This window comes from Enterococcus sp. B2E4, assembly GCF_030499455.1.
GTDB lineage: Bacteria > Bacillota > Bacilli > Lactobacillales > Enterococcaceae > Enterococcus_D > Enterococcus_D casseliflavus.
The window spans coordinates 57,672-115,342 of record NZ_JAUKPK010000014.1 but is presented as its reverse complement, the minus strand read 5'-3'; the positions used below and the strand labels follow the sequence as shown (position 1 = coordinate 115,342).

At 44.6% G+C, this 57,671-nt stretch carries 57 protein-coding genes and 1 tRNA gene (2 of these 58 cut by a window edge); 22 read left to right on the top strand and 36 right to left on the bottom strand.

Annotated elements, in window-relative coordinates; all coding sequences use genetic code 11:
• The 6 genes in view from Q1X33_RS11065 to Q1X33_RS11040 are tightly spaced (at most 15 nt apart) and all read left to right on the top strand, a layout consistent with a single transcriptional unit that may run on beyond the window.
• Window positions 1–159, top strand: the end of a protein-coding gene (locus tag Q1X33_RS11065) for a PTS sugar transporter subunit IIA (protein WP_005233600.1). The gene continues 297 nt to the left of window position 1, outside the view; the window shows 159 of its 456 coding nt (coding positions 298–456); its start codon lies beyond the left edge, outside the window; its stop codon occupies window positions 157–159.
• A 15-nt stretch (window positions 160–174) separates the two neighbouring features.
• Entirely contained in the window at window positions 175–1,512 is a 1,338-nt protein-coding gene (locus Q1X33_RS11060) for a PTS galactitol transporter subunit IIC (protein WP_074536139.1), read from the top strand.
• A gap of 15 nt (window positions 1,513–1,527) precedes the next feature.
• Entirely contained in the window at window positions 1,528–1,812 is a 285-nt protein-coding gene (locus Q1X33_RS11055; RefSeq protein WP_015510443.1) for a PTS sugar transporter subunit IIB, read from the top strand.
• A gap of 12 nt (window positions 1,813–1,824) precedes the next feature.
• Window positions 1,825–2,673, top strand: a complete 849-nt coding sequence (locus Q1X33_RS11050; protein WP_005227902.1) for a class II fructose-bisphosphate aldolase — start codon at window positions 1,825–1,827, stop codon at window positions 2,671–2,673.
• Window positions 2,673–3,365, top strand: coding sequence for a triose-phosphate isomerase (locus Q1X33_RS11045; RefSeq protein WP_005227900.1), 693 nt, complete (start codon window positions 2,673–2,675; stop codon window positions 3,363–3,365). The genes Q1X33_RS11050 and Q1X33_RS11045 overlap by 1 nt, the downstream gene beginning before the upstream one ends.
• Before the next feature lie 4 nt (window positions 3,366–3,369).
• Complete coding sequence (locus tag Q1X33_RS11040; RefSeq protein ID WP_005227898.1) at window positions 3,370–3,885, top strand: YjbQ family protein; 516 nt, start codon at window positions 3,370–3,372, stop codon at window positions 3,883–3,885.
• Window positions 3,886–3,987: 102 nt separating this feature from the next.
• On the opposite strand, the gene Q1X33_RS11035 is transcribed toward Q1X33_RS11040, so the two are convergent.
• Window positions 3,988–4,060 (bottom strand) — tRNA-Thr (locus Q1X33_RS11035).
• A 126-nt stretch (window positions 4,061–4,186) separates the two neighbouring features.
• On the opposite strand from Q1X33_RS11035, the gene Q1X33_RS11030 reads away from it, so the two are divergent.
• On the top strand, window positions 4,187–4,423 hold the full coding sequence (locus tag Q1X33_RS11030; RefSeq protein ID WP_005227896.1) for a hypothetical protein: 237 nt from the start codon (window positions 4,187–4,189) through the stop codon (window positions 4,421–4,423).
• Between the two features lie 173 nt (window positions 4,424–4,596).
• Here the strand turns inward: Q1X33_RS11030 and upp are convergent, their stop codons facing one another.
• From upp to Q1X33_RS10995, 7 genes are all read right to left on the bottom strand, one after another.
• Window positions 4,597–5,226 (bottom strand): uracil phosphoribosyltransferase, encoded by a 630-nt coding sequence (upp, locus tag Q1X33_RS11025; protein WP_005227894.1) that lies wholly within the window; start codon window positions 5,224–5,226, stop codon window positions 4,597–4,599.
• Between the two features lie 248 nt (window positions 5,227–5,474).
• Complete coding sequence (gene glyA / locus Q1X33_RS11020) at window positions 5,475–6,719, bottom strand: serine hydroxymethyltransferase (protein ID WP_005227890.1); 1,245 nt, start codon at window positions 6,717–6,719, stop codon at window positions 5,475–5,477.
• Between the two features lie 81 nt (window positions 6,720–6,800).
• Complete coding sequence (locus tag Q1X33_RS11015; RefSeq protein ID WP_005227888.1) at window positions 6,801–7,829, bottom strand: L-threonylcarbamoyladenylate synthase; 1,029 nt, start codon at window positions 7,827–7,829, stop codon at window positions 6,801–6,803.
• 175 nt (window positions 7,830–8,004) lie between these two features.
• Complete coding sequence (gene prmC / locus Q1X33_RS11010) at window positions 8,005–8,862, bottom strand: peptide chain release factor N(5)-glutamine methyltransferase (RefSeq protein WP_005227886.1); 858 nt, start codon at window positions 8,860–8,862, stop codon at window positions 8,005–8,007.
• Window positions 8,855–9,928 carry a peptide chain release factor 1 gene (gene prfA / locus Q1X33_RS11005; RefSeq protein WP_005227884.1) on the bottom strand — a complete coding sequence of 358 codons (1,074 nt, stop codon included), beginning with the start codon at window positions 9,926–9,928 and terminating at the stop codon, window positions 8,855–8,857. The genes prmC and prfA overlap by 8 nt, the downstream gene beginning before the upstream one ends.
• Before the next feature lie 3 nt (window positions 9,929–9,931).
• Complete coding sequence (locus Q1X33_RS11000) at window positions 9,932–10,516, bottom strand: thymidine kinase (RefSeq protein ID WP_005227882.1); 585 nt, start codon at window positions 10,514–10,516, stop codon at window positions 9,932–9,934.
• Window positions 10,517–10,652: 136 nt separating this feature from the next.
• The gene (locus Q1X33_RS10995; RefSeq protein ID WP_005227879.1) at window positions 10,653–11,234 is read right to left on the bottom strand and encodes a GNAT family N-acetyltransferase; all 582 of its coding nucleotides are present in this window, start codon (window positions 11,232–11,234) and stop codon (window positions 10,653–10,655) included.
• Between the two features lie 128 nt (window positions 11,235–11,362).
• Between Q1X33_RS10995 and msrA the strand changes: the two genes are divergently transcribed.
• On the top strand, window positions 11,363–11,881 hold the full coding sequence (gene msrA / locus Q1X33_RS10990; RefSeq protein ID WP_005227878.1) for a peptide-methionine (S)-S-oxide reductase MsrA: 519 nt from the start codon (window positions 11,363–11,365) through the stop codon (window positions 11,879–11,881).
• 162 nt (window positions 11,882–12,043) lie between these two features.
• Window positions 12,044–13,108, top strand: coding sequence for an iron-containing alcohol dehydrogenase family protein (locus Q1X33_RS10985; RefSeq protein WP_034869045.1), 1,065 nt, complete (start codon window positions 12,044–12,046; stop codon window positions 13,106–13,108).
• A gap of 150 nt (window positions 13,109–13,258) precedes the next feature.
• On the opposite strand, the gene Q1X33_RS10980 is transcribed toward Q1X33_RS10985, so the two are convergent.
• Window positions 13,259–14,053 carry a Cof-type HAD-IIB family hydrolase gene (locus Q1X33_RS10980; RefSeq protein WP_005227867.1) on the bottom strand — a complete coding sequence of 265 codons (795 nt, stop codon included), beginning with the start codon at window positions 14,051–14,053 and terminating at the stop codon, window positions 13,259–13,261.
• Window positions 14,054–14,364: 311 nt separating this feature from the next.
• On the opposite strand from Q1X33_RS10980, the gene Q1X33_RS10975 reads away from it, so the two are divergent.
• From Q1X33_RS10975 to Q1X33_RS10945, 7 genes are all read left to right on the top strand, one after another.
• Window positions 14,365–15,822 carry a TrkH family potassium uptake protein gene (locus tag Q1X33_RS10975; protein ID WP_301969671.1) on the top strand — a complete coding sequence of 486 codons (1,458 nt, stop codon included), beginning with the start codon at window positions 14,365–14,367 and terminating at the stop codon, window positions 15,820–15,822.
• 198 nt (window positions 15,823–16,020) lie between these two features.
• Complete coding sequence (locus tag Q1X33_RS10970; protein WP_005227862.1) at window positions 16,021–17,370, top strand: Mur ligase family protein; 1,350 nt, start codon at window positions 16,021–16,023, stop codon at window positions 17,368–17,370.
• Entirely contained in the window at window positions 17,363–18,034 is a 672-nt protein-coding gene (locus tag Q1X33_RS10965; protein ID WP_005227859.1) for a type 1 glutamine amidotransferase, read from the top strand. Before Q1X33_RS10970 ends, Q1X33_RS10965 begins: the two co-directional genes overlap by 8 nt.
• Window positions 18,035–18,221: 187 nt before the next feature.
• Window positions 18,222–19,814, top strand: coding sequence for an alpha-glucoside-specific PTS transporter subunit IIBC (locus Q1X33_RS10960; protein WP_034869042.1), 1,593 nt, complete (start codon window positions 18,222–18,224; stop codon window positions 19,812–19,814).
• Between the two features lie 13 nt (window positions 19,815–19,827).
• Window positions 19,828–21,159: a 6-phospho-alpha-glucosidase gene (locus Q1X33_RS10955; RefSeq protein WP_008379332.1), complete on the top strand. Its 1,332-nt coding sequence runs from the start codon at window positions 19,828–19,830 to the stop codon at window positions 21,157–21,159.
• A 63-nt stretch (window positions 21,160–21,222) separates the two neighbouring features.
• Entirely contained in the window at window positions 21,223–21,996 is a 774-nt protein-coding gene (locus Q1X33_RS10950; RefSeq protein ID WP_005227853.1) for a MurR/RpiR family transcriptional regulator, read from the top strand.
• Window positions 21,989–22,429, top strand: a complete 441-nt coding sequence (locus Q1X33_RS10945; protein ID WP_005227852.1) for a hypothetical protein — start codon at window positions 21,989–21,991, stop codon at window positions 22,427–22,429. The genes Q1X33_RS10950 and Q1X33_RS10945 overlap by 8 nt, the downstream gene beginning before the upstream one ends.
• 55 nt (window positions 22,430–22,484) lie before the next feature.
• Here Q1X33_RS10945 and Q1X33_RS10940 read toward each other — a convergent pair whose 3' ends face one another.
• Window positions 22,485–23,315 carry an endonuclease/exonuclease/phosphatase family protein gene (locus Q1X33_RS10940; RefSeq protein ID WP_005227850.1) on the bottom strand — a complete coding sequence of 277 codons (831 nt, stop codon included), beginning with the start codon at window positions 23,313–23,315 and terminating at the stop codon, window positions 22,485–22,487.
• Window positions 23,316–23,409: 94 nt separating this feature from the next.
• Window positions 23,410–25,584: a PTS transporter subunit IIBC gene (locus tag Q1X33_RS10935; protein WP_005227848.1), complete on the bottom strand. Its 2,175-nt coding sequence runs from the start codon at window positions 25,582–25,584 to the stop codon at window positions 23,410–23,412.
• Between the two features lie 251 nt (window positions 25,585–25,835).
• Between Q1X33_RS10935 and Q1X33_RS10930 the strand changes: the two genes are divergently transcribed.
• The gene (locus tag Q1X33_RS10930) at window positions 25,836–28,100 is read left to right on the top strand and encodes a glycoside hydrolase family 65 protein (RefSeq protein WP_005227846.1); all 2,265 of its coding nucleotides are present in this window, start codon (window positions 25,836–25,838) and stop codon (window positions 28,098–28,100) included.
• Window positions 28,101–28,207: 107 nt separating this feature from the next.
• Window positions 28,208–29,227, top strand: a complete 1,020-nt coding sequence (locus Q1X33_RS10925) for a LacI family DNA-binding transcriptional regulator (protein ID WP_005227844.1) — start codon at window positions 28,208–28,210, stop codon at window positions 29,225–29,227.
• A gap of 78 nt (window positions 29,228–29,305) precedes the next feature.
• Here Q1X33_RS10925 and Q1X33_RS10920 read toward each other — a convergent pair whose 3' ends face one another.
• Entirely contained in the window at window positions 29,306–30,271 is a 966-nt protein-coding gene (locus Q1X33_RS10920) for a ribose-phosphate diphosphokinase (RefSeq protein ID WP_010749060.1), read from the bottom strand.
• Window positions 30,272–30,342: 71 nt separating this feature from the next.
• Window positions 30,343–30,882, bottom strand: a complete 540-nt coding sequence (locus tag Q1X33_RS10915) for a C39 family peptidase (RefSeq protein WP_005233534.1) — start codon at window positions 30,880–30,882, stop codon at window positions 30,343–30,345.
• 140 nt (window positions 30,883–31,022) lie between these two features.
• Here Q1X33_RS10915 and Q1X33_RS10910 point away from each other — a divergent pair, with 140 nt between their 5' ends.
• Entirely contained in the window at window positions 31,023–32,915 is a 1,893-nt protein-coding gene (locus tag Q1X33_RS10910; protein WP_086295764.1) for a M13 family metallopeptidase, read from the top strand.
• 50 nt (window positions 32,916–32,965) lie between these two features.
• On the opposite strand, the gene Q1X33_RS10905 is transcribed toward Q1X33_RS10910, so the two are convergent.
• The 3 genes from Q1X33_RS10905 to Q1X33_RS10895 are packed head-to-tail and all read right to left on the bottom strand — an operon-like array spanning window position 32,966 to window position 34,568.
• Complete coding sequence (locus tag Q1X33_RS10905) at window positions 32,966–33,265, bottom strand: hypothetical protein (protein ID WP_005227832.1); 300 nt, start codon at window positions 33,263–33,265, stop codon at window positions 32,966–32,968.
• Window positions 33,266–33,829 carry a cysteine hydrolase family protein gene (locus tag Q1X33_RS10900; RefSeq protein WP_301969670.1) on the bottom strand — a complete coding sequence of 188 codons (564 nt, stop codon included), beginning with the start codon at window positions 33,827–33,829 and terminating at the stop codon, window positions 33,266–33,268. It abuts the gene before it with no gap.
• 43 nt (window positions 33,830–33,872) lie between these two features.
• On the bottom strand, window positions 33,873–34,568 hold the full coding sequence (locus tag Q1X33_RS10895) for a 5'-methylthioadenosine/adenosylhomocysteine nucleosidase (protein ID WP_005227823.1): 696 nt from the start codon (window positions 34,566–34,568) through the stop codon (window positions 33,873–33,875).
• Between the two features lie 151 nt (window positions 34,569–34,719).
• On the opposite strand from Q1X33_RS10895, the gene Q1X33_RS10890 reads away from it, so the two are divergent.
• Window positions 34,720–35,322 carry a class I SAM-dependent methyltransferase gene (locus tag Q1X33_RS10890; RefSeq protein ID WP_005227821.1) on the top strand — a complete coding sequence of 201 codons (603 nt, stop codon included), beginning with the start codon at window positions 34,720–34,722 and terminating at the stop codon, window positions 35,320–35,322.
• A gap of 57 nt (window positions 35,323–35,379) precedes the next feature.
• On the opposite strand, the gene macP is transcribed toward Q1X33_RS10890, so the two are convergent.
• Together macP and Q1X33_RS10880 are read right to left on the bottom strand one after the other, a co-directional pair.
• A complete protein-coding gene (gene macP / locus Q1X33_RS10885; RefSeq protein ID WP_005227820.1) occupies window positions 35,380–35,676 on the bottom strand; it encodes a cell wall synthase accessory phosphoprotein MacP in 297 nt (98 codons plus the stop codon).
• On the bottom strand, window positions 35,669–36,247 hold the full coding sequence (locus Q1X33_RS10880) for an NUDIX hydrolase (protein ID WP_005227818.1): 579 nt from the start codon (window positions 36,245–36,247) through the stop codon (window positions 35,669–35,671). The genes macP and Q1X33_RS10880 overlap by 8 nt, the downstream gene beginning before the upstream one ends.
• 218 nt (window positions 36,248–36,465) lie before the next feature.
• Between Q1X33_RS10880 and Q1X33_RS10875 the strand changes: the two genes are divergently transcribed.
• A complete protein-coding gene (locus Q1X33_RS10875; RefSeq protein ID WP_010749055.1) occupies window positions 36,466–37,107 on the top strand; it encodes a 5-bromo-4-chloroindolyl phosphate hydrolysis family protein in 642 nt (213 codons plus the stop codon).
• A 96-nt stretch (window positions 37,108–37,203) separates the two neighbouring features.
• The gene (locus Q1X33_RS10870) at window positions 37,204–38,397 is read left to right on the top strand and encodes a toxic anion resistance protein (protein WP_005227814.1); all 1,194 of its coding nucleotides are present in this window, start codon (window positions 37,204–37,206) and stop codon (window positions 38,395–38,397) included.
• Window positions 38,398–38,481: 84 nt separating this feature from the next.
• Here the strand turns inward: Q1X33_RS10870 and Q1X33_RS10865 are convergent, their stop codons facing one another.
• The 18 genes from Q1X33_RS10865 to Q1X33_RS10780 form a co-directional block, all read right to left on the bottom strand.
• Window positions 38,482–39,813 carry a cell wall metabolism sensor histidine kinase WalK gene (locus Q1X33_RS10865; RefSeq protein WP_086295765.1) on the bottom strand — a complete coding sequence of 444 codons (1,332 nt, stop codon included), beginning with the start codon at window positions 39,811–39,813 and terminating at the stop codon, window positions 38,482–38,484.
• On the bottom strand, window positions 39,807–40,493 hold the full coding sequence (locus Q1X33_RS10860) for a response regulator transcription factor (RefSeq protein ID WP_005227810.1): 687 nt from the start codon (window positions 40,491–40,493) through the stop codon (window positions 39,807–39,809). Before Q1X33_RS10860 ends, Q1X33_RS10865 begins: the two co-directional genes overlap by 7 nt.
• Window positions 40,494–40,568: 75 nt before the next feature.
• Window positions 40,569–40,727, bottom strand: a complete 159-nt coding sequence (locus Q1X33_RS10855; RefSeq protein ID WP_005233508.1) for a hypothetical protein — start codon at window positions 40,725–40,727, stop codon at window positions 40,569–40,571.
• A 41-nt stretch (window positions 40,728–40,768) separates the two neighbouring features.
• Window positions 40,769–42,082, bottom strand: coding sequence for a PASTA domain-containing protein (locus tag Q1X33_RS10850; protein ID WP_005227808.1), 1,314 nt, complete (start codon window positions 42,080–42,082; stop codon window positions 40,769–40,771).
• Complete coding sequence (locus tag Q1X33_RS10845; RefSeq protein WP_005227805.1) at window positions 42,075–42,749, bottom strand: ABC transporter ATP-binding protein; 675 nt, start codon at window positions 42,747–42,749, stop codon at window positions 42,075–42,077. The genes Q1X33_RS10850 and Q1X33_RS10845 overlap by 8 nt, the downstream gene beginning before the upstream one ends.
• 12 nt (window positions 42,750–42,761) lie before the next feature.
• Window positions 42,762–44,225, bottom strand: coding sequence for an ABC transporter permease (locus Q1X33_RS10840; RefSeq protein WP_034869202.1), 1,464 nt, complete (start codon window positions 44,223–44,225; stop codon window positions 42,762–42,764).
• A 273-nt stretch (window positions 44,226–44,498) separates the two neighbouring features.
• Window positions 44,499–45,884, bottom strand: coding sequence for an APC family permease (locus Q1X33_RS10835; RefSeq protein WP_005227800.1), 1,386 nt, complete (start codon window positions 45,882–45,884; stop codon window positions 44,499–44,501).
• Window positions 45,885–45,907: 23 nt separating this feature from the next.
• Window positions 45,908–46,774 (bottom strand): GRP family sugar transporter, encoded by an 867-nt coding sequence (locus Q1X33_RS10830; protein WP_005227798.1) that lies wholly within the window; start codon window positions 46,772–46,774, stop codon window positions 45,908–45,910.
• 115 nt (window positions 46,775–46,889) lie between these two features.
• On the bottom strand, window positions 46,890–47,927 hold the full coding sequence (locus tag Q1X33_RS10825) for a HAMP domain-containing sensor histidine kinase (RefSeq protein WP_034869039.1): 1,038 nt from the start codon (window positions 47,925–47,927) through the stop codon (window positions 46,890–46,892).
• Window positions 47,924–48,598 (bottom strand): response regulator transcription factor, encoded by a 675-nt coding sequence (locus Q1X33_RS10820; protein ID WP_005227794.1) that lies wholly within the window; start codon window positions 48,596–48,598, stop codon window positions 47,924–47,926. The genes Q1X33_RS10825 and Q1X33_RS10820 overlap by 4 nt, the downstream gene beginning before the upstream one ends.
• 158 nt (window positions 48,599–48,756) lie before the next feature.
• Complete coding sequence (locus tag Q1X33_RS10815) at window positions 48,757–48,960, bottom strand: hypothetical protein (RefSeq protein ID WP_005227790.1); 204 nt, start codon at window positions 48,958–48,960, stop codon at window positions 48,757–48,759.
• Between the two features lie 19 nt (window positions 48,961–48,979).
• The gene (locus Q1X33_RS10810) at window positions 48,980–50,485 is read right to left on the bottom strand and encodes a phosphoglucomutase (protein WP_005227788.1); all 1,506 of its coding nucleotides are present in this window, start codon (window positions 50,483–50,485) and stop codon (window positions 48,980–48,982) included.
• A gap of 103 nt (window positions 50,486–50,588) precedes the next feature.
• The gene (locus Q1X33_RS10805) at window positions 50,589–51,083 is read right to left on the bottom strand and encodes a methylated-DNA--[protein]-cysteine S-methyltransferase (protein ID WP_005227786.1); all 495 of its coding nucleotides are present in this window, start codon (window positions 51,081–51,083) and stop codon (window positions 50,589–50,591) included.
• A 202-nt stretch (window positions 51,084–51,285) separates the two neighbouring features.
• A complete protein-coding gene (locus Q1X33_RS10800) occupies window positions 51,286–53,157 on the bottom strand; it encodes an ABC transporter ATP-binding protein (RefSeq protein WP_301969669.1) in 1,872 nt (623 codons plus the stop codon).
• Complete coding sequence (locus Q1X33_RS10795; protein WP_010749042.1) at window positions 53,147–54,886, bottom strand: ABC transporter ATP-binding protein; 1,740 nt, start codon at window positions 54,884–54,886, stop codon at window positions 53,147–53,149. The genes Q1X33_RS10800 and Q1X33_RS10795 overlap by 11 nt, the downstream gene beginning before the upstream one ends.
• Before the next feature lie 189 nt (window positions 54,887–55,075).
• Entirely contained in the window at window positions 55,076–56,626 is a 1,551-nt protein-coding gene (locus Q1X33_RS10790; RefSeq protein WP_301969668.1) for a PASTA domain-containing protein, read from the bottom strand.
• Window positions 56,619–57,293, bottom strand: coding sequence for an ABC transporter ATP-binding protein (locus Q1X33_RS10785; protein WP_005227776.1), 675 nt, complete (start codon window positions 57,291–57,293; stop codon window positions 56,619–56,621). The genes Q1X33_RS10790 and Q1X33_RS10785 overlap by 8 nt, the downstream gene beginning before the upstream one ends.
• 12 nt (window positions 57,294–57,305) lie before the next feature.
• Window positions 57,306–57,671: the 3' end of an FtsX-like permease family protein gene (locus Q1X33_RS10780; protein WP_005227774.1), read on the bottom strand. It continues 1,176 nt past the right edge of the window; the window shows 366 of its 1,542 coding nt (coding positions 1,177–1,542); its start codon lies beyond the right edge, outside the window — the gene reads right to left on this strand; the stop codon is at window positions 57,306–57,308.

Below are 57,671 nucleotides of genomic sequence, written 5' to 3'. Positions count from 1 at the left end.
CTGTTGTTCATGCTTGCACTGAAGGAACCACATGAGCAATTGGGTATGCTGCAAAATCTTATCTCTATGTTTCAAACACCCGGGGTTTTGGAAGCCCTATCCTCAGTAACGACTAAAGAAGCGTATCTTTCGATTATTGAAAAAAATGGACTGCAATAAAAAGGAGGAACAATTATGTTAAATGCATTACAGTGGTTCGTTGATCTAGGTTCAATCGTTGTTTTGCCGATTTTAATTTTTATTTTTGGAATAATTTTGGGGACAAAACCTAGCAAAGCCTTTACTTCAGCCTTAACTGTTGGTGTTGGGTTTGTTGGATTGAATTTGGTGATTGACCTTCTAAGCAGCAGTTTGGGTCCCGCAGCACAGCATATGGTTGAACGTTTAGGATTAAATTTGACAACGATTGATGTCGGATGGCCTGCCGCAGCGGCAATTTCTTACGGGACGATTTTAGGAAGTCTTGCGATTCCGATTGGTGTGGTCCTAAATGTTCTACTCATCATTTTAGGGCTGACTAAAGTATTGAATGTAGATATTTGGAATATTTGGCACGCAGCCTTCATCTCTTCTCTGATTTATGCCCTCACTGGAGATTTTGCAATGGGAATCGCGGCGACCGTCATCTATTTGATGATGATTCTTTTAATGGGAGATATTTTAGGTCCGATCATTAATAAGTTCTACGGATTTCCTAATATTACTTTTCCTCATGGTACCGCCGCACCAGGATTCATCTTTGCACTACCGATGAATTGGCTCTTTGATCGTATTCCAGGACTAAAAGATTGGAAAGCAGATCCAGAAACCATTCAGAAAAAATTTGGTGTCTTTGGCGACTCTACTGTTATGGGCTTTTTGATTGGTCTTATCATGGGAATACTTGCCGGATATGACACAGCAGGGGTCGGCCAATTAGCCGTCCAAACAGGCGCTGTGATGGTTTTGATGCCCAAAATGGTGGCTTTACTGATGGAAGGTCTAACGCCTATTTCTGAATCTGCAAATGAATTCGTCAAAAAACGGTTTCCTGGAAGAGAGCTTTACATCGGTATGGATGCAGCATTATCGGTTGGTCATCCAGCTGTCCTTTCTTCCTCATTGCTTTTAGTTCCGATCACTATTTTGTTAGCCGTAGTTCTACCTGGCAATACGACCTTGCCTTTTGGTGATTTAGCAACTATTCCCTTTCTGATTTGCTTGATGGCTGCTGTTTTTGGAGGAAACATCATTCGAACAGTAATTGCTGGAACGATTTATATGGTAAGCATTCTATATATTACTTCGTGGGCAGCACCGCTTGTCACTACTGCTGCTCGATCCGCAAACTTTGATCTACAAGGAAACTCTATGATCACTGCTATGGCTGAAGGTGGTTTATGGACCACATTCCTTTATGTCGGCTTAACCAAAATATTAAGCTGGGGCGGTTTAGCCATAATTGGCATCTCTGTTTTGTTTGGATTGATTTATGTAAATAAAATTCGTCCCAAGAAACAAACATCGAAATAATAGGAGGAAATGATAATGAAAAAATTACTGATTATGTGTGGTACAGGTGTTGCAACTTCAACAATTGTAACAAATAAAGTAAAAGAATGGCTGAAAGAAAAAGGATTAACTGATCAAGTGAAACTGTATCAATCCAAAGTGGCAGATGAGATGAATAAAATTGATAACTATGACATCGTGGTGAGTACAACGGTTGTTCCAGACTCAATCAAAGATCGTGTAATTATGGGGCTACCGCTCTTAACAGGGATTGGTACAGAAGAGATGTACGCGGAAATCGAAAAGAAAATCAAAGAGTAAGGAGAATGCCCTATGTTGGTCACAACAAAAGAACTATTCGCACATGCAGAAAAACACAACTATGCATTACCCGCAGCAAATTTTTTCGACTTAACTAGTGCAAGAACATACGCGGAAACTGCTGAAAGTTTGAACAAACCTTTGATATTGGCCTTCGCTCAATCCCATATGAACATGTTGACTTTAGAAGAGGCTGCCATGATTGGAAAATTTTTAGCAAAAAAAAGCACTACACCTATCGCTCTGCACCTAGATCACGGTACCGATGAAGAGGTCATCAAAAGAGCCATTCATTTAGGTTTTACTTCCGTAATGATCGACGCTTCTGAGGAGTCATTCGAAGAAAATGTCCGTCGGTCAAAGGAGATCGCCGATTACGCTCATAAAAATGGTGTCGTTGTTGAAGCGGAAATCGGGCACGTTGGGTCGGAAAACAGTCTGGAATCAGCCCTAAATAGTCAATCTATTTACACAGAACCTTCTGAGGCTGTTGCATTTGCCAAATTAACCGGTGTTGATTCGTTGGCAGTTTCTATTGGCACCTCTCACGGACATTATCAAGGGATACCCAAAATAAATTTTGACGTTTTAAATGAAATACACCATGCCGTCAATGTTCCTCTTGTTCTGCATGGCGGATCCTCTTCTGGCGATGAAAACCTTGAAAAATGTGCCTTAGAAGGTATCCGTAAAATAAATATTTTTACGGACTTCGTCACTGCTGCTATGAATGAAATTCACAAAAATCAACCAAATGACTATTTCGATCTACTTCACTCAGCAAGCAATGGAATGTCCAAGACACTCGAGCACTATTTTAAAGTCTTTCATACCAAATCTTATCGTGAAGGAGAAAGCTAATGAAAAAAAGAACTTTAAGAACGCCGTTCTTTGTCGTCAATCCCAAAGCCTATCTTTATGGAAAACAAGCATTGGCATTGGCAAAAGCTGCTGATGAGTTGTCGTCTTTATATGACATCGACATTCTATTTACTGTGCAGCAAGCAGACGTTTCTCTAATTAAACAAGCAACAACATATTTATTCATCACTGTTCAACATTTAGACGGAATCGAAATCGGTCGAGGAATGGGTTATGTTTTACCCGAAGCAGTGGCAGAAGCCGGTGCTGAAGCTACCTTTTTAAACCATGCTGAACACCCCATGACATTGCAAGAACTGACGAAAGCGATGCAACGCTCAAATGAATTGGGAATTTTAACAATTGTTTGTGCGAATTCATTGACTGAAGCAAGATCCGCAGCTTCCCTAAAACCCGATGTGATGGTTTGCGAGCCAACAGAACTAATTGGAACAGGACAAACCAGTGATCTTCAATACATGACGGAAACAAATCGTGTTGTTCGTGAAATTGATCCAGAAATCCTAATTCTGCAGGCAGCTGGTATATCTAGTGCTGTCGATGTTGAAAAAGCTTTGTCGTCAGGGGCTGATGGCACTGGTGGGACAAGCGGTATTGTGCAAGCAGAAGATCCAGTTCAAACCCTTACAGAAATGATCAAACAAGCGGTGAAGTATAAAAAGGAGGATTAACACTGTGAAATTTTTAAAAGAGCAATTGACGTTAACTTCTAACGGGAATCGAGTATCTTACCACAACATCACAGAAGAAGTGAAAACGATGGTTGAAAAAAGTGGAATTTCAAATGGAATCTGTCTCGTACAGTCTCCTCATACGACCTGTTCGGTTATCTTTGAAGAATACATGCATGATACAGACTTTAACGGAGATGAATTTCTTCAAGTTGATTTAAACCGAATTCTCGATAAGATTATTCCTCGTGAGTTATCAGAAAATACCGATTACCGTTATCCTGGACCAAAGCATTTAGAATTTTTGATGAGTCTGGACGATCCAAACTACCCAACAGATCCAGCAACGATTTTAAACGGCGATGCACATATTCGCTCGAGTTTTTTCGGTGCAAGCGAAAGCTTTATTTTAAGTAACGGCAAGCTAGAGATCGGTTCAGTAGGCTATATCTATTTTGTTGATTTCGATCAAAATCGTGTGCGAAATAGGACATGCCATGTAATGCTAATGGGCGAATAAAAACAGTTACCGGGTAAACCAGGAAAAATTGAGATTACTTATCGCATGCAAAAGAAAAACCATGAATCCTCTAAAAGAAGATTCATGGTTTTTCATTTCTTATGCCAGCTGCAGGATTCGAACCTGTGACCTACGCGTTACGAGTGCGTTGCTCTACCAACTGAGCTAAGCTGGCGTTGTATGGCACAAAGAAAATTATATGCAAAAACGGTTGTTTTGTAAAGAGGTCTGCTGAAAAAAATCTACTTACTGAAATTTTCCGAAAATTGTGATATAATAGAAGTATCAAGGAGGTTTTTACATGGCAACATTTGGTAAATTCGAAACAACAATTGTCCCGTCACAAGAAGGTTCAACGTTTGAGGTCGCTACTCCTGTCATGTTCACGTTCCATGGGAAGAAACAAACTGGTACCATCACAAAGCAGTTGAAAAACTCTGCGGTGGTCGAGCTGAACGAAACCCCAGAAAACCAGAAATTAGTTTCGCAAAGTAATGGTGTATTGATCATCAATTACAAACAATTAACCAAACTATAACCCGTTTAATGCAAGGAGAAAATCAGTTGATTTTCTCCTTTTTTCATGGTCTGATTTTTTAAAAAGCACAAAAAAGCCATGGAAGAAGATCGAACCGTTTTGGCTGTCGATCTTCTTCCAAGGCATCATTGGCGAGGCAAAACTTCAGTTGCCTTTGTCTTATTTATATTGATTTATTTTGTACCGAATAGACGGTCACCGGCATCGCCCAAACCAGGAACGATATAGCCGTGTTCATTTAGGCGTTCATCAAGATTTGCAGTATAGATGTCAACATCTGGATGGGCATCTTGCAATGCTTTCACGCCTTCTGGTGCAGCAACTAAGCAGACGAATTTCATGTTTGAAGCGCCGCGTTTTTTCAGTGCGTCGATCGCCATGATCGCTGAACCGCCCGTAGCTAACATTGGGTCAACGATAAATAATTGACGTTCATCGATGTCTTCAGGTAATTTTACGAAGTATTCGTGTGGTTCTAGCGTTTCTTCATCACGGTACATCCCGATATGACCAACTTTTGCGGCTGGGATCAATTCAAGGATACCATCAACCATGCCCAGACCTGCGCGCAGGATCGGAATGATCGCTACCTTTTTACCAGATAGTGTTTTTTGTGTTGATTCTTCAATTGGTGTTTCAATCACTAGATCTTCAAGCGGCATGTCGCGAGACACTTCATACGCCATCAACATTGCGATTTCATTAACAACTTCACGGAAAACCTTTGTTCCACAGTTCTTGTCGCGGATCATTGTTAATTTGTGTTGGATCAGCGGGTGATCGATTACTTGAAATTTACCCATTTAAAAAAATCTCCTTTGGTTTTTCTCTTATTTTAAAGCAAATCGGCTCTTGTTACAACCATCTGCCTCAGGCAATGCTGCTTTTCCTCAAAAAAAGGATTGTGTTAGAAGGAAGGAGACAAGACGGCATGAAACACGCCTCTGCGTTCATTCTAGCCCCTTTATCACTTTCGGTGATCAAAGAGCTGTAGCGCAGGAAAAACGCGTGAGACGTCTTGTCTGACCTTAACTTCTGTCACAGTCCCCTTTTATTTATTTTTATAAAGTGGATAGTTGTCCGTCAATTCTTTGACTTGCGCCGTGACTTCTGCCAAAACGGCTTCATCATTTGGTTTTTCTAAAACTTTGACGATCAATTTCGCCACTTCGACACAATCTTCTTCTTTAAAGCCACGACTAGTGATCGCTGGTGTCCCCACGCGAATCCCACTCGTTTTGAAAGGACTTAGTGATTCGAAAGGAATCGAGTTTTTATTGACGGTGATATTGACTTGATCCAGCAAAGCTTCTGCTTCTTTGCCGTTCAAATCAAAGCCGCGCACATCGATCAATAATAGGTGATTGTCTGTTGCACCAGAGACCAAGCGGGCTTGTGGTGCTTGGTTGAAGACTTTCGCCATTGCTTGTGCATTGCGGATGACTTGCTCAGAGTACTCTTTGAACGACTCATCTTGTGCTTCTTTAAAAGCAACAGCTTTCGCTGCGATCACGTGCTCTAATGGGCCGCCTTGGATACCAGGGAAAACGGCACTATTGATTTTTTTCGCTAAGTCTTCATCATTTGTTAAAATCAAGCCGCCTCGAGGGCCGCGTAATGTTTTATGGGTCGTAGAAGTCGTGATGTCCGCATAAGGAACTGGGTTTGGATGAAGACCAGCCGCTACTAAACCAGCGATATGCGCCATATCCACCATCAATTTTGCGCCAACTTCATCAGCGATTTCACGGAACTTCGCAAAATCGATCGTACGTGAGTAAGCACTGGCACCAGCAACGATCAGTTTCGGTTGATGCTTACGCGCCAAAATACGAACGACATTGTAGTCGATGACTTCTGTTGCAGGATCAACACCATAACTAACAAAATTATAGGTCTTGCCGCTGAAATTCACTGGTGAGCCATGAGTCAAATGACCGCCTGCGGAAAGATCCATCCCTAATACTGTATCGCCTGTTTCGATCAACGCTAAATAAGCTGCTGTGTTGGCTTGAGAACCAGAATGCGGTTGAACATTGGCATATGCCGCACCGAAAATACTTTTCGCCCGTTCAATTGCTAAGTTTTCTACCACATCAACAAATTCACAACCGCCATAGTAACGACGACCTGGATAACCCTCAGCGTATTTATTTGTCAAAATACTACCTTGCGCAGCCATTACACCTTCTGAAACGATATTTTCAGACGCAATCAATTCCAAATTGTTTTGTTGACGATTCGTTTCTTTTTCGATCGCTTGCCACAATTCGGGATCAAACGTTTGATAATCCATGCTTACAACACCCCTTTACCTTAATGGTAGCATTGTATCACATTTCTTCATAAGCTACCTATAATGAATTCTGGTTTTTTGCTAATTTTCTTGAAAGAAACTTTGATTTGCAGCTTTTTTCAACCGATTCATATAAGCAGCCCCTAAGCCGCTTTCTGGAAACGTGGGTGCAAATAAGACATCTAACTCAGCAATCGATTCATCTAACGCCCGTAAACCAGCAAACAGCCCTTTTGTCGCGGCTTCCACACTGTCATCAAAAAATAAATAGATGGCTGCAGCTTCAAAGCGGACTTGCTCGGCGATCGTTGGTCCAGCTAAAACCCCTACCTTAAACTGCTGTTCTTTTGCCCAAGCCATGGCTGCCGGCCAATCTTGGTCATTGACCATCAGAACGTTGGTATTCGGTGCATAGTGCTTGTATTTCATGCCCGGCGCTTTGGGTGCTTCACTTTCTGTTACTAAGTGCTGATCGACGAGGACTTTTGTTTGTAAAACTGCTTCAAGCTGTTCTTTAGAGATCGCACCAGGACGTAAGATGATCGGCGGCGCCGTTGGGTCACTCAAATCTAAGACCGTTGATTCGACACCGATCTGCGTCACCCCATCATCCAAGATGCCAGCGATTTTGCCTGCCAGATCATGCTGAACATGCGCAGCTGATGTTGGGCTTGGTTTACCAGATGTATTCGCGCTAGGACCAACCAATGGCTGTTGGGCTTGCTTGATCAACGCTAACGTCTTGGTATTGTTTGGCATCCGAAACGCCGCTGTGGATAAGCCGCCAGTAACAATGCTAGGTAAACTGTCTTTTTTGATCGAAAAGATCAAGGTTAAGGGCCCAGGCCAGAAAGTTTCCATCAATTTATCAGCAAAAGGATGCTTGTTATCCACAAACGGTTCCAACTGCTCTGGCTCGGCAATATGAACGATCAAAGGGTTGTCACTAGGTCGCCCTTTGACTTGATATACTTGCGCAACAGCCGTGGGCAAAAGCGCGCTAGCCCCTAGTCCATAGACGGTTTCCGTCGGGAACGCCACCAATCCCCCCTCAGCTAAAATAGCTGCGGCTTCGTTTAACTGTGTTTGATCAAAAATTTTTGTTTCCACAATTTATCCACATCCTTTTTTGAGAAGTTTCCACACTTATCAACATTTTCTCGTTTCTTTTCCACATTTTGTGGATAAGTCGTTTGTCAAGTGTGGATAACCCTGTTTATAACTCGGTTTATTTAGAAGTTGTTCATTTCATAAGGTTTTTGCAATTTTTCTGTAGCAAAAAAAATTATTTATCCACATCTTGTGGATGACTGACGAACACCATCCGGTCTTGACCCGCAAGATCTTTTACTACGGTGACTTCTTTGTTGGGAAAAGCGGCTGCAAAAAGCTGTTGAACAACTAATCCTTGCTGAAAGCCGATTTCTAGCGCCATTTGCCCGTTAGGCGCCAAACAATTCGGTGCTTGCTGTGCCAATTGCTTATAGATCGCCAATCCTTGTTCTTGAGCAAAAAGCGCCATCTTAGGCTCTTTTTCTCTTACGCTGATATCCATCAGCGGCCACTCTTCAGCGCTGATATACGGCGGGTTGGAAACGATCAGATCCCATTGCTGATCTGCCACGGGCTCTAAGGTATCTCCTTGGAAAAAGCGGATCTCCGCGCCTAAGGCTGCCGCATTTTCTTTAGCAACGGCTAATGCCTCTGCTGAAAGATCCACGGCACTTACGGCCCACTGGGGACGTGCTAATTTCAAGGCAATGGCGATCGCTCCAGTACCTGTGCCGATGTCTACGACTCGCAGCGGCTGATCTGCTGGTAATTTTGTCAGACAGTTTTCCACCAGCTCTTCGGTTTCTGGACGCGGGATCAAGGTTGCAGGGGTCACTTTTAAGCGATGCCCATAAAATTCTTCATACCCTAATAAATATTGCGGTGGTTCATGCTGCAGCAGCTGTTCAAGATCTGCTGCGATCTGTGCCTCATCTTCCCTTAAGATGGGTTGGTCCATCTGCAGCAGCCAATCGAGTTGCTGCCAGTTTTTTCGCTGTAAAAACAGGTATTGGATCGCATACCCGTCCAGCCCTTTCGTTTCTAAAAAAGAAGAAGCCCGTGAAAGGACTTCTCGATAGGTTTTAGCCATTTTGCATCTCATCTAATTTTGATGTTTGATCGTAAACGATCAGTGCATCAACAATTTCATCGAGTTTTCCAGCTAAAATTTGATCCAATTTTTGAATAGTCAACCCGATACGGTGATCTGTTACGCGGTTTTGCGGGAAGTTATAGGTGCGAATCCGTTCAGAACGATCGCCGGTACCCACTGCTGATTTACGGTTTGCATCGTATTCGCTTTGTGCTTCTTGCTGCATTTGGTCATAGACCCGTGCCCGCAAGACTTTCATCGCTTTCTCACGGTTTTTCAGCTGTGAACGTTCATCTTGCATCGCTACAGCGATCCCTGTTGGCAAGTGAGTCAGACGAACAGCAGAAGCTGTTTTGTTGACGTGCTGACCACCAGCACCAGAGGCATGGTAAATATCGGTCCGAATATCTTTGTCTGCGATATCGATTTCGACTTCTTCAGCTTCAGGCATAACCACGACCGTTGCCGTAGACGTATGGATTCGGCCTTGTGATTCGGTAGATGGTACCCGCTGCACTCGGTGGGCGCCGCTCTCATATTTCAATTTTGAAAAGACGTTGTCGCCAGTGATCATCATGATGACTTCTTTGTAGCCGCCGATCCCAGTGACGTTGGCATCCATGACTTCGACTTTCCAGCCTTGGTTTTCCGCATATTTTTGATACATATTGAAAAGATCGCCAGCAAATAAGGCTGCTTCATCGCCGCCTGCTGCACCACGGATCTCCATGATGATGTTTTTGTCATCATTCGGATCTTTGGGCAATAACAAGATTTTGATGCGTTCTTCTAAAACATCTTTTTCTTTTTTCAAGTCAGAGAGTTCTTCTTTGGCCATCTCTGCCATTTCCGCATCAAGGTTTTCCCCAAGCATTTCTTCGGTATCCTTGATTCCCTCAACGACTTCTTTGTAACGACGGTAGACTTCCACCGTTTCCCGTGTATTGGCTTCTTCTTTTGAAAGCTGCATGAAGCGTTTGGTGTCAGAGATCACGGCTGGATCACTTAGTAATTCGCCTAATTCTTCGTAACGGTCTTCGATTGCTTGTAACTGATCGTACATTGATTATTCTCCTTCTTTTTTCATTCCCGGGTGAAAGTAATGTTTGCGGCAAACAGGATAATACGCTTCGTTACCGCCGATTTGTACTTGGTCGCCCTCGTAAACGGGTTTTCCGTCGATATAGTGCAAGTTCATGGTTGCTTTTTTATGACAGAACCAGCAGATGGTTTTCATCTCTTCGATTTTATCTGCGTAAAGCAGCAAGTATTTTGAGCCTTCAAATAATTCATTGCGGAAATCATTTTTCAAACCAAAGGCCATCACAGGGATACCTAGCTCGTCTACGATTTTGGTGAAAGCCAACACGTGATGCTTCTTTAGGAACTGTGCTTCGTCGATCAAAATACAATAAGGTTTGTAACCGAGGTCTTTGATCAAATGGAACAGATCCGTTTCATCAAAAATCGGGATCGCGTCTCGTTCTAAGCCGATGCGGCTCGAAACATTTCCCACACCGCTTCTCGTGTCCAATCCACTTGTCATGATCACGACTGGTTTGTCTTGTTCTTCATAGTTGTGAGCAACTTTCAGTATCTCGATCGTTTTCCCACTATTCATTGCGCCATATTTAAAAAAAAGCTGTGCCATCTCGCCCATCCTTCCTCATACTCCTTTGGTATTATACTTGAAAAAGGAGAATTTTTACAGACTTAAATTCGACACCTGCCGCCTTTTACGCAAGAGTTTTACGAAAAATTAACGGATTTTTTGCCGCCGCCATCTCTTACTCGTTTCTGGCTTTTTGAGCAACTTCTGCCAATACTTGACAAGCCAGCGAATATTCTGGATTTTCATTCCCATTGATATCCGTTGCAATGATCACAAATCCGAGCTGCTGATAGAGCGTGATTGCTGCATGGCTCCAGGTTTGCGTATGAAGGTACATTGGTTCGTTGGCTGCCTCCAAGACAGAAACGACTTGCGTGACCAAGCCGCGAGCGATTCCTTGACGTTGAGCTTGCGGCATTACTGCTACCCAATGGACTAATGGAACCGGTGTGCCGTCTTGCTTGGCTTTTTTCCAAGCGGTAGCCGTACCGACCGGTGTACCTGATTGATCAAGGGCAAAAAACATTCGCTGTCCTAGCTGTGCTTGCTCGGGCATAAATTCCTTTTCAAAATACGCCAATGCCTCGGCCTCATTGTCAAACTCTCCGACGGATGTTTCGATCCGTGCCCAGTGCCTTTCGTCTCCTGCTTGGTAGCTGCGTAATGAATAGTTATCGGATTGAATGGGCTGGATCGGTGTGCTTTTGTGCGCTCGCTTCATCCAGATTTCTGCATATGGAATTGATTTGTCTAACATTGGTTGTGCCTCTCTTTCTCATTTTGTTTTCTCGTAAAGAACTCATTTTCTGTTTTTTTCCTTCTTACAAGCATATCTCTTGTTTTTCTCTACTAGAAGCATACCATAGAAGCAAAGGAGGAATACCTATGAAAGATACGGCAATTTTTGCTGGCGGTTGTTTTTGGTGCATGGTGAAACCTTTTGACTCGCAGCCAGGCATCCTCAAAGTGGTTTCTGGCTTTACTGGCGGCCATGTGCCTAACCCAACCTACCAACAAGTAACGACAGGAACCACCGGTCACACCGAAGCAGTTGAGATCACCTTTGATCCTGAGGTCATCTCTTATGAAGAATTGGTTGCCATCTATTGGCAGCAGACAGACCCCACGGATGCGTTTGGTCAGTTTGCCGACCGTGGTGATTCCTATCGTCCAGTGATTTTTTACAATAGTGAAGAACAAAAAGCGGTTGCGGAAAAATCAAAGGCGCAGTTGCAAGCTAGCGGCCGCTTTGACCGTCCGATCGTAACGAAGATCGAACCAGCAGAACCTTTTTATCCTGCAGAAGACTATCATCAAGATTTTTACAAAAAAAATGCAGCCCATTACAATGCTTATAGCGAAGGCTCAGGACGAGCTGGCTTTATTCGCCAAAACTGGGCCTAACATTTTTGGAGCATGCCTCCCGATTCATCATTAACAGCCGATTTGCTCTCAAGGCAGATCGGCTGTTTTCTGTTTCTTTTGCCAAAAGGAAATTGACAGTCAGGGCATTTTCGCGATACACTGATTAGAAAATTCTGACGATTATAAAGGAGTGTTTGTTTGATGTTAGCCAATGAAGTCCGTCCAGGTCCTAATCGGTATATTACTGGCGATGGGGTCTTAGCTGATTTGCCAGAGTACTTAAGTGAGTTCCAAGAAGTTGCTGTGATCACTGGGGAGCAGTCATTCGATGTGTTTTCAGCCTATTACCCCCATTCATTTGACTACCCGATCTACCGCTACGATGGATCATCGAGTTTTGAAAATGCGCAAGCCTTAGCTGAAACGATCCAGCAAGCGGATGCCGTAGTGGCAATCGGCGGCGGCAAAGTCGCTGATACAGCAAAAATCACCGCCCAAACCCTTGGCGCAGAATTGATCGTGATCCCTACATTGGTTTCTAACTGTGCACCCTTCACCCCGGTGATCGTCGCCTATTACCCTGATCATACGATTTGTAAAATCGACTATGCCAAAAAAGGTGCCTACATGACGATCGTCGACACCCGTTTTTTACTAGCTACACCCGTTGATTACTTTATCGCTGGGATCGCTGATACGTTAGCCAAATATTATGAAATGGAAGCCATCGTCCGCAACATGGCAGAAGACGACAAGACTGCCTTAGTACGGCTAGGTTTCCAAAGCGCTCTTTTGATCAAAAACTTGTTGATTGCCGATGCGATCCAAGCCGTCAAAGACCTAGAAGTCGGGCAGCTGACCCCCGCCTTCGCCCGTATCACCGATGCGATCATTGCTTTGGCAGGCGAAGTTGGTGGTTTTGCAGTCGAATTTGGCCGCACGTCTGGTGCGCATGCGCTGCATGACGGCTTGTCTTATTTGAGTGAGACCCATACCGTCTTGCACGGCAACAAAGTCGCCTACTGCATTTGGGTCCAGCTTGCCTATACCAATGATTTTGATGTGATTGAAGAATTACGGCCATTTTACGAAGCTTTGCACTTGCCAATGAAGCTGAAGAATCTCCACGTGACACGCCTTGATCGGGATTACTTCGCCTCGGTTCTGACCTATGCTGTCAAAGAAGAAGAAACCTTTATTTTGATTGATCCTGCGATCACACCCGAAAAAGTCTATCAGGCGATCGAAGCGGTGGAGGCGCTGTAAACCGTACTCATTGCTAAACAACTTTATATCAAAAAAACTGTTTCCCTAATACATTTCGGAAACAGTTTTTTTATTTGATCAAACAGACACGCAGTAGCGATCCTGGCTGCGCATATTCTTAGCGGGCGACAGCAACTGGCGCATTGCCCATCACTGCACGACTTCACCCAGCAGCCCGTTTTCTAAGCAGTAATGATAAATGCCTTCCTCGGCTACGTGACCGATCACTTCATCGGCGATTGCTTTTAACTCATCCGAAGCATTATTCATTGCGAGACCCCATCCGACTGCCTCCAGCATCTCAATGTCATTGTTGCCATCGCCAAAGGCAATGGCTTCAGATTTATCCAAGCCATAGTAAGCCAGCATTTTGGCAATGCCGCTTCCTTTCCCACTGCTGGCCGGAATAATATCGACTGCGCGATCCCACCAGGCGGTGATTTTCGCCTCCGTGGTATTTGCCATCACTTTGGCGTAGTCTTCTTTCCCTGAGCCAAGCATCACTTGGAAAATGTCTTGCTGCTGGATCACCTCATCAAAATCTTCTGCCACGATCACTTCTTGGTGGGCAAAGGAAAAATACTCAACTAAGTCAGCATCTTTGCCATTGGCAACCGTTCGATCCTTCGTTGCGATCGCTACTGGACGCTTTAGTGCCGTCGCATTTTCAATGATTTGCTGAACATCTTTTTTAGGAATGGGGTTTTGGTGGATCCCCTCGGCTTGATTAAAACAATACGATCCGTTAAAGGTCAAAAACGCATCGAAGGTCACGCCTTCAAATTGCGGCAACGCGATGGGACTTCTGCCAGTCGCAATGCACAACAGGATTCCTTGCTTCTTCAAGGCTTTTAATGTGGCTAACATTCTTTCAGAGATTTGCTTTTTGCTCATATCGATCAGTGTGCCATCAACATCGAAAAAAATAATTTTTACGTCTTTCATGATACTCCCCATTTCCGTCTCGATTTTCAAAAAATTTGATGCGCTTTTTTGTCCGCTTTCTCGCTATTGTTCCGTGCGGATCGTCGCTGCTATCTTTTACTTCTTTTATCTTCTCATAAATTGCCAGCGTTTTCTTCTGAAATCGTGAAATCCTTACTGATTTGCTTCGAGTTTTTAAGTTTCTTAAGCGATCAAGCTGCCGCAAGAACCACAGCCTGATCGTTTCCTCTAACCCAACGGCCCTTTCCAAAAGCTTTTCCTTACACAATTTCTGCTCCCATGAATTCTATCCTGCTTTCTTTCAAATCTACTTGGTTCTTTGGTATACTGGGGATAGTTTATTTAGTGAGGGGTTTTTTGTAATGAACTTTACCCGCTTTGCCCGCTTGACGCAGCGCAGGAGCAAGACGTTTATTTCCCAGAATGTGTCTTCAATCCAAGTGATTGTTTTTTATTATATCGTGATGACGGTGGTCTCTTTGGGGCTTTTTTCACTCCCCTTCTTTCGAGAACCCGGCTCTCATGTCGCGTTTATCGATCTGTTCTTTATGGCGGTCAGCACGGTCAGTGTCACTGGGCTGACTACTTTTCCGATCAATGACGTGTTTAACGACCACGGGGTCATCTTATTGGAAGTCCTCTTTCAAGTCGGCGGTTTAGGGATCATGATGATCTCGACCTTTTTTGCGATCGTCTCACGGCGCAAAATCAGTTTAAAGCAGCGCCAGTTGATCATGACGGATATGAATCAGCCAAAGCTTAGTGGGATCGTTCGGATGATTCGAACGACGTTTACCATTATCTTGCTTTGTCAGGTGGTAGCAGGCACGATCTTCGCTGTTTATTTTCATCTTTACGGCTATTATGACAATTGGCGAGATGCGATCTTTTATGGATTTTATCAAGCGATCTCTGCTGTGACCAACTCAGGGTTTGATGTGACGGGCAATTCCATCTTGCCGTTTTCCCATGATTATTTCTTCCTGACGTGTATCATGATTTTGATTTTTATCGGGGGGATCGGATTTCCAGTGATCATGGACTTTCGGGAATGGGTCCTTTTTAAAATGAAAAAACAACGCCGCCACTTGCCGTTTCGCTTTTCTTTATTCACAAAAATTGCTGTTTTGGCTTTCGTGATCCTCTTTGTCGGCGGTACATTAGCGATCTTTTTCCTTGAGAAAGATTATTTGTTCAAAGATTACAGCTTTAGCGGTATGTGGATGAACAGCATGTTTTATTCCATGACAACGCGGAATGCTGGCCTGCAGATCCATGACTTAGGCAACTTTCAAACCACGACGTTGATCGTTTTCTCCTTGCTGATGTTTATTGGTTGTAGTCCCAGCTCTGTTGGTGGGGGGATTCGGACGACGACCATTGCCATCATTGGGCTGTACCTCTATGCCTTCTTGAAAAGTGAGGACAATATCAATATCTTCGGTCGCCGGATCGATCAAGATGACGTCCGCAAATCAGTGGTGGTCTTTATGCTTTCGATGGGCATGTGCTTCTTTTGTGTCTTATTCTTGACCGCCATCGAGGATATCCCTTTGATCGCCATCATTGTTGAAGTTTCCTCGGCATTTGGAACCACAGGGCTTTCTTTAGGAATCACGGGTGATTTATCAACTATCGGCAAACTCGTGATTGCTCTTTTGATGTTTATCGGCCGTGTCGGTATGCTGTACACCTTGATGTTATTCGTACCAAAAGAAACACGTGACTTAGGCTACGAGTACCCAACGGAAAAAATCATTATCGGTTAAAGCAGCAGCAAACCTTCTGCCAGGTTTGCTGTTTTGCTTTTCAAGCCTTTGATCATCGCAAGTAAAAGAGCCATTTATCAGAATGGTCTTTGCAGAAATTTAAAGAATCGCAAAAGCAATTTAACCTTTTTCTTGGTATATGGTATGATAAATTGAATTTGCACAATGAAAGCATTCGCTCTAATGGAGGGTTACATTATGGGAATACGAAGTCATCTGGCTGTTTCAGTCGGTAAGACCTCTCAATGGGTATTAAAGAACTTTTTCAAAGGCGGCTCAAGCCTGCCTGGTAAATTAGCATTAAAAGTTGATCCACATATATTAGATCATTTGGCGAAAGATTACCAAGTCGTCGTGATCACAGGCACCAACGGCAAAACATTGACGACTGCCTTGACTGTCAATATTTTGCGCCAAGAATTTGATGAAGTATTGACGAACCCCACCGGCGCCAATATGGTTCAAGGGATCGTTTCAACCTTTCTATCGGCACGCCCTAAAAAAGGCAAAAAATTTGCGGTTTTAGAAATCGATGAAGCCAGTCTCAGCAAAGTAACGAAGTACATCAAACCTGAATTGTTCGTTTTCACTAATATTTTCCGCGATCAAATGGACCGTTATGGCGAGATCTATACGACCTATAAAATGATCGTTGAAGGTGCCGCAAACTCACCGGAAGCTACGATCCTCTGCAATGGGGATTCGCCACTGTTCAATTCGGTAGCAACTGTCAATCCGCGGAAATACTATGGATTTGATCATTTGCCAGATGAAGAGCAGATGGCCCATTACAATACGGATGGCGTGTTGTGTCCTGAGTGTCATCACATTTTACATTATAAAATGATCACCTATGCCAATCTTGGAAAATACTACTGCCCAAATTGCGGCTTCCATCGACCAGAATTGGATTATAAACTGACGGAAATGACCGCAATGGACAACACCTCTGCTGACTTTGTGATCGATGGCAACGACTATCGCATCGAAGTTGGTGGGATGTACAATGTCTACAATGCGCTGGCGGCAACTGCGGTTGCGGAATATTATGGCGTAGCACCTGCAAAAATCAAATCTGGTTTGGCCTATGACGAAAAAGTCTTTGGTCGTCAAGAAGTGATCCGCATTGGGGACAAAGAATGTACGTTAGTCTTAGTTAAAAACCCTGTTGGTTTGAACCAAGTCATCGATATGATCGGCCTGTCGCCCTATCCTTTCTCGCTAGTCAGCTTGTTGAATGCCAACTACGCAGATGGGATCGACGTCAGCTGGATTTGGGATGGCGACCATGAAGCGTTTGCCGATATGGGGATTCCTCAAGTGATCGCTGGTGGTGATCGTCACAAAGATATGGCGTTGCGGCTAAAAGTTGCGGGGATCCCTGAAGAAAAAATCATTGAAACCCCTGAACTTGATGACGTCATCAAGCAAATCGCAGACTTACCAACAGAAAAAGTCTATATTTTAGCGACTTACACTGCAGTCTTGCAGCTACGCAAAAAGCTTGCGGAAAAAGGCTATATCAAAGGAGGAATGAGTCGTGACTAAGTATCAACTGAATGTTGCCCACTTGTATGGAAATCTTTTGAATACTTATGGCGACAACGGCAATCTCTTGATGCTGCGCTACGTGGCCGAAAAACTAGGCGTGACCTTCAACGCAGAAGTCGTCAGCATTCACGAGCCCTTCGATCCTGAAAAATATGATCTCGTCTTCTTCGGTGGCGGACAAGATTTTGAACAAGTGATCGTTTCACAAGATATCCAATCAAAAAAAGAAGCCCTGACCAGCTATATCGAAAATGATGGCGTCATGCTGGCGATCTGCGGCGGCTATCAATTGCTGGGTCATTACTACATCGGTGCCAACGGCGAGAAAATCAATGGGATAGGTGCCTTGGATCATTACACCTTAAGCCAAGAAAACAATCGGTTCATCGGTGACATCGTGATCCACAATGAAGAATTCGATGAGACCTATTATGGCTTTGAAAACCATAATGGCCGTACTTTCTTAGGTAAAGGGGAAAAACCATTGGGGAAAGTCATCCAAGGACAAGGAAACAATGGCGAAGACCAAACCGAAGGCGTGGTTTACCGCAATGTGTTCGGCTCTTACTTCCACGGACCGCTCCTTGCAAGAAATGAGCATTTGGCAGAGCGCTTGATCCGCACCGCCCTTGCCAATCGTTATGGCAACGTCGAAATTTAAATACACGTACGTAGCAAACAAACCTGTTTTTCGCAGGTTTGTTTTTTTATGGGAAATTTCCCCGCAGTTGCCACTTTTTCTCTTTGTTTGCTTCTACGTTCCTATGCTGCCTCACTTTATTGTAACCGCTATCTTTCTTTTCTATACTGAGATTGTAGTAAAAATTGAAAGGAGATGTTAAGAAATTATGATGGAAAAAGTTCAGCGGTTTGGCGGTGCGATGTTTACCCCGGTCCTCTTGTTTTCCTTTTCAGGGATCATGGTCGCGCTGTGTATTATTTTTAAAAATCCGATGCTTGTGGGGAGCATCGCCACTGAAGGCTCTACTTGGTACAACATTTGGACGATCATTGAAAACGGAGCGTGGACGGTCTTCAACCAAATGGAATTATTATTTGTCATTGGATTACCGATCGGTCTCGCAAAAAAAGCCAATGCGCGAGCGGCAATGGAAGCCTTTGTCGTCTATATTACTTGTAATTATTTTATTTCTGGCATGATCGAGTACTTTGGTAACTTCTTCGGTGTCAACTTTGCAGCTGATCCCGGCGGTGAGAGTGGTTTGAAAATGATCGCTGGCATCAAAACATTAGATACTGGTATTATCGGAGCAATTTTTATTTCGGCGATCGTCGTCTATCTTCACAACAAGTTTTTCGATACGAAGCTGCCTGATTTTCTCGGAATTTTCCAAGGCTCTTCCTTTGTCGTGATCCTCGGTTTCTTTTTAATGCTGCCAGTTGCTTTTTTGATCGCATTGATTTGGCCGAAAGTCCAAGCTGGCATTGGGTCCATGCAAGGGTTTCTAGCAAGTGCTGGGGTCTTTGGGGTCTGGCTCTATACTTTCTTAGAGCGAATATTGATTCCCACAGGTCTCCATCATTTCGTGTATACCCCCTTTGTTTTTGGTCCCGCTGTCGTCGAAGAAGGAATCTCCAAATACTGGATGGCACATTTACAAGAATTTGCCCAATCCACCAGACCATTGAAAGAGCTTTTCCCTGAAGGGGGCTTTGCTTTACATGGCAATTCTAAGATCTTTGCTGCACCAGGGATCGCTGCTGCTTTTTATTTCACAGCCAAGCCTGAGAACAAAAAGAAGGTCTTAGCGATTTTGATCCCTGCCACTTTAACTGCCGTTTTAGCTGGTATCACTGAGCCATTGGAATTCACCTTCCTCTTTATCTCACCACCCCTCTTTGCGGTGCACGCTGTTTTAGCAGCGACCATGGCGGCAACGATGTTTGCCTTCGGGGTCATTGGAGATATGGGGGGCGGCTTGATTGATCTGTTGGCGAAGGTCTGGATTCCGCTATTTCAAAATCATCGCAGTATGATCTTCACGCAGCTGGTGATCGGGTTAGTCTTTACTGCCCTTTATTTCCTTGTTTTCCGCTTCTTGATCCTCAAATTTAAGTTAGCCACACCAGGACGGGAAGAAAACAATAGCGAAGTCAAACTATACACCAAAAAAGATTACAAAGAAAAACAATCCAACACTGGAACGCCAGTGATTGCTGGTGCCAATCGCTACACCGAACAAGCCGCAGTCTACTTAGAAGGGTTTGGCGGTCGCGATAATATCGATAAAGTCACTAATTGTGCCACTCGCCTAAGAATCACCGTTAAAGATCAAGACCAAGTGCTGCCAGATGACATCTTTAAAGGCGCTGGTGCTCATGGTGTTGTTCGCAACGGCAACGCCTTCCAAGTGATCGTTGGTCTGGATGTGCCACAAGTGAGAGAACAATTCGAAAAATTATTAGCTGTATCAGACTAAGGAGGAAACAAGAATGAAAAAATTTTCAATCGTGATCGCCGGAGGCGGCAGTACCTTTACCCCAGGAATCGTCTTGATGCTTTTGGAACACTTGGATCGTTTCCCGATTCGCCAAATCAAGTTTTACGACAATTTGGAAGAACGACAAGAAAAAGTTGCACAAGCTTGCGAGATTTTATTGAAAGAACGCGCACCAGAAATCAGCTTTTTAGCAACCACTGATCCCGAAACCGCATTTCAGGATGTCGATTTTGTGATGGCGCATATCCGAGTTGGCTTGTATGCGATGCGCGAAAAGGATGAAAAAATCCCTTTGAAATATGGTGTGGTCGGCCAAGAAACTTGTGGTCCTGGCGGGATCGCTTATGGGATGCGTTCTATCGGCGGTGTATTGGAGTTAGTCGATTACATGGAAAAATATTCCCCTGATGCATGGATGTTGAATTATTCCAATCCTGCAGCGATCGTCGCAGAAGCGACTCGTAAATTGCGCCCTGATGCCAAGATCATTAATATTTGTGATATGCCAGTGGGAATCGAAGAACGGATGGCGCAAGCGATCGGTTTAGCTTCTCGCAAAGAGTTGGTGGTTCGCTATTATGGCTTGAATCACTTTGGCTGGTGGACTGATATACGAGACAAAGCTGGCAATGATTTGCTGCCGCAGATCCAGGCGCATGTGGCAAAATACGGCTATTCATTGCCAGAAGAAATCGAAGCGAGCCAACATGCTGATGCCAGCTGGATGCACACCTTTGCCAAAGCAAAAGAAGTGTACGAAGTTGATCCATCCACTTTGCCAAATACCTACTTGAAATATTACTTTTTCCCTCAAGATGAAGTGGCGCACACCAACCCATCTTTTACACGGGCAAATGAAGTCATGGCTGGCCGCGAAAAACACGTCTTTGGTGAATGCCAACGCATCGTAGAAAACCAGACAGCGACTGACACCACGCTTGAAGTGGATGAACACGCCAGCTACATCGTGGACCTTGCACGAGCGATCGCTTATAACACGCAAGAACGGATGCTGTTGATCGTGCCTAACGAAGGAGCGATCGTCAACTTTGATGAGCAGGCAATGGTGGAAGTGCCTTGTATCGTCGGCAGTAACGGGGCAGAACCAATCACACAAGGCAAGATCCCTCGCTTCCAAAAAGGATTGATGGAGCAACAAGTCGCCGTAGAAAAATTAGTCGTGGAGGCTTGGGCAGAGGGTTCTTACCAGAAATTATGGCAAGCACTGATTCTTTCAAAAGTGGTTCCAAATGCCCGTGTAGCCAAAGAATTACTCGATGAATTGATTGAAGCAAATCAAGCCTTTTGGCCAGAATTACACTAGCCAGCGTTCTTCGCCTCCCCTCCTGGCTTTTCAGCTATACTTAATCTATAAGGAGAGGTTTTTGTGAAATTACAGTATTTGATTCAACAGCACCAATCAGAGTTAAGTGAACTTGATCGTGGCATTCTGAACTATATTCTTTCCAACGGCGATACCGTTCTATCTATGGGGATCGTCGAGCTATCCGAGCAGGTTCACGTCTCAAAGTCTTCTATTTTACGGTTGACGAAAAAACTTGGTTTTTCTGGCTATTCCGAGTTCAAATATTTTCTACGGCATCAGCAAGAACAGGCAACAACGATTTCGCAACAAAAAACGATTTTTGAAAAGCAACAAGAGGATATTTTCGCCACCCTCAACTATTTAAAAACGGTAGACTTAGCTGCCCTCAACCGCTTGTTTGACCGCAGCAAAACCATCTACTGCTACCCGACTGGGTTTTCCCAAAAGAAAGCACTGGAGGAGTTTTCCAAAATGATGCTTTCTATGGAAAAACGAGTGATCGTATTGCCGAACAAAACGGAATTTGATATGGTCATGCCGATGATCACTGCCGAAGATTGTGTGATCATCGCCTCACTGAGCGGCGAAACAGAAAACGTCAAAGAGAATCTGACGACGTTTGCGATTCGTCAGATTCCCGTTTTGACATTGAGTGCGCCAGGAGATAATTATTTTGCTCGCCATTCAACGTTTCACCTGACCTATTATTGCGATTTTTTTCAAATCGGTCGCAAGAAAATCCCTAGCCAGTCTTTGATCGGACTGAGCTGCTTGATTGATTATTTGATCCGTTCCTACGGACTATTCACTTTACAGGAGGGCAACCATGACTAAACGAAAATGGGCGTTTCCATTGATTTTACTGAGTTATTGGCTTTTGATCGCTGGTGCTTACTATCTTTATCTTTCCTTGACTGCCTTCAACCATGGGATGACCTTTGCCCAGTACCTCAGCTCGCAACCGTTAGCCGCTTTAGGGGTCTTGTTAAGTAGTCTCCTTTTGCTGCAAGGGGCTTGCCTGTACTTTATTCAACGGTTTTCCATGAGTAAAAAAGGCCTTTTGGGTCAGTATTTATTCCTGATCTTCTTTCAACAGTTGCTGACAGCGAATGTCATCGGCGCAGGACTCGTCTTTTTTACAAGAAGAAGTCTTTCGAGTCAGGAGGAAAACGCAACTTGGGGCGAAAAGAGTTTTACCTATGGGGCATTAGCATTCATTCTTTTATTGAGTTTATTCTTTTTCCTCCTTGTTCGATCAGCGATTTAACTTCCCCAAAAAGAAAAGCAGTGCCGGTTGGCACTGCTTTTTGCTGTCGTTTCTGCTAGTTTGGCTCTGTTTTTGAAGCAAAAACCACTTTGATTCCAAAGTGATCGCTGACGATCGGAGTACGCGTTCCGTCAAAAACGACTTCATATTCCGTTGCTTGCAGGTCTTTGGATGTAAAAACATAATCGATTCGCAACGCTTCTCGATTGTCTTGCCAACCATCAATGGCTTTAACGACAGAGGCTTCCCCGATCGTTTCAGCAGCCGTTAAAAAGCTGTCTTGCAGCTGTAAGGAGCTGTCAAGGACCAGTTGATGCCCAGAACTGGCGGCATCGTTGTTGAAATCACCTAGGATCAATAAGGTATCAGCCCGTTCTGCTAAAAATGCTTCTGTCTGTTGCCACTCGTAGGCAAATTTACCGTCTTGCCACCAAGAAAAATGACAGCTAATGACTTGTACGATCTGTCCATCGGCTTCAGTCACGCCGCTCAGGTTTTTGCGTGTGGTATGATCCCAGACATCCGTGGCTTGTGAAGCAAGGTATTCTTTGGCAATGATGGGCTGTTTGGACAATAAGGCATTGCCTTCGTGGTAAATGTCATAGCCTACATGACTGTAAGTCCATGACCAATAGTAATCACAGTCTAACAGTTGCAGTTCTTCCACTAGGCGTAAAGCAAAATTGTCCTCCTTGATTTCCACCAGCGTATCTGTGGGACAATAAAGCCCATCAGGAACGATGGTTTGAGCAGCGATCGTTTGGTTGACTTCTTGCAAGGCGATGATGTCATAGTCGCCAGTTGCAATCTCTTGTGCGATCATCTTGCATTTTTCTAGCTGATTTTCTTCTAACCAGCTATGGGTGTTCAATGTTAATACCTTCATGAATAAGGCTCCTTCTCTCGGTTTGCTTGTACGATTCCTTTTTAAAAATAAAAGAGAGCGGGTCAACAAAAGAGTCGACCCGCTTGTCATTTTATTATAGTTTTACGATTCCAACAACTGCGGCCGCTTGTTGCTTGCCGATTTGGGTCAATTCAAAGGAATCGATTTGATCGCTGTTGGTCAACACTACAACGATGGTGGTGTCTTTGCCAGCAGCACTTACTGCAGCGAGATCCATCTCCGCTAACTTGTCACCCACCGCCACTTGTTGTCCTTCAGTGACAGCTACCGTAAAGGGTGCACCGTTTAAGTCAACGGTATCTAAGCCCATGTGAACCAATACTTCGATGCCTTCATCAGAAAGCAAGCCGATCGCATGTTTCGTTGGGAAGATGTTGGTGACTTTCCCACTGATTGGTGCGACAACTGTCGTCTGCTCTGGACGCACACCATAACCGTCACCCATCATTTTTTCCGCAAACACTTGGTCTTTGACAGAGGTGATCGGCATCACTTCTCCAGTGGCAACAGCAGCTAGTTCAGCTGTCACGCCTTGGCTTTGATGGGTAGTCGTTTCTACTGGTGCTTGACTAGCCGTCGGTTCGGGAATCGTGACACCAGAATCTAAGATATCTTGAATGTCTGATTTTAAGACATCTGCTTTCGGTCCATAGACTGCTTGCACGCCATTGTCTTTTACGATCAAGCCTAACGCCCCTGCGGCTTTCCACGCTTTTTCATCGCCGACCGCTTCTCGATTTTTCACAGAGACCCGTAAACGAGTCATACATGCATCAACGTCGGCGATATTTTCACGTCCACCTAATAAATGAATGATTTTCACGACTTGCGAATCTGGGTTCAAATTGCCATCCGCCGAAGCAGTTGCTGGCGCATCGCTGGCTCCTTCTGTTTCATAGTTGCCGTTTCTACCTGGTGTTGCAAAGTTGAATTTTTTGATCAAGAAGTTGGCCAAGAAATACATCCCGACACCAAAGACGATGGTCACTAACACAAAGTTGATCAAATCTTGTCCTAAACCGGCATTGATCGCCATTGGGGTACGGGTCAACAACTCGATATTCCCAAAAGAGTGGACCCGTAAGTTGACGATATCCGCCATCGCAAACGCAGCCCCTTGTACGACTGCATAAACGATGTAAAGCGGTACGGCAGCAAACATAAACATGAACTCCAACGGTTCCGTTACCCCTGTCAAGAAGACAGCGATAGCAGCTGATAAATACATAGAGGTATATTTGTGCCGTTTGTCCGCATCGACATTGCGATACATGGCATAAGACAAGCCCATCAAGATCCCAGATGAACCAATCATTTGTCCAACCTTAAAGCGGGCAGGAACAAAGTTTTCCAATAAAAATTGATATTGTGACGTATCGCCAGCATTGCGCATGTTCACTAGATCCGTTGCCCAAGCAAGCCATAATGGGTCTTGTCCAAAGACTTGGGTGCCGGCTTGTGCGCCAGAAAGAATCGTGTAAGTTCCACCTAATTCGGTGTAATTGATCGGGATCGTCAACATGTGATGCAGCCCGAATGGTAAGAGCAGCCGCTCCAAGGTTCCAAACAAGAACGGTGCTAAAACGGGCGCACTTTCTTGTGATTGCGCGATCCATAAACCGAAGTTGTTGATGCCTGCCTGAATGTAGGGCCAAACGATCGATAACACTAATGCGACGACTACTGAACGGGCGATCACTACGAAAGGTACGAAGCGTTTGCCGTTAAAGAAGGAAAGCGCATCCGGTAATTTGCGGAAATTATAGTATTTGTTGTAAGCTGTTGCTCCCACAAAACCGGCGATGATCCCAACAAAGACACCCATGTTCAAAGCAGGTGCTTCTAATACACTAGTAAAGAAGCCGTCGATCATGATCTTCGTCCCAAACAACGTATGGGTAAAGGCGCCTTCTTCGGTTAACATCGCGCTCGTCACGCCAAAGATCGAACCAGTGATTCGGTTGATCAAAATAAAGGCGATCCCAGCAGCAAATGCCCCACCAGCTCGCTCTTTAGCCCAACTACCACCAATAGCTAATGCAAATAATAAATGCAGGTTACCAATAATTGCCCAACCAATGTTTTCAATGACGCCTCCTGTAGTGATCAAAAATGCCCAGTCGGCATTGATCATTGGGATCGTTTTCCCAATACTGATCATCAAACCAGCGGCTGGCATAACAGCGACAACCACCATTAGCGCTTTTCCGAATTTTTGCCAAAATTCGAAACTCAATAATTTTTTCATCTTCCTTCTTCCTTCCCTGAATCGATTTACGCAATCGGTTTCTTAATGAGTTCATTCTAACGGAGAAAAAAGATTTTGTAAACCCAGAAATATCAAAAGGGATTCTATTCGCTTTTTCACCTTTATATAACTGGATCTCTCTTTCTCGATGTTTCCTTACAGGAAATTCTTTAAACGCAACAACTTTCACTTGACGATGCAATCGTTTGCGCTTATGATAGAGATATCAAAAAGATTCTGGAGGGACTTTCATGAAAAAAATCCAACGATTGTTCGAGATCGATCCATGGAAAATCGCGACATCTACCTTAGATAAAGAAAATCGTCGACTGCAAGAGTCGCTAACAAGTATCGGGAATGGCTACATGGGAATGCGCGGCAACTTTGAAGAACAATACAGCGGCGATCATCACTTAGGTACTTATATCGCTGGTGTCTGGTACCCAGACAAAACCCGTGTCGGCTGGTGGAAAAACGGCTATCCTGATTATTTTGGCAAAGTGATCAACGCGGTCAACTTTATTGCAATGGACCTATTTGTCAATGACCAATTAGTCGACTTAGCAAAAATCAGCCCAAGTGATTTCCGTTTAGAACTAGACATGGAAACCGGGATTTTACGCCGCAACTTTACTGTCACTTTGGCAGGTGCCACCGTAAAATTCTCTTTTGAACGCTTCTTGAGCATCGTAAAACGTGAACTTGCCCTCATTAAGATGGACGCTGAGATCATTGAAGGCGACGCTGAGATCAAAGTCGTTTCTAAACTAGATAACAATGTCCATAACGAAGACAGCAACTACGACGAACGTTTCTGGGAAGAATTGGCTCATGGTCAAACCGAAACCTTCCATTACTTGACCACTCGGACCGTAGAAAATAATTTTGACATTGAACGCTTTACTGTCACTTCTGCTATGCGTCATAGCCAAACACCGATCGATTCCGTGAAAAACGAGCTTTGCGTTGCTGATACCTTTGCCTTTTCTGGAACAGCCGGTGACACCTTCTCATTGATCAAAGAAGTCTTGATCGTTACGAGTCGTGATGTTCCCGCTCATGATCATCCAGCAAAAGTCACCGAATTAGGCACTTTATACAAAGCAGATTATGATGCGTTGCGTGCAGAACAAGTCGCTGCTTGGAAAGCCCGCTGGGATTTAGCCGATGTGATCATTGAAGGCGATGCTGCGGCGCAACAAGGGATTCGTTTCAACCTGTTCCAATTGTTCTCAACCTATTATGGTGAAGACGAGCGCTTGAACATTGGACCGAAAGGCTTTACTGGTGAAAAATATGGCGGTGCGACTTACTGGGATACCGAAGCCTATGCAGTTCCATTGTATTTGGCATTAGCAAAACCAGAAGTGACCCGCAACTTGTTGAAATACCGTCACAACCAATTGCCGCAAGCCCATATCAATGCGCAAAAACAAGGCTTAGCAGGTGCCCTTTACCCAATGGTGACCTTCACTGGGATCGAATGCCACAATGAGTGGGAGATCACTTTCGAAGAAATCCACCGAAATGGTGCCATCGCTTATGCCATCTACAACTATACGAATTATACTGGCGATACAAGTTACCTGAAAAAAGAAGGATTAGAAGTGTTAAGCGCGATCTCACGTTTCTGGGCAGATCGTGTCCACTATTCAAAACGCCAGCAAAAATACATGATCCATGGCGTTACAGGACCAAACGAATACGAAAACAATATCAATAACAACTGGTACACCAATAAAATGGCTACTTGGGTCTTAGCTTATACCTTAGCCAGCTATGAAGCCTTCAAAGACGAAGCGACTGTCACGATCTCTGACGAAGAACAAGCCAAATGGCAAGACATCATCGACAATATGTACTTCCCAGAAGACCAAGAGCTTGGTGTGTTCGTCCAGCATGATACCTTCTTAGACAAAGACTTGATGCCCGTTTCCGATCTTGATCCAAAACATTTGCCGTTAAACCAAAATTGGTCGTGGGATCATATCTTGCGCTCTTGCTTTATCAAACAAGCCGATGTTTTGCAAGGTATCTACTTCTTCGGCGATCAATTCAGCAAAGAAGAAAAACAACGGAACTTTGATTTCTATGAGCCGATGACAGTGCATGAATCTTCCCTTTCTCCAAGTATCCATGCGATTTTAGCAGCGGAATTAGGCATGGAAGAAAAAGCGTTGGAAATGTATGAGCGGACTGCTCGTCTTGATTTGGACAATTACAACAATGATACCGATGATGGCTTGCACATCACTTCTATGACCGGTAGCTGGTTAGCGATCGTTCAAGGTTTTGCTCAAATGAAAACTGATCACGATCACTTAGGGTTTGCGCCATTCTTACCTAAAACTTGGAGCCGCTACGCCTTCCACATCAACTATCGTGGACGTCTGCTCTTTGTTTCCGTCAATGAGTCAACGGTGACTTTGAAGAAAATCAGCGGTGAGGCATTGCCAATCAAGTTGTATGGCAAAGACTATGTTTTAGAAGACGAAATCAGTACAGCGATCAACTAAACAAGCCTTCTGAAAGAAGAAATGTCTGCATTTCTTCTTTCTTTTGATTGGCTCTACCCTTGTGCCGACACTTTGTGATACTATAAGCTAAAAAAGGAGGGAAATCAGTGAGCATTACGGTCAAAGATGTCGCCAAAAAGGCTGGCGTCGCTACATCCACGGTTTCTCGTGTCGTAAACGATCATCCCAGCATTTCTGAAGATACCAAGAAGAAAGTGCGCAAAGTAATGGCAGAAATGGGCTATGTCCCCAATCTTGCGGCTCGAAATCTCGGCAAACAGATATCCAGTGCCATCGGCGTGATCTTGCCGCCTCTTGATTCGAAAGAACGACTAGGAAACCCCTTTTATTTAGAAACGATCGAAGCCATCAATGAAGAGGCCCGCCATCATCAAATGACGGTTGCCGTTGCCTCCGCCCGTGACTTTGCTACATTACTAAAAAACGTGGAACGGATGCACCTGCAAAAACAAGTAGATGGCTTTATCTTGGTCTATTCCGATGAAAAAGACCCCATCATCGACTATCTGGTCGAAAAAGAAGTCCCTTTTACCTTGATTGGTCAACCATACAGCAATGAAGACAAAATCGTTTTTGTCGATAATGACAACCAGTTGTTAGGCAAGCAAGCAACTGAGCATCTGATCGCCCAAGGGCATACGAAGATATTATTTGCTACCAATACGACCCATGAAAACCTGTATTTCGAGCGTTTCTTCGGCTACCAAAAAGCCATGATGCTAGCAAATCTCCCCTTTTATCCAGCATTGACCTTTGAAAAAGCGGAAGATTACGTCACGTTTGAAGAAACGATCAAAGAATCCCAAGCAACGGCCATCGTCGTGATCGATGATCTGTTCGCTGTGCGGATCATTCAATTAGCGACGATGTATGGCTACAAAGTCCCCGACGACTTATCCATCATCAGTTTCAACAATTCGATCTTTGCTACTTTGACCCATCCGTATTTGACTAGTATCGATATCAACGTGTTGTCCTTAGGAAAAATCGCTACCGAACGGCTGATGGCGCAATTGAATCATGAAGATTCAAACGGCGTACAGCTGGTCGTACCACATAAACTGATCAAACGAGAAACGGTCTTAAACCGCAACCAGTTGAACTGATCCGCTGGGTCTTGTCCACTTCCCCTTACATGCAAAAGCACCCGCTGTCCCTAAGGATAGCGGGTGCTTTTCATATTTTTATTTATACTCTTTGCTTTCCAGGCGGAACAATGGACTCATTGGTGTATTTTCGTGAATGCGGCGAACGGCTTCCCCCATCAATTCGGCACAAGAAATGTAGTGCAGTTTTTCTGGATGGCGTTCTTCGCTGGTCCAGCAAGAATCGGTGACACAAATACTTTCAATCGCTGATTGATCCAAAATTTCTTTAGCAGGCGGTGAAAGCAAGGCGTGAGAGACACAAGCATACACTTCGCTGGCACCAGCTTCCTTCAACAAGTCTGCCGCTTTTGCCAATGTATGGCCGGTATTTAAAATGTCATCAACCAAAATACATTTTTTCCCAACGACATCACCAATCACATAGCCGCCATCGGCTTCATCTTGATCGACGATCGCGATCGCTGTATCTAAGTATTCTGCCAAACTACGGGTCCGTTGGACACCGCTGTTTTTTGGTGAAACCACGACATAGTCGTCACCGGTCATTTTTTGTTCGCGATAGTAATGGGCAAACAATGGGATCGTAAAGAGATTATCCACTGGGATGTCGAAAAATCCTTGAACTTGGACGGCATGCAGATCAAGCGTCAAGATTCGAGAAGCCCCTGCTTCCACCAGCATATTGGCAATCAATTTTGCAGTGATCGGCTCATGCGGGTTGGCGGTTCGGTCTTGCCGCGCATATGCGTAATAAGGCAAAACGACATTGATCGTCTTCGCACTAGCCCGTTTCATCGCATCGATCATGATCAGTAGCTCTAAATAGTGATCATTGACGGGTTCATTCGTCGATTGAATGATATAAATATGGTCGCCCCGCACACTTTCTTCGATATTGATGGCAATCTCTCCATCACTAAACTGTGTCACTTTTGACTTCCCTAGTTCTGTACCGAAAACTTTCGCAATGTTTTCTGCTAATGGTAAATTTCCATTTAAACTAAAAATTTTCAACGAACTATCTTTATAACTTTCGCCCATGATTGCCTCCAATGAATGTGGTTGTTTTCTTCTATTCTAGCACAAAGTGACTGTTTTTTTAACCGTCTCGTTCAAGGAAGTGTGACGGTACCGTTTACCCAACTGGCGGGAATCACTTTTTTGTAGTTGCCCCAGTTGTCATGAACTTTAAAATAGCGTTCTCCGCTGGCGGTTTCAGCGTAGGCGTAAGCCACGACCCAATGATTGCCATACGTGCTGCCTAAAGGCTTCAAAATACCGATGATCACCGGTTTGCCTTCATCGATTCGTTTGCACGCTCGATGCCAGCCGCCAACAACAGTCGCACGTCCGCGGTAAGGCAATTGGAATTGATCGAAAAACCGAGTCAATCCATGACTGACCTGCCAAGCGATCGTCGGCAACCCATGAGGCTGAATCAGCACCCGCAGCATTTCCGTCACTACTGTCAGATCCCGCTGTTTTTTTCTACGAAATGCTTTCGGGATGATCGTTTCATCGATGTAATCTTGATAGTAGGCCAAAAAGACGGCTGCTGCATAGGTGCCGCATAAATACCCTGAAGGAGTGACCCACTGCTTATACGGACGAAACCGCTCTTCGGCGATCCCTTTCCACTCTACTTGTTCCATCTCGTTCACCTGCCTTTTTTCTTATTATACCTTAGATTCTCCTCCTACTTGGATCAAAACCCTTTTTCGCCTAGAAAACTTTTCTTTGCGTCCTTACAGATTTTGTTTCATAATAGTAGAAAGCGAGAGGAGCGAAAGACATGACAACCTTGTTAAAAGATGATTTTTATGACTATGTAAATGGCGAGTGGCTGGAGACCGCTGTTATTCCAGCAGATAAACCCGCTACGGGTGGATTCCAAGATCTCGTTGACGGAATCGATTCCTTAATGATCGCAGAATTTGAAAATATGGCACACGATCCCCATGCTACGCCAAAAGGCCGCATGAAGGATGCTGTGGCTTTTTACCGCTTAGCCAGCGATTTTGCCCAACGAGAGGCAGCTGGTGCTACTGAAGCAAGTGCACTATTAGCAAAAATCGAAGCGTTGCCTTCTTACGAGGAATTGAATCAGCAACTGGCAAGTTTCGTTTTAGAGGGCATTGCCTTGCCTTTCCAACTAGATGTCGATGCAGACATGAAAAATGCGCAAATGAATACTTTGTCGGTCTATCCGCCTGCTACTATTTTGCCGGATAAAACCTATTACACAGAAAACCCCCAAGCAAGCGAAATGCTGCAAGTCTACTTTGAGATGGCCGTCAACGTTTTAGTTGCTTATGGAAAAGACCAAGCAGAAGCGGAATCATTGGTAGAGCAAGCGATCGCATTTGATAAATTGATCGCCCCTCACGTCCGCAGTGCGGAAGAAAGTGCGGATTATAGCAAAAACTACAATCCTCGCTCCTTGGAGGAATTTGCAAAGCAAGCTAGCAAGATCGATTTTAGACAACTCTTGACGGCCCTTTTACCAGGTACACCGGAAGAGCTGATCGTAACGGAACCCGCTTACTTTGAAGCCTTTGACATTATTGTTTCTGATAGCCATTTTGAACTCTTGAAAGGCTGGATGATCGTCAACCAAAGCTTGCGCTATACTAGCTATCTGAGTGAAGAATTGCGTCAGTTAGGCGGAACCTACAGTCGCTACTTATCAGGGATCGATGAAGCGGCTCCCCAACAAAAAGCGGCTTATTACTTAACGATGGGTCATTTCAGTCAAGTGATCGGTGATTATTATGGACGCAAGTACTTTGGGGAAACAGCGAAAAAAGACGTCAAACATATGGTGGAAACAATGATTGCTGTCTACCAAGATCGTTTGCGCAACAACACGTGGTTAAGTGAAGAAACCCGCCAAAAAGCGATTATCAAATTGAATCGTTTAGGCATCCATGTCGGGTACCCTGATCAAGTTCCTGTCATTTATGACCAGTTGCATACCGATGAAGAGAAAAGTCTGCTGGCGAATGCCCTGCATTTCAATCGTTTGTTCCGAGAAGATGCCTTCAAAAAATGGCAGCAGCCTGTGGATCGTGAGGAATGGGAAATGTCCGCCGCTACCGTAAATGCCTACTATCACCCATTTAAAAACGTGATCGTTTTCCCAGCGGCAATCTTACAAGCGCCCTTTTATAGTTTGGAACAATCCACCAGCGCAAATTATGGGGGGATCGGCGCGGTCATTGCTCATGAGATTTCCCACGCCTTTGACAACAACGGGGCAAAATTTGATGAATATGGTAATTTAAACAATTGGTGGACAGAGGAAGATTTGACACACTTTGAACGCTTAGCTCAAGCGATGATCGACGAGTTTGATGGCCTGCCCTTTGCCGGCGGTACCGTCAACGGCACATTGACTGTTTCTGAAAACATCGCCGACGCAGGCGGACTAAGCTGTGCGCTAGAAGCAGCGCAAAAAGAAAGCGACGTTTCTTTGGCAGACTTCTTCACCAATTGGGCGAAAATTTGGCGTACAAAAGCCAAAGAACAATACCAACAGCTCTTACTGTCGATCGATGTCCACGGACCAGCTAAACTACGGGCCAATATCCAAGTTCAAAACATCGATGAATTCTATACAACCTTTAATATCAAACCTGGTGACCCTATGTATCGTGCACCAGAAGATCGTGTGCAGATCTGGTAAACAAAAGCGCAAGCAGAAAAATCTGCTTGCGCTTTTTCTTCGCCAATTGTTTATTTCTGTAAAGCTTTTTTCATCATACTGATCACAGAATCAAATTGGGAATGCTCATTGACGACTTGATCGGCTTTTTGCCGATTGGGGCGGTCTTTTAGAAAGTCGAAGATTTGGTTTTCATTCTGGATGCCTAATTTAGCCATAAACTCATCCAAGTTCTGAAAATCCGTATACTTTTGTAAGAAGTCATTGTTCAACAACGCCTTTACATCAAGATCCCCTTTTTGATACGCTTGATAAAGGCTAGTCAGTTCACTGAAACTGAAATTTGCTTTTAATTGATCCATCCATCCCATTTATGCTTCCTCCTTCGCAGAAATGATTTTCGCGCCCAGGGTATTTTCAAAATGGCGTAGTGCCCATTCATGTCCGACCGCGTCAAAGCTGGCAACAGTATCTGCATCGATCACCAGTTGGTAGCCTAAATCATAGGCATCCACTGCTGTATGCAAGACACAGATGTCGGTACAAACGCCGGTCAGGTACAATTCCGTAATCCCTCTTTCCCGCAGTCGGATGTCCAAGTCGGTACCGCTAAAGGCGGAGTAATGACGCTTGTCGATCCAATAGACATTTGGCGCTTCCTGATAGTTTTCATAAAGCGGTGCTAGACGGCCGTAGAGATGTCGCCCCGTACTGCCCGCAAGATTGTGGGGTGGGAACAAGCGGTTTTCAGGATGATAGTTGTCCGTTTCCTCATGACGATCAATGGCAAAAACGACATACTCACCGGCTTCGATAAAGGCTTGCGTCCGAGCTACTAAGGCAGCTTCAATCGCTTGCCCAGCAGCACCCGTGGTCAATCGTCCCTCATCTGCAACAAAATCAAACGTATAATCAATGGATAGTAATGCTCTCATGCTTCCTTCCTCCTCTTACTGATCGGCTCTCCTGTTTTTTTAGTTACTTTAATGTTTCAACGAATGCCAAGACCATTTCAGCGGAACGCTTGCCAGCTTCTAAGATAAACTCATCAAAAGAGACGGTTGCTGCGTGGTCGGCGGTGTCGCTGATCGCGCGCACGATCAAGAAAGGAATATTGAATTGCTGCGCGGTCTGTGCGATCGCGGCGCCTTCCATCTCACAAGCCAAGGCATCTGGAAAATGTCCTAAAATCTCCTGTACTTTTTGCGGGTCATGAATGAAGCTGTCACCGGTAACGATCAGTCCCTTTTTCACGGTATGATGAGTCGCTTCTGCGGCTTTCGTCATCTCACTGATCAAATAGCGGCTGGCTTCATAATACAAAGGCATCCCGCCAGGCAGCTGGCCATATTCATAACCAAAGCCCGTCACATCGACATCAAAATAGGCCACTTTATCTGAAATCACTAAATCCCCTACTTGTAAGCCGGCACCGATCCCACCAGCTGATCCAGTATTGATCACCATATTGACCCCGTATTGTTGGATCAATAAACTAGTAGTGATCGATGCCAGAACTTTGCCGATACCTGAACGAACGACGATCACTTCATGATTGCCGATACTTCCTGAAATAAATAGTGCGCCGCCGCGTTCCCAAGAAAGCGGTGAAATCAACTGTTCCCGCAACGCCTTGATTTCTTCCTCCATTGCACCAATAATACCAATTTTCATGTGTTTGCCTCCTGCTTCTCGTTTATTTTTCACCCTTTAAAATGAAAAACAACAGAAATTCCCACGTATCTACTGACGTGTTTTTCTCCTTTCATGATAAACTAGTTTTGACGAAACGAACAGTTTTTTGTCATTATAAAAGGAGGCACTTATGTCTGAAATTTTCAACGCCATGGCAGCAAAATACGATACCCCTGAACGGATCGCGTTAGCACAATTAGTCACCCAAACCCTTGAACCTTATTTTAAAGACAACCAGCATCAAACTCTGATCGATATCGGCGGCGGTACCGGCCTAGTAAGTCTGCCCTTAGCAGCTTATATCCAGCACTTAGCCATCTGGGATACTGCCCCTAACATGATCGAGGTTTCTGAAAAAAAAATCAACCAACTGCAGCTGGCCAATGCTTCTGCAACTGTCCACGATCTGCTGCAAGAATCCTTACAAGCAAAAGCAGACGCGGTGCTGCTATCCCTCGTCTTGCTGCATATTCCTGACACAGCCGCTATGATGGAAAAACTATACGCCTTGCTAAAGCCAGGAGGAACCCTTTATCTAGTGGATTTCCTCAAAAACCCCGCCGTGTCTCACCCGCTCGTTCATAATGGGTTCGATCCTGCCGCATTGACTCAACTGGCAGAGACGACTGGGTTTATTACCACTTCCTTTAACGTTTTTCATGAAGCGGATCATTTGTTCATGAATCAGCCAGCTGCCATGTTTTTAGCTATTTTGAAAAAGCCGACCGAATAACAAAAAAGCCGCACTTGCAGAAGATGCAGGGGCGGCTTTTTCTTAGTACTAGAAGAATCACAACAAAAAGATCGCTAAACCAACGACGACTAACAATAAAGTGACGATCACAATGGCTTTCATTAAAAAACGGTTCAGATCCCGAGATTTCTGGTTCTCACCGGCACGGGTCTTCGTGATTTCTTTGTTTTTCTTGCGCACTTTTCGGTAGTGGTTATCAATTTGTTTTTCTTTTTGTTTCCATTCTTTCTTGCTTTGCTTTTCTACGATTTGCTGATTGCGTTCAGCTGCCGCTTGTTCTTCTTCGCGTCTGCGTCGAAGCTCACTGCGGGTGATCAATGGTTCTTTAGGCAAGTCCGTTCCTCCGTTTCAATTCCAGCAACTCCCAAAATTGGATCGCAAACACGGTCTTCGCATCACAGATCGTTCCATCAGCGATAGCGGCTTGTGCTTGCTCTAAGGTCAATTCATAGACTTCCAGCACTTCATCTTCGTCTTGCGGTAAGGGATTTGTCACTTTTTCCAGCTCTTTGGCATAATAGACGTGCAAGAGCTCATTAGCAAAGCCTGGTGAAAGGTACATAGAAGAAACGTGCTCCAGCGTTTTTGCACGATAGCCGGTCTCTTCTTCTAATTCCCGGGCGCCAGTCAAATCTGGACGAGCGCCTTCTCCTGGATCAATTTTTCCTGCTGGTATCTCTAAAATCACTCGCTCTAACGGTTTTCTGAATTGGCGAACAAACAGCATTTTGTTCTCACTTGTCAAGGCGATCACGGCAACACCACCAGGATGAAAGACTAGTTCGCGTTTACTGGTCCCGCCATTTGGCAAGGAGACATCATCAACGACCACATCAATGATCTTGCCATGGAAAATTTCATTCCGTTGGATCGTTTTTTCTTCAAAATCTTTAAATTCTAACATCTATCGACACCTAACTTTCCTCATACGTCTTATCTATCAAACACTTTAGCATAATTTAGAAAAAATATCTTCTTAAGAAATAGCAAGAAAGCTTATGAATTTACTAAAAATCGGAAAATCCACCCCAAGTCTGATATTTTTCTTTTAGTGAACATGCTAAAATAAAGATGTCGAATAACCCAATCTACTTGTCCAAGAGATTTTTAGGAGGAGGAAAAATGAAAAAAAACATCTGGCTGATCGTTGGTGCGATCGTCCTCATCAGTATTATTTTTAACGTAGTAGGCGATTCATTTGCGAGCCTATTATTAATCGTCGGTGCAATTTTAGTCTACGTCGGTATTAGAGGGCGTAAAGTTCCAGCAGCCGACCCACAAGTTTTGCCTTCTTTAACGAGAGAACGAGAAGCCCATTACTTGAAAAGCGGAATGACTGCTCGTGAGATCGAATTGTTCCGTGAAACGATGAATCAGACGAAACACCAAATCGATAAATACCAAAAAAATATCACTAGTAATAACAAGTTAAAAGCCATTGACTTGCGTCACGATGCCTTGCGTGCCTCAAAAGCTCTTTTCAAAGAACTCGTGAAAGAACCGACCAAACTGCCTTTGGCAAGTCATTTCCTTTATACACACTTGCCCAACATGGTCGATTTGACCGATAAGTTCATTGAAATCAATAGCCATGAGATCAAAAGTCGGGAGACCTATGATAAAATCGAGGAAAGCACCCAAATCATCGAGCAAATGGCTTCCTTGATCGCCAAAGACTACTCCCAATTTGTAGCAGACGATCTTGATGACATGGATGTTGAGTTATCCATTGCCAAACAAAGCATAAAACGAGATAATGAATAGGGATAGATTCTGATTGGCAACAAGAAAAGAATCTAAAAAAAATCTAGCCCAGGCTAGATTTTTTTCGAAAGCAGACAATTATTAGGAGGAGTTATTATGAGTGAAACACCAAATCAAGTAAAACCCGTAACGGATACGCTTGACGATTTATTGAACAACCCATTTTCAACCCCTGTCGACACTTTGACCACCACTCAACAAGCGGAAATCAGTCAGCTGAAAGAACAGCAAACGGCACCGCGTTTGATTGATAAATTACCGCCAGAGCGTCAAGCACAGGCCCAAGAATTAGCCAGCAAAATCGATGCGACCGACCAGCAAGCGGTCATCACCTATGGTGCAGCTGCCCAAACCAAACTTGGGGAGTTTTCCCAATCCATGTTGAACCATGTCCAAGCAGCTGATATCGGCCCTGTGGGCGACTCATTGACGGAGTTGATGTATCGCTTGCAAGAAGCCAATCCAGACGAACTGCGTGCAGGGGAAGGCAACTTATTCAAGCGGATGTTTGGTAAAGTAAAACAATCCATTTTTGAAATCACCGCTAAATACCAAAAAATCGGTGCCCAAATCGACAAGATCGCCGTCAAATTGGATAAAGAAAAAGACGGTTTGCTAAAAGACAACATGATGTTGGAACAGTTGTATCAAAAGAACAAAGATTACTTTGATGCATTGAACATCTACATTGCCGCTGGCGAGTTGAAGATGCAAGAATTGCAAACCAAAATCATTCCTGAAGCCATGAAAAAAGCAGAAGAAACGAATGATCAAATGGACGTACAGATCGCCAACGATTACACGCAATTTCTTGATCGTTTAGACAAACGGACTCATGACTTGCGCTTGGCACGTCAAATCACGATCCAACAGGCACCGCAAATTCGCCTGATCCAAAACACGAACCAAGCGTTAGCAGAAAAAATCCAAGCTTCTGTCAATACAGCGATCCCACTATGGAAAAACCAAGTGGTCATTGCCTTGACTTTATTGCGTCAAAAAGATGCAGTTACGGCACAACGCCAAGTTTCTGAGACCACCAATGATCTATTGAAGAAAAACTCAGAAATGTTGAAAGTTTCTGCTATTGAAACAGCGAAAGAAAACGAGCGCGGCATCGTCGATATCGAAACCTTGCAAAAAACACAAAACGACCTTGTGGAAACGATCCAAGAAACATTACGGATCCAAAAAGAAGGAAAAGAAAAACGTCGTGCTGCCGAAGTGGAATTGGGTCATCTAGAAGAAGACTTGAAAGACCGCTTATTGGATTTAACCAGCAACAAGTAAATTTCACCTATCAAAAGAGGACTTCCATTCATGGAGTCCTCTTTTTTTGAAAAATTTTATTTAAGTGAAAGCCGCGATCCAATCTCAATGAAATAAAACTTCAAAGTGATTGACGCCGTCTTGATCCACCGTCAAACTGATTTGCGCCTGCAGCATTTCTGTGATGGCTTTGGCTATGGCTAAACCTAACCCATAGCCACCGTCTTGATGGTTGCGAGAAGGATCCCCGCGGTAAAAGCGATCAAAGACATAGGGAATTTTTTCTTCAGGGATCGGGCAACCACTGTTAGAGACTTGCAGCACCGTTTTTCGTTGGCGTTCAACGAGTGCCACTGTGACGGTTTCTCCAGTAGGTGTATATTTCAAGGCATTGTCTACCAATATCATGGTCAATTGCCGCAAGGCTTGCTCATTGCTTTCAAGACTCACCTGTTTAGCGATCTGTTCCTGATAGTGGATCCCTTTTTCCAGTGCAATGGCCTCCATGCTTTGATAAACACTTTGCACGACTTGACTGGCATCGATCACCGAACGCACGACTTCTTGCTCGGCACTTTCGAATTTGGTCAGCATCAATAAGCTATTTACTAGCTCATCCATCCGTTCGGAACCTAACTGGATGTTTTCCAGCCATTTCATTTGGCTTTCCAAGGTTTCTTCTGGACTGCCAGCTAATACCTCAGCATTGACTTGAATGATCGCCAGTGGTGTTTTCAACTCATGGGAAGCGTTAGAAACAAACTCTTTTTGTTTGCGCCAAGCCAGCTCAACTGGTCGTAAGGCTCGATTGGCGACATAAAAGCTAGCGATATAAATACTGGCTAAGGCTAAGACCCCGATGAGCAAAAGCGTGGTTCTTAAGTTGCTTAGACTGGTTTTGTAGTCGGTGACATCAAAGAACAGCACTTGATAAAATGGCTCGTAATTATTGATACTGGTGGAATATTCCCCCGTCGAATCATGATTGATCGAATAATGACTAAAGGAAGTCACCAAAAAGAGCGCATACCGCCAATTTCGGCCATTTACCTTCACTTCGTTAGGGATCTCCCCTTGTTTCGCCGCTGCATCGACCAATGCTTCATAAAGCTCGTTTTGATCGACGCTCTCATCAATACTTTGAATCACAACATCCATTTGATCCACGTCGACTAGAGCGATTTCTCTGAACTCACTGGTACTATTCGTGATGGTCAACATCATTGGATACTCAGGTTCTGTCAGTGATTGCCGTACTTCCTCCTCATCCAACGGTACCGCAGCTAAGGTGTTGGCTTCTTGCGAGATCAATGATTGGATCTCGTTTTCAATTTGGGTGGCATTCAAAATATAGATAAAGGTAAAAGCACCTAAGACAATGATTGAGATCAACACCATATTGAACCACAGCATTTTATTCCGTAATTTTTTTAACATAGCGGCTCCTTGCTCTGCAAAATATACCCCGCATTGCGGATCGTACGAATGCCGATATCCGCTTCTAGCAGCGTCAGTTTTTTTCGCAGCAAAGATACATAGATCTCAACGCGGTTTTCTTCCACATCGGGATCAAAGCCCCAAATCTTATTGATGATGGTTTCTTTTGATAAAATCACTTTAGGTCTGGATAAAAATAGCTCCATCAGTTTCATTTCTTTGGGTGACAGCACCACTTGATTGGTCGTCGTAGCCAACTGCAGCTCATTACGCGCCAAGACCACGTTGCCAAATGCTAACTGGTCTTCTTGATAATCCAAGTCTTTTCTTCTACTTAATGAACGAATCCGTGCCAGCAGCTCTTTCATTTGAAAGGGTTTCGTCAAGTAATCATCTGCCCCTGCATCCAAGCCGAGCACTTTGTCATCGACTTCGCTTTTGGCCGTCAACATAATGATCGGCGTGCGAATATTTTGCTTGCGTAACGTCTTTAGCAATGTGATCCCATCGATTTTTGGCAGCATGATATCCAAAACGAGAAGGTCATACACCCCACTTGCTGCGTAGTCCAACCCAGTCTCGCCATCATACGCCAAATCAACGGAATAATGCTGTTTTTTCAATAAGCTGGCAACCGCTTCTGCGATCGATGGCTCATCTTCTACGAATAAGATCCGCATCGGTCAGTCCCCCTTTTACACTCATCATTTCTTTTTTTCAATCACTTTTCGGTAAGCACAATCATTCCTGTAGGATCATTCCAATTGTTCTCCAATAAACCGTTCTGTTGAAACGATCCGCACGTGTTCGCTGGATTGATGAATCCACATGTGTAGCAACAATGCTACCATACCGCTTAACAAAAAGACAAACAGCTTTTTCCTAAGGTCTTGAAAATTCTCTTGATGACGCATGGGTTTCCTCCTTTTTGCAGGTCATCGATAAATCCGCTCGGCTATTCTGGATCAGTAGCCGCTGGGGCTGTCTGATTGCCTAAGCTGATATCGAAGGTGATCGTATCTTCTAACGGTAAAAACTGATTGAACTTGCTCATCCCCACGATTGTCCCGTAGGGTTCTGCTGAATTGACATAACGGACTTGATAGCTGATGTTCGCCCCTTTTGAACGGAATTCATCAAAGAAGAGTTTTTGCAGATCCCCTTCAAGGAGCTCGCTTCGACGGTAATCTTTGATATACGGTTGACCTGCTGAATAGACGACTTCAATGCCTTGGTCATCTTTGCTGGTTAAAACGGTCCCGGCGGTCTCACTTTGCGAGATCAATTGTCCGTAAGGCAGACTCTGAGTAAACTGCATCCGCATCCGCACAGTGACACCCTCAACAGCGGCCTGGGCATCATCTGGTAAAATCGTTGAAAAGTCTGGTACGGTGACCCCTTTCCCTAGAGAAATCGTTACTTGAAACGCATCCCGTTTCGCGATTTTTTCTTTTGGTGCCACGCTTTGTTCAATGACTTTGCCTTCTTCCACAGTATCCGAAGCCTGTTCTTTGATTTCAAGCTCCAGCTCATGGGCTTTCCCCCATGTTTCTACCTCTGCACGGGTTTTATCACGAAAGTCTGGTACTTCAATATCTTTTTCAAAGGTTTCTTCGCCTTTGGAATAAAAGACTCGTCCGACATCTCGACGATGATAGTTTTCTTGCGAGACTTCTTTATTAGTAAATTCTACTCGAATCGGTGCTTTTTCCTCGATCTCATCGTGGTATTCATCGACGATCGTCAAATTGCTGGCTTGATTTTTTTCGATCCACTCTGCTGCCTCGTCCCTCGTCATTTCCATAAAGTCTGGCAATGCCAATTTCTCTTCTGGATCTGGGCCTTGGCTCACCGTTAGATGCAGGGTGCTTCTTTTTCTGACTCGACTTCTGGCGGCTTCTTCTTGGGCGATCACTTGATTGGCTGGGGCTTCATCATAGGCAGGCGTCACATCGATCGCAAGATCATGTTCCGCCGCCCATTCCCTGACTTCTGAGATCTCTTTGTCCACAAAGTTATCCAGTCGGACGTACGCCAATTGGAAAAATAAAAAGCCGCTGAGTAGAAGTAGTCCGAGTAATGCACCAAGCCCCAGCAGTCGTTTTTTCCGCCGTTTCTTTTTGAAGGAGGGATCGTGTTCGATCCCCTCTTCTAAAGAAGCTGAACCTTTTTCTTTGCGGGAAGCACGGGAAGAAGGTGCTTTAGCTGTAGCTGATTCCTTGTCTGGCTCTTTCGGTTCTTCTTCAAACTTCGATAAAAAATCACTCATAGGCCGTCAACTCGCCGTTTTTCAAATAAAAGGTCTGATCCGACTGCTTGGCAATTTCAGTCGAATGCGTCACTACGATGATGCACTTGTTGTGTAAAGTAGCTAAATCTTTAAAAATATCCACGATTTCTTGCTCCATGCCTTCATCCAAATTTCCCGTCGGCTCATCGGCTAAAATGATATCAACATTGGTCGCTAAGGCACGAGCGATGGCGACCCGCTGTTGTTCCCCACCGGAGAGCTGATTGACGAAACGATCAGCTTTCGTGGAAGTGATTCCGATATAATCCAACAAGCGATACGCAATTTGATCGTGTTGATCGGGGAGTTTGTTGTCTGAGATCGCCATCGAAACAAGGACATTTTCTAATGCCGTCAAATATGGGATCAAGTTGTAACTTTGAAAAATCAAACTGATCTTGTTGCGGCGATACTCTTCATAGCCGATCGTTTTGATATTTTTTCCTTCAAAAAATACTTCCCCATCGGTTGGTTGATCCAATGCGCTGATCAAGGAAAGAAAGGTGGTCTTTCCAGAGCCTGATTTCCCTAAAATCGTGTAAAATTTACCTTTTTCAAAGGAGATATTGGTTTTATCTAAAATCTTCCGACGATTCTCACCATCTTGGTAGTAATACGTCATCTCTTTGGTTTCTAAAATTGCCATGTTCTTCGCTCCTTACAGCATGATTTTTTTCGGATTCAAACGCAGAATATATAATAGCGGCACCACTGCCGAAAGCAAGATCGTCACGATCCCGGTCGCTAAAAAGGCAATGATATAAGGCAAGGTGTATTGAACGCGAAACGCTTCGTTGATCGTTGCTTGATCGATTTTTGGTACGCCCGCAACGCCCACAAAGAATTGCTCCACCCCTGCTTGATTTGCCTCTAGCATACTGCTGGATAACAAAGATTCAGAAACCATCTTGCCCAGCATATTCCCTGTGACCAAGGAGATCAGCATTGCACTGACACCAATCAACAGGAGTTCGAGCACGATTTGTGCAAACACGTATTTCCGTCGTTCCCCTAACGAAAGGTAGATGCCTAACTCATATTTACGATCTCGGGTAAACAAGACAATGACCAAGGAGATAATAATCAAGGAAGCAATCACCGCAATCACTACGACATATGAGGAAATCTGTGATAAGCGATTCATGCTGGTTCCCACGCGGTCATACTCATCCGTAGATGCATTGACCTTATAGCCATTTGGCAAGAGCGGTGTCACCTCTTGTTTGAATTGCTCTGCATCTTCTGGTTGATTCAAAATAAATTGCGGGGTGAAGTAATCTTCACCCGAACCGAAATCTGTCGCTGGAAACGCCGCTTGCTGTCCCGCACGTTCCTCTTCAACAATCGTTTTCACGGCATCATTCGGCATATAGATACGATTGAAGGGCCGGTCATCAAATGCAAATGAGCTGACCATGCCATCTTGTCCTTGATCGTTCGCTTGTTCTAAGCTGGTATTTTTAAAGATCCCGACGATTTCGATTGGGTAATCATTGCCTTTTTGCTTCTCAGGGTCCATCCCTGACGAATAATCGACAAACTGTCCATCTAAGACCATAGTGTCTCCCACGGTCAAGCCGTTTTCCTGAGCAAGCTCTTCAGAAATCAAACCGACACGTTTTCCCGTACGCTGCTCCTCTTCGTTAAAGAAGCGACCTTGCGTTAAATTCACCGTATCCTCTTCAAAATCTAACGGCTGTAGGAGATTGGTTCCTGTTAAATAGACCGCAGAAGGCATGCCCCCAACGATCATGACATTCTCATCTTCCTCTTGTGGGCTGAAACTATAGGGTTTGAAGTTTTCAACAGCAATCACTGTTTCTCGTAAATAATCGTACTGCTTGACTTCGGAGCGTTCACCGATCTGCTTGATCAGCTCCTCTGACAGCGGCTGAATCTCCTCCATTCTTGCGCCGCTATCACTATTTGCCATCAACGCTTCATAATCGATCTCAATCGTTGCCAGTGAGCCTAATTGGTTTTTGATCTGCTTTTCGACATTTTGAGTCGATTGATTGACCGCAATTGCGCCAGCGATCACATTTCCTAATATCAGAATAACAGCAAACAATATCGCAGATTTCCCTCGCTTTCTCGTCACACTCAGCCATGCTCGTTTCATATAATTCACTTGCCAACATCCTCTCTTTTTTTCTCTAACAAAAGCATACTGGATGAACCTTTAGTGAATCTGTCATTTGCAAATTTTTTCAAAAAAAGCAGAATCGTAGGGAACTTTTGATAAAAAAGACTGTTGTTTCAATAATCGACTCAAGCAATCATCGGAATGTGAATGACAAAAGAACATACCTCCCAAAAGATTTCTTTGGGAGGCTTTGCTATAGTTAACAAAAAAAGACAAAGACCACATCTGGGTCTTTGTCTTTTCGCTATCTTATTCGTCGATTTTCTCATTTAATTCACTGTTACGATAGCCATATACAAAATAGATCGCGATTCCGATCACTAAGGAGATCCCAAAAACGATCCAGGTCGCCGTTTGCAGACGGGTCATCAAGAAGAGACAGCTGGCAACGGACAACAAAGGCAATAACGGTACCAGGGGTACTTTAAATTCACCTTTAGCAGGTGGCCCCATCATCTTCCGCAGCTTGATGATCCCTAAGGACATTAAGATCATATAAGACAATGCCGCAATGTTGGTCAATTCTGCCAAGATATTCAACGGGAAAGCTGCCGCAAAGAAGAAAGCAAAAACACCAGCGATGTAGGTCGCTTTCTTTGGTGTTTTATGCTTAGAATCGATGGCTTGCATGGCTTTTGGCAATAACCCATCTTTACTGATGGCATATAACAGACGCGCCAAAGAGTACATCATAGCGATCGTCACTGTTAATAAGGTCAAGATCGCCCCTACGGAAATGATTGATCCGACCACTCCATGACCGACATAACGCATCGCAAAAGCCACCGGATCATTGACTCCTAATTCAGCAAACGGCACGATTCCCGTCATGATCAGTGTGACAATGATATAAAGGACTGTTGCGATCGCAATGGACCCAATGATCCCCCGAGGGACATTTTTCTTTGCATCTTCAACTTCTTCCGCCGCCATTGCGACGGCATCAAAGCCAAGAAAAGCAAAGAAGACTAACGCTGCACCATTAAAAACGCCTGAAAAACCAAAGGGCATAAAGGGCTGCCAGTTGCCTGGTTCCACGAAAAAGGCACCAAAGACGATAAACAAGAGGATCACGCCGAATTTCACCCATACCATGGCATTATTCAAACGCAACGCTTTTTTCGCTTCTTGGCTGACCCACAAGGTTACGAAAATAATGACTAAACCAGCAATCAGATCAATGTAGGTCCCCTTACTTGGATCATAACCGCCCGTCAAAGCGGTTGGTAAATGGATATCCGCACTGGCCAAGAAGCCTTGCACATAGCCTGACCAGCCAGATGCCACCGAAGAAACGGCCAATAAGAACTCGCAAATCAAAAACCAGCCTGCCAGCCACGCGGTAAATTCACCAAAAACGACATACAGATACGAATAGGCGCCCCCTAAAACAGGGATCCGAGAAGCAAATTCCGCAAAAGAAAGCCCTGATAACACAACAACGATACCAGCTACAACAAAGGAAAGAATCAATGCCGGTCCGGCATACTCAGCAGAAGCAGTCCCTGTAACAACAAAGATACCTGTGCCGATAATGGCGCCGATCCCCAACATAATCAAATCTTTTAACTTCAACTCTTTTTTTAAATTCGTCACACTTTCCCGTTGTATGACTTTTTTTCGAAATAAATCCATAACTCCTCCTCAAAAATATAAGTTTATGTTGCTTTCATATACCCCAGCAAAACACCACCGATAATCACCAGCAGACAACCAATCACCACATAACGCAGTTCTTTCTTGGTTTTCTTTTCGCCGAGAATAAAAATCCCGCCTAGCGTTGAAATGATGATCCCCATCTGCGACAATGAGAAGCCCACCGCGAGTCCGACTTGCTGAACCGTGATCAGCATGCAGACATTTCCGATGCCCCATAACAACCCTGACAAAGCATTTTTCCCTACAAAACGGTCGACCTTCGTCTTCCTTAAAGCAAATAGGCTGGCACCGATCAGCATCCCGACACTTTGTGGCAAAATGATCGCCAAGGGGTCCAATCCTGCCCAAGTAATCAAAATCGTATAGGCGCCGTAACCGATCGTTGATGAGATCAATGCCCGAAATCCTTTAGGAAAATCAAGCATCTTGCTGCCAGCTTCTACCGGACTTTCGCCATCTTGACGAGCGGTCAGATACGCCCCGATCACCAACAAGATCAATGCGCTAACACCTAGTGCATAATCGCGGGTCTGTGTCCATTCTGCAAAAAACAATGCACCTGCGACTGTATTTAAAATCAGCTGCATGCCGGTTGAAAGCGGCAGTCCAACAGACACACCTAAATATTTCATGCCATGGAATTGACCGTTTTGACCGACGGACCAAAAAAGACCAGACAAAAGACCGATCAAAATCACCTTTCCATCAATCACTGGCATCGTCACAAAAAATACGACCAGCGAAAAGAAAAAGGCACCAATCGTCATTCCTAGCGTTTGCTGGTTCGCATCCCCGCCAAGTTTGGCACTTACTAAACCAATGCTGCCCCACGCAAACATTGGTACTAATGCAACGAGTATCTCCATTTCATTCATCCTTACCATTCAATTTTAAACACAGGCTTTAGTGTATCAGTGAAAACGTTCTAGGGACAAGTGATTTTTGTCAAAAAACACAAAAAGATACTCGAAAAAAAGCAGATTAGCGTTTTTCCTCATAATAACTCAACAACGGAAAGAACAGCGTCATGGTGGTTCCTTTTCCAACTGTCGACGAAGCCATTAGCTCGATGCCTAATTCCTTCGCTAAACTTTTCGCTAAAAAGAGCCCCAATCCCGTCGAGTGGGTGTCCGTTTGGCGCCCATTTTCGCCCGTAAAGCCTTTATCAAAGATGCGCCGCATGTCTTCTTTAGGAATGCCGATCCCACTATCTTGCAAGTGGAGATAGGTCCCTTGGGCATCTTTTTCGATCCGAATCGTCAGCTGCCCATTTTGTGGTGTGTACTTCACGGCATTGCTGACCAGTTGTCGAAAGATAAAGCCGAGCCATTTTTCATCGGTCAACACTTGCTGGTCCTCACCTTCAACGGCATAGTGCAGGTTCTTTTGGATAAAATAATTGGCCTGACTGCGTAAAACCGGCTGGATGACGGCTTTCAATGAAATTTCTTGGACCAGATAATCTTTTGAAAAGCTGTCCAAGCGGGCGACGTACAAGACTTGCTCGACGTATTCGTTCATGCGGTTCAATTCATTTTCTAATAAGATGAATTTTTCATCTGGAATATCAAATTCGATCGAATGCAAAAGCAATCGTGATGCGGCTAAAGGGACTTTGATCTCATGGACCCACGAATCGATGTATTCCTTTTGTTCTTCTTGATTGCTGACGACTTGCTGCATCAATTCTTGGTGCTCTCGGATCAACTGATTGATGTAGGATTCGATCCGTTCTTCTTCCGCCGAGCGTGCTCCTTGCAAGTAGTTTTGCAGCAAGCTGTCTCCGGGCTTGGGGGTGATTTTTTGCCAAAAACGCCGCTTAGATAAGTAGCTGATTGCTAAAAAGAACACCATCAAGACACTTTGCATCAAAAAGAGATAGCCGACTGTGCCCCAATCCATCGGGGAATGAGGAGTCAGCCAAAAAACTAAGACCGTCAACACGAAAAAGACTAGCCAACCGATAAACAGCAGCCAACGATCTTTCAAAAAACTGCGCAAAACTCGCCACTTTGTCATGGTACGATATACCCTTGACCAACCTTGGTCTCAATGTAGCCGTTCATCCCCGCTTGTTCGATTTTTCGTCGCAAACGATTGATATTGACCGTCAAGGTATTGTCGTCTACAAATCGCTCATCATCCCACAAGGCCCGCAAGAGTTTTTCCCGACTTAAAATCTTGCCGTGATTTTTCATCAAAATATACAGCAGGCGGTATTCGTTTTTGCTAAGATCGATGCTTTCGCCATTGATATACATGCTGCTGTTGTCGATATTGAGGGTCAAACCATTATGCACTAACGTTTCACTGCTACTTTCTACATAGTTGTAGGAACGGCGCAGCAGCGCATTGATTTTTGCAATCAGAACGTCGATCTCAAAAGGTTTTGTCACAAAATCGTCCGCTCCCATATTCATGGCCATGATCATATCCATATTGGTATTGCGGCTAGAAATAAAAATGATTGGTACTTTGGAAGCTTCGCGGATTTTTTGACACCAATAGTAGCCATCAAAAACCGGCAAGTTGATATCCAGTAAAATCAGTTGGGGCTCTTGTTCTTCAAAGTCAGTCAACACTTGATGGAAATCCGTCGTGCCAAAGGTCTCAAACTGCCATTTTTCTAGTTCTTCGATAATCAGTTGGCGAATCACCGCTTCATCTTCTACTACCATTATTTTTGCCATATCCGTGAATTCCCTCACTTTGTGTAATTTTCTCCTCTTTACTTTATCAAATATCAAAAACGAATGCGAACATTAATCGCCGTTTTTAGCAAACCCTAAAAAACCTCGCCACTGACGGTAGAAGCCAGTGGCGAGGCAAAGCAAAAATGTCTATTGGGTTATTCGATGATCTCTACCGTCTCGATCAGTAATTTACCGATAAACAATAAGATCCCATCGAAAAAAAGCACACTCATGTTGACACCTAATAACATCGATAACCGTTCAACGACATCGATTTTTGGTCGTTTGTTCAAGTAACGAAACAAGAAAAAATTCACACCATACGTCACTGCCATGATCAGCAGCATCAAGATCACCATTTTAGTTCCCTGCTTTTCTTCAAATTTTTGGTTGCTGTGCTAAAAACTGTGTCAGTTTGCTTTGATCGATGGCTTCATACTGCGATAGGAAGCGACCGATCGCTTGAACGACTGCCGGTAGATGACCCGCTTCATCATTTTCGATCTGCAGCACCAGCAGTGGTTCGTGCAGGCTCATTCGCAGCAAGAACCAGCCTTGGCCATAGGGCGCTGTCAAGTTGATGCGAATGCCTTCCTCATTTTCTGGATCGATCTGCCAGCCTGGCAGCAAATGATCGGCTAAATCCGCGATCACTTGGCGACCATAGTCTTGATAGTCGGCTTGTTGGATCGCAAAGCGCAATTCTTGGGTCTCGGCGGGTTGTTGCAACGCCGCGATCAGCTCATCCAGTGTCGTGCCTTGCTGTTGCAATTGAGGCAGCATCATCAAGAGCTTGGCGATCACGTACGCCCCGTCATCCAAAAAGAAATTTTCTTTAAACGCGGCATGCCCGCTGGTTTCGATGGCTAACTGTGTGTCCAGTCCTGCTTCATTCAATTCGATCGCTTTGTTGATCACATTGCGGTAGCCAGAAATATAGCGTACTTGCTGCCCTCCCAGTGCTTCGATAAAGGTTTTTAAATGATTAGAGGTTGGCGAATTGGTGACGATACGCGTGCCAGGGTGTTCCGCTAAGATGATCTTGCTTAATACAGCGATCATATTGTTGCGGTTCAAGGGCTCACCGCTTTTGGTCACGACGGCCGAGCGGTCGACATCGGTATCGAAAATAATGCCTAAATCAGCTTGTTCCCGCAAGACGGCTTCGCGAATACTTGCCATTGCCTCTTTATTGTCTGGATTCGGGATATGATTGGGAAAATGCCCATCCGGTTCTAAAAATTGCGAGCCATTCGTATCTGCCCCTAGCGGCAGCAACACTTTTTCAGCAAAAAAGCCGCCGGCGCCATTGCCTGCATCAACAATGATCTTTAATCCAGCCAAAGGTTTTTCCTCATTGGTTCCCATCCCTTGGCGAATTTTTTGCAGTAGATCTTGGGCATAAGGCGTCAGCAAGTCTTTTTGCTGATAGCTTCCTTTTTCCGCTGCCTCATGAACGGTAGTGTGGGTCAAAATATAGTGGATATCCGTTTTTTCGGCACCGCCTTGGCTGCTGAAAATTTTTATTCCATTAAAGTAATAAGGCAAATGACTCGCTGTCAGCATCACACCAGCATCACAGTCGAAATCCGCAAACTGTGTACTCATAAACATGGCAGGTGTCGTTGCCAAGCCGCAATCGATCACTGCCACGCCTTCTTGCTGCAGCTGTGCCATCAACACTTCTTGCAGTGCTTCGCCACTCAAGCGACTGTCACGACCGACTGCCACGCGAAAAGGACCGCTGCCCTTTGTTGCCAACCAGTTGCGCAAGCCCGAAGCAACTTGCCGAACCGCTTGCTCTGTCAGTGTCACCTGCTCTTTTTCTGTTGCGATCGCAATTCCTCGAATATCAGAACCATTTTGCAAATCAACGATGTTCATTTCCTCCACCCCTTCTTGTAACCGGAATCAATTTTATTATACCAGAGAAAAAAGGAAATGAAATTGCTTTTTAGTATTTTTTACTATAAATAGTTTACTTCCCTTACTCTTTAAACGGAATCCCTTCCAGTTGCAGTAGTCGGCGTTTGGTTGCTAACCCGCCCCGGTACCCCGTCAAGCGGCCGTTTTTTCCTAACACCCGATGACAAGGAACCACGATCATCATCGGGTTACGCCCCACTGCATTTGCGACAGCGCGGACAGCAGTCGGTCGTTGAATGCGCAGCGCCAAGTCACTATACGTAGTGGTTTGTCCATAAGGAATTTGGGTCAGTGCTTGCCAAACGGTTTGTTGAAACGGTGTCCCGACAAAATCACACGCAAAAGTAAATGTCACTGGTTCCCCTGCAAAATAAGCTTGCAGCTGCGCTTCAATTACTGGATCAAGGTCAGCTGTACTACTGATTTCAGCCCCTGGAAAGAACTTGAGTAATTCATGATGATCCTGCTGCCGACCAAAATAAACTAGCCCTTTTTCCGATTGGACCACTTCATACCACTCATCATCTAAAACGATCTTTGCCAATGCTAGTTTCATGTTTTCACCTCATGGAATCCATTTTTCGCAGCACAACTGCTTACGTGCTGCCGCCGTTGTGCGGCTGTCTCAGTGACAGTATACCATTTTTTCGAGCTGCGCAAAAAAACCGACTGGCTTACTGCCAATCGGTCGTTGCAAACAAGGGAAAAAATAGGTAGATCGCCAGTCGCTGCAGCTTCAAGCCGTAGCCATGGCAGGATCAATCCAATTCGATTTTTCCAGTATAGAGCTGATAATAGGTGCCTTTTTCCGCCAATAGCGTTTCATGGGTCCCCCGCTCAATGATACGGCCATGATCCATCACCATGATGGCATCGGAGTTTTGGATCGTAGACAATCGATGAGCGATCACAAACACGGTCCGTCCAGACATCAAACGGTCCATCCCTGATTGGACGATCCGCTCTGTACGTGTATCGATGCTTGAGGTAGCTTCGTCTAAGATCATCACTGGCGGATCAGCGATCGCTGCCCGCGCAATTGCCAACAGCTGACGTTGCCCTTGGGAAAGCCCTTCGCCATCGCCCGTGATCACGGTGTCGTATTTTTCTGGCAAGTGGTTGATAAACATGTCGGCATTGGCTAATTTCGCAGCTGCCAGCACTTCTTCATCACTAGCATCCAGTTTTCCGAAGCGAATATTCTCGCGAATCGTTCCAGTAAACAAATGGGTGTCTTGCAACACGATTCCTAAGGAGCGGCGCAAGGATTCTAGATGGATTTTTTCAATATTGATGCCATCATAACGAATCTTCCCGTCTTGGATGTTGTAGAACCGATTGATCAAATTGGTGATCGTTGTCTTACCAGCACCTGTGGCACCAACAAAAGCAACTTTTTGCCCATGCTCTGCATACAGATTGATATCATGTAAGACCAGTTGATTGTCGACATAGCCGAAATCAACATCTTCAAATCGCACGTCTCCCGTCACTTCCGTATAGGTAATGGTCCCATCCTCGTGGGGATGTTTCCACGCCCACGTGCCTGTTCGTTCTTTGGTTTCAACTAGCTGACCTTGCGACCATTTGGCATTGACCAGTGTGACGTAGCCATGATCGATTTCTGGCGTTTCATCTAATAGATGGAAGATCCGCTCGGCACCAGCTAACGCCATGATCACAAAGTTGATTTGTTGTGACACCTGGCTGATAGGACCATTTAATGAACGGCTCAGCTGCAAGAAAGAAGCGATCATCCCGACCGTTAGGCCAGAAACACCATTGATGGCAAACAGACCCCCAATGATGGCGATCAAGACATATTGGACATTCAGTAAGTTCATCATGATCGGCATCAAGGTATTGGCATTGACATTGGCTTTAGTGGCACTTTCTTGTAGTTGGTCATTTAAGGCATCAAATTCTTCCATGACGATTTTTTCATGATTGAAGATCTTGACGACTTTTTGCCCGTGCATCATTTCTTCGATATACCCGTTGACAGCGCCTAAATCTCGTTGCTGTGCGCCAAAGAAGCGGCCGCTGCGGCGAGAAATGATGCGGATCACATTCAGCATCAAAATAATCGACAGCATCACGAACAAAGTCAATGGGACACTGATGGAGAACATAGCGATAAAGACAGAACAAAAGGTTACCGCCGCCATCATCAAGTTTGGAATACTTTGGGAGATCATTTGGCGCAACGTATCCGTATCGTTGGTAAAGTGACTCATGATGTCGCCATCTGAGCGGGCATCAAAGTAACCGACGGGTAGAGACTGCATATGCGTAAACATTTGGTCACGGATTTTTTTCTGCGTCCCCTCACTGATCTTGACCATCATAAAGTTATAGATCAGTGCGGCCAAGATCCCAATCAGGTAGATGATCGCCATTTGAACGATCGCCCGAAACAAACCGCCAAAATCAGGATTGGCTTGCCCTAAAAGCGGTGTGATATGATCGTCGATCACGACTTGTAAAAACAACGAACCGCGAACGTTGGCAAAGGCACTTAGTAAGATCATAACAACGACGAATAGGAGTTGTCCTTTGTAGTCGCCAAACATCGTCCGCAATAAGCGTTTCAATGTGCGCTTGGGATTTGCTGCTTGTCTATTCTTCACCTTCACCAAATCCTTTCTGCTGCGAATGGTACACTTCTTGATAGATGGCATTGTTTGCCAATAATTCTTCATGGGTACCGATGCCGTTGATTTTGCCATCATCCATTACGATGATCCGATCGGCGTCTTCGATCGAATTGATCCGTTGGGAAATAATGATTGTCGTCGTTCCAGGGATTTCTCGTTTCAAGCCTTCACGAATACTGCGGTCGGTTTTGGTATCGACGGCACTGGTAGAATCATCGAGGATCAAGATTTTCGGTTTCTTCAACAAGGCACGAGCAATCGTCAACCGTTGTTTTTGTCCACCAGAAACATTGTTTCCTCCTTGTGAGATCTGCGTTTCATATTTATCAGGAAATTCTTGAATGAAGGGATCGGCTTGTGCGATCGTTGCCACGCGCTGGATCTCTTCATCCGACGCTTCTTCATTGCCCCAACGTAAATTGTCGTTGATGGTGCCGCTGAAAAGGACATTGTTTTGCAAGACCATACTTACTTGGTCCCGCAATGCTTCTAAATCATAGTCGCGAACATCATGACCGCCGACGATGACACGCCCTTCAATCACATCATATAAGCGCGGGATCAGCTGGACGAGGGTGGATTTTCCGCTCCCGGTCCCGCCAATGACTCCAATGACTTCCCCGGATTCGATACGCAGATTTGCATCCGTCAGCGCCAGCTTGTTTTTGTCATTGGCGTAACTAAAGCCGACATTCTCAAAAACGATGGAGCCGTCTTTGATCTCTTTGACTGGATCGGCGGGATTTTTCAAGTCACTTTCTTCATCTAATACTTCTACGACCCGTTCTGCCGACGTTCGTGCGATCAAAATCTGCACGAAAGCCATCGACATCATCATCAAGCTCATCAAAATCTGCATCGTGTAGTTGAACATGCTGACTAACTCCCCAGTGGTCAGGCTGCTTTGTTCCACGATCAGCTGAGCACCAAACCATGACAGGAGCAGCATACACGTATAGACAGAAAATTGCATCAATGGCATGTTGAAAGAGACGATTCGTTGCGCAAGCGTGAAATTCCGATAAACATCGGTGGACACTTCGCCAAACAGTTCTTCTTGCTGTTCTTCCCGAACATACGATTTCACGACGCGAACCCCTTGTAAATTTTCTTGCACCACATTATTCAGGCGGTCATAAATGCGGAATACTTTTAGAAACAGCGGGTGGGCAAAACGTATAACTAAAGCCAGACCAATCGCTAAGATCGGTAAAACAACCAGATAGATCGTCATAAGTTCTGGACTGATGGTGCTAACCATTGCAAGTGAAAAAATCAGAACTAACGGACTACGGACCAGAATACGAATAATCATTTGGTAAGCATTTTGGACGTTGGTCACGTCAGTGGTCAAGCGGGTGATCAAACTGGAGGAAGAAAAGCGGTCAATGTTTGAAAAGGAAAAATCTTGGATTCGGCGAAACAGATTGTGCCGCAGGTTGCGGGCAAAACCAGCCGAAGCGATCGCTGCCGTTCGTCCGCCAAGCGTTCCTAAAAGTAATGCGATCAAGGAACATAAAAAAAGCAAGCCGCCATCTCTTAGAATCACACCGGCGTCTCCTTTTTCGATCCCTTGGTCGATCATCATGGCCATGATCAGGGGCATAATGACATCTAAGGCAACCTCTCCTGCTACATACACAGGGGTCAGCAAGCTGTCCTTCTTATAGCTGCCAACATTCGCGAGTAATTTTTTTATCATTTGTTTCGTCCCTTCTATAGATGGCACTGCGGAGCCATTTTTTATCGTTACCATCAAGTTTACTTTATCGACCCAGCGATTTCAAGCGGCTCGCTTGTGTTTTTTTTACAATTAGTAAGTAAAAAGCACCCTTCCAAAAAGAAGGGTGCTTGCTTTTTTGATGCGGTTTGAAAAAGCACTTAGTAAGGATTATTCGGTAGCGTTTGAACCAGCGGTACTGATCGGTTCATCGACATCGTCACCGCCATCATCTGCCGGCGGTGTTTGGGTACTGCCTTGCAGATTGCCGCGGCTGATCCCGATGGTGATCCACGTTTCTAGGGGAATAAACTCGCCGTAGCGGCTCATTTCAACAACGGTTCCTTTTGGTTCCGCCGAATCGATATAGTAGATTTCATAATAGACGTTGGCGCCTTTTGATTTGTATTCATCAAAGAATAGTTTTGGCAAGTCGCCTTCCGTTGCTTGAAAACGGATGTCTTTTAAATATGGTCGGCCTAATGAGTAGACGACTTTGACAGTTGGCAAAGTATCGCTTTCGCTGTATTCTTTGCCTGCTTCTTCCGACTGGCTCAAGAAACTACCATACGCCACTTGATCGGAATAGACTGTGCTGACTTGCAGCGGGATTTTCGATTCTAGTCCTTGGGCTTCTTCGATCGTGTATTGTGAAAAATCTGGAACGGTCAATGCTTGGCCTTTTGAGACCTTCACCACAAATTCATCTTTTTTCGCGAGTTTGCTGCCTTTGACTGGTTCTTGTGAAACCACCAGATCCAGGGCGACACTGTCAGAAAAGACGGTTTCTTCTTTGTATTTCAAGTCATTCTTTTTCGCCCATTCAGAAGCTTCACTCTTGGCTTTGCCCGTAAAATCAGGTACTTCAATATTCTTTTCAAAGACCTCTTTCCCTTTTGAATAATAGACACTCAAACGGTCTTTGCGTTTGTATTCCGCCAAATCAAGCTCTTTGTTGGCCGCCTCTTGTTTAATAAAGGCTTCTGCTGCTACGTTGTCGTCAAATTGTTCGATCAAAGAGAGGTTCTCGGCTTTATTGCTGGCGATCCATTCTTTTGCTTCGGTCACTTGCATCGCTGAAAAATCTGGCAGCTCTAAGCGTTCTTCAGGATCAGGCCCGAGACTCGCCGTCAGTGTCAATGTGGCACCCTTCTTGATCTTTTTGTCAGGATCAACACTTTGGTCAATCACTTGGTTGACGTCTTTGTCAAAATCATATTCTTGCTCCACTTTGATAGCGACGCCTTCTTCCATGCCCCACGTCCGCGCTTCTGACAGATCTTGGGCAGTGAAATCTGGCACCTTCACATGGGTCATTTGATAGTAGACGATCCCAATCACGGCAACCGCCAAGGCGCTCAGTAGGGCAATCAGCAAGATTTTTTTCTGCTTACGCTTTTTGTAGGTCGGATCAAATTCCGTTTCTTCTTTCCCAAACCGGCTGACTGGTTCCTTTGATGCTACCTTCTCCGTCGAAGAACTCGCCGCTTTTGCTTCAGTCGTCTGTGTTTGTTGTCGGGCTGCCGAACGACTCAGTGGCTCACTAGCGGTCGACTCTTCTGATTGGTGAACCGTCGTCGGCTCTGCTGGTTTGCCCGCTTGCTCCGCGCCACTTGCGTTTTGATCTCCGACAGGTTCGCTGGTTTTTTTCTCGCGATCGGGCGTGGGTTTCTTTTTGCCATCATAGTTGTCCGGGCTAAAATTTGATAAAAAATCACTCATGTTTGCTCAACACACCTTTACGTAAATACAAGACTTCATCCGCTTGTTGAGCGATCTCGTTGGCGTGGGTCACGACGATCACACATTTGTTGTGGACGTGTGCCAGCTCTTTAAAGATATCGATGATTTCTTGTTCCATTTCTTCATCCAAATTCCCGGTTGGTTCGTCCGCTAAAATGATATCGACATTGGTGGCTAACGCCCGGGCGATCGCTACCCGTTGTTGTTCCCCACCAGATAATTGATTGACGAGACGATCGGCTTTTTCTTTAGTGATGCCTATATAATCCAGCAAATTGTACGCCACTTCTCGTTGATTGTCTGGCAGCTGATTTTTCGTAATCGCCATCGGCACTAAGACATTTTCGACTGCACTCAAATAGGGAATCAGATTATAGCTTTGGAAAATGATACTGATGTCGTCGCGGCGATAATTCTCATGCCCGATTTTTTCGATATCGGTGCCTTCATAAAGTACTTGACCGCTTTTCGGACTATCCAACGCACTGATCAAGGATAAAAACGTCGTTTTTCCCGAACCAGATTGTCCTAAGATGGCATAGAAAGTCCCTTTTTCAAAAGAAACAGAGGTCTCTTTCAGTATATAGCGGCGCTGATCGCCATCTTGGTAATAGTAATCGACTGCTTTCGTTTCTAATAAAGTCATCGTTGGTTCCTCCTACATCATGATTTTCTTTGGATTCAAGCGTAAAATATACAATAGCGGTAAAATCGCTGAGAGTAAGACAGTTCCTAGACCTAACAGCAGATACGTGATGATGTAGCCGGCTGAGAAGGATACTTGATAAGCATTTTTGATATCCATGTAATCAATATTAGCTGCCATCATACTGCCATAATAAACACCGCCCATCTCATTTTGATTGCTCATCCAATCGTTTTGCATCAAGGTATTTGAAACGGCACCACCTAATAAGTTCCCGGTCACTAAGGACAATAGCAATGCGGCTAAACTAACCAGCAAGACTTCAATCACGATCTGACCAATGACTTTCCCCCGACTTTCCCCCAAGGAAAGATAGAT

What these genes read in the sequence shown, in the direction of transcription:
- Q1X33_RS11060 (WP_074536139.1), top strand. Translation starts at nt 175, where the DNA reads ATGTTAAATGCATTACAGTGGTTCGTTGATCTAGGTTCAATCGTTGTT.
- Q1X33_RS11055 (WP_015510443.1), top strand. Translation starts at nt 1,528, where the DNA reads ATGAAAAAATTACTGATTATGTGTGGTACAGGTGTTGCAACTTCAACA.
- Q1X33_RS11050 (WP_005227902.1), top strand. Translation starts at nt 1,825, where the DNA reads ATGTTGGTCACAACAAAAGAACTATTCGCACATGCAGAAAAACACAAC.
- Q1X33_RS11045 (WP_005227900.1), top strand. Translation starts at nt 2,673, where the DNA reads ATGAAAAAAAGAACTTTAAGAACGCCGTTCTTTGTCGTCAATCCCAAA.
- Q1X33_RS11030 (WP_005227896.1), top strand. Translation starts at nt 4,187, where the DNA reads ATGGCAACATTTGGTAAATTCGAAACAACAATTGTCCCGTCACAAGAA.
- upp (WP_005227894.1), bottom strand. Translation starts at nt 5,226, where the DNA reads ATGGGTAAATTTCAAGTAATCGATCACCCGCTGATCCAACACAAATTA.
- glyA (WP_005227890.1), bottom strand. Translation starts at nt 6,719, where the DNA reads ATGGATTATCAAACGTTTGATCCCGAATTGTGGCAAGCGATCGAAAAA.
- prmC (WP_005227886.1), bottom strand. Translation starts at nt 8,862, where the DNA reads ATGGCTAAAACCTATCGAGAAGTCCTTTCACGGGCTTCTTCTTTTTTA.
- prfA (WP_005227884.1), bottom strand. Translation starts at nt 9,928, where the DNA reads ATGTACGATCAGTTACAAGCAATCGAAGACCGTTACGAAGAATTAGGC.
- Q1X33_RS11000 (WP_005227882.1), bottom strand. Translation starts at nt 10,516, where the DNA reads ATGGCACAGCTTTTTTTTAAATATGGCGCAATGAATAGTGGGAAAACG.
- Q1X33_RS10995 (WP_005227879.1), bottom strand. Translation starts at nt 11,234, where the DNA reads ATGTTAGACAAATCAATTCCATATGCAGAAATCTGGATGAAGCGAGCG.
- msrA (WP_005227878.1), top strand. Translation starts at nt 11,363, where the DNA reads ATGAAAGATACGGCAATTTTTGCTGGCGGTTGTTTTTGGTGCATGGTG.
- Q1X33_RS10985 (WP_034869045.1), top strand. Translation starts at nt 12,044, where the DNA reads ATGTTAGCCAATGAAGTCCGTCCAGGTCCTAATCGGTATATTACTGGC.
- Q1X33_RS10980 (WP_005227867.1), bottom strand. Translation starts at nt 14,053, where the DNA reads ATGAAAGACGTAAAAATTATTTTTTTCGATGTTGATGGCACACTGATC.
- Q1X33_RS10970 (WP_005227862.1), top strand. Translation starts at nt 16,021, where the DNA reads ATGGGAATACGAAGTCATCTGGCTGTTTCAGTCGGTAAGACCTCTCAA.
- Q1X33_RS10960 (WP_034869042.1), top strand. Translation starts at nt 18,222, where the DNA reads ATGATGGAAAAAGTTCAGCGGTTTGGCGGTGCGATGTTTACCCCGGTC.
- Q1X33_RS10955 (WP_008379332.1), top strand. Translation starts at nt 19,828, where the DNA reads ATGAAAAAATTTTCAATCGTGATCGCCGGAGGCGGCAGTACCTTTACC.
- Q1X33_RS10945 (WP_005227852.1), top strand. Translation starts at nt 21,989, where the DNA reads ATGACTAAACGAAAATGGGCGTTTCCATTGATTTTACTGAGTTATTGG.
- Q1X33_RS10940 (WP_005227850.1), bottom strand. Translation starts at nt 23,315, where the DNA reads ATGAAGGTATTAACATTGAACACCCATAGCTGGTTAGAAGAAAATCAG.
- Q1X33_RS10935 (WP_005227848.1), bottom strand. Translation starts at nt 25,584, where the DNA reads ATGAAAAAATTATTGAGTTTCGAATTTTGGCAAAAATTCGGAAAAGCG.
- Q1X33_RS10930 (WP_005227846.1), top strand. Translation starts at nt 25,836, where the DNA reads ATGAAAAAAATCCAACGATTGTTCGAGATCGATCCATGGAAAATCGCG.
- Q1X33_RS10920 (WP_010749060.1), bottom strand. Translation starts at nt 30,271, where the DNA reads ATGGGCGAAAGTTATAAAGATAGTTCGTTGAAAATTTTTAGTTTAAAT.
- Q1X33_RS10915 (WP_005233534.1), bottom strand. Translation starts at nt 30,882, where the DNA reads ATGGAACAAGTAGAGTGGAAAGGGATCGCCGAAGAGCGGTTTCGTCCG.
- Q1X33_RS10910 (WP_086295764.1), top strand. Translation starts at nt 31,023, where the DNA reads ATGACAACCTTGTTAAAAGATGATTTTTATGACTATGTAAATGGCGAG.
- Q1X33_RS10905 (WP_005227832.1), bottom strand. Translation starts at nt 33,265, where the DNA reads ATGGGATGGATGGATCAATTAAAAGCAAATTTCAGTTTCAGTGAACTG.
- Q1X33_RS10900 (WP_301969670.1), bottom strand. Translation starts at nt 33,829, where the DNA reads ATGAGAGCATTACTATCCATTGATTATACGTTTGATTTTGTTGCAGAT.
- Q1X33_RS10895 (WP_005227823.1), bottom strand. Translation starts at nt 34,568, where the DNA reads ATGAAAATTGGTATTATTGGTGCAATGGAGGAAGAAATCAAGGCGTTG.
- Q1X33_RS10890 (WP_005227821.1), top strand. Translation starts at nt 34,720, where the DNA reads ATGTCTGAAATTTTCAACGCCATGGCAGCAAAATACGATACCCCTGAA.
- Q1X33_RS10880 (WP_005227818.1), bottom strand. Translation starts at nt 36,247, where the DNA reads ATGTTAGAATTTAAAGATTTTGAAGAAAAAACGATCCAACGGAATGAA.
- Q1X33_RS10875 (WP_010749055.1), top strand. Translation starts at nt 36,466, where the DNA reads ATGAAAAAAAACATCTGGCTGATCGTTGGTGCGATCGTCCTCATCAGT.
- Q1X33_RS10870 (WP_005227814.1), top strand. Translation starts at nt 37,204, where the DNA reads ATGAGTGAAACACCAAATCAAGTAAAACCCGTAACGGATACGCTTGAC.
- Q1X33_RS10865 (WP_086295765.1), bottom strand. Translation starts at nt 39,813, where the DNA reads ATGTTAAAAAAATTACGGAATAAAATGCTGTGGTTCAATATGGTGTTG.
- Q1X33_RS10860 (WP_005227810.1), bottom strand. Translation starts at nt 40,493, where the DNA reads ATGCGGATCTTATTCGTAGAAGATGAGCCATCGATCGCAGAAGCGGTT.
- Q1X33_RS10855 (WP_005233508.1), bottom strand. Translation starts at nt 40,727, where the DNA reads ATGCGTCATCAAGAGAATTTTCAAGACCTTAGGAAAAAGCTGTTTGTC.
- Q1X33_RS10850 (WP_005227808.1), bottom strand. Translation starts at nt 42,082, where the DNA reads ATGAGTGATTTTTTATCGAAGTTTGAAGAAGAACCGAAAGAGCCAGAC.
- Q1X33_RS10845 (WP_005227805.1), bottom strand. Translation starts at nt 42,749, where the DNA reads ATGGCAATTTTAGAAACCAAAGAGATGACGTATTACTACCAAGATGGT.
- Q1X33_RS10840 (WP_034869202.1), bottom strand. Translation starts at nt 44,225, where the DNA reads ATGAAACGAGCATGGCTGAGTGTGACGAGAAAGCGAGGGAAATCTGCG.
- Q1X33_RS10835 (WP_005227800.1), bottom strand. Translation starts at nt 45,884, where the DNA reads ATGGATTTATTTCGAAAAAAAGTCATACAACGGGAAAGTGTGACGAAT.
- Q1X33_RS10830 (WP_005227798.1), bottom strand. Translation starts at nt 46,774, where the DNA reads ATGGAGATACTCGTTGCATTAGTACCAATGTTTGCGTGGGGCAGCATT.
- Q1X33_RS10825 (WP_034869039.1), bottom strand. Translation starts at nt 47,927, where the DNA reads ATGACAAAGTGGCGAGTTTTGCGCAGTTTTTTGAAAGATCGTTGGCTG.
- Q1X33_RS10820 (WP_005227794.1), bottom strand. Translation starts at nt 48,598, where the DNA reads ATGGCAAAAATAATGGTAGTAGAAGATGAAGCGGTGATTCGCCAACTG.
- Q1X33_RS10815 (WP_005227790.1), bottom strand. Translation starts at nt 48,960, where the DNA reads ATGGTGATCTTGATGCTGCTGATCATGGCAGTGACGTATGGTGTGAAT.
- Q1X33_RS10810 (WP_005227788.1), bottom strand. Translation starts at nt 50,485, where the DNA reads ATGAACATCGTTGATTTGCAAAATGGTTCTGATATTCGAGGAATTGCG.
- Q1X33_RS10805 (WP_005227786.1), bottom strand. Translation starts at nt 51,083, where the DNA reads ATGAAACTAGCATTGGCAAAGATCGTTTTAGATGATGAGTGGTATGAA.
- Q1X33_RS10795 (WP_010749042.1), bottom strand. Translation starts at nt 54,886, where the DNA reads ATGATAAAAAAATTACTCGCGAATGTTGGCAGCTATAAGAAGGACAGC.
- Q1X33_RS10790 (WP_301969668.1), bottom strand. Translation starts at nt 56,626, where the DNA reads ATGAGTGATTTTTTATCAAATTTTAGCCCGGACAACTATGATGGCAAA.
- Q1X33_RS10785 (WP_005227776.1), bottom strand. Translation starts at nt 57,293, where the DNA reads ATGACTTTATTAGAAACGAAAGCAGTCGATTACTATTACCAAGATGGC.